This window comes from Pseudomonas sp. FG6, assembly GCF_057809015.1.
Map to the genome: position 1 here is coordinate 112,574 of NZ_JBMDJD010000007.1, position 51,167 is coordinate 163,740.

A 51,167-nucleotide genomic window follows, 5' to 3' on the forward strand; every position below is an offset into this window, starting at 1 on the left:
ACCCTCTCGTAGCAATCTTCATACCGCAGTGCCTCAGGACAGGTCCTGAGTGACGCCCCAAGCGTCTACATCGAGCCTTGAAGCATCACCCCAAATGTCTCTCTCCAGAAGAAACCCATCATTGTTTGAGCACCAGCCTCGCCACGTGGAACAAAATTTGGTCATTCGACCCAATCTGATGCGTTTTTACTCAATCGCACGCGCCCGGTTCGAGAAGAAACGACACACTGGCGGGCAAGCCTCCTTTACGCCCGCCGGTTGTTATCCGTCGCCGCTATCGATTGCCAAAAATGGATACGGGCTAACAGGGGCCGGGCGTAGGCTGAAAATCCGGGCATTGCTGGACACACTGACCGCCGATGCCCGGAAAAATTGGTAACCGCTGCCATAATTTTCCAGAACAGCCAAAGCGGACGGCATCGCAAGAACGCGTCCGGAGAGCAACGACATGAGCAAAGCTGACGTTGAACACAGCACAGGAATGATGAATACAAGCGCGAGCTTGAACAGGGATCTGTTGAAACAGCTGGAGGCCCTGAATCAGGCCGAACACACCTCCTCCGAATGCTGGAGCAGTGGTGCATCGCTGGTTCGAGAGGCGTCTTTGTGGATCCTCTTCGGGGCCGCCCTATGGGTCGGTACCTTGCTGGCTGTAGGAGCAAACGCATGAACAATTCAAACAGCGTCGAACAAGAAGCCTTGGCGGGTCGCTTGCCCGTTCTGGCCGGCAATCGGGTCTATAAGACCTACGGGTCCTTCCTTTGGACATGCTGCGCCTTCAGCGCGGCGACCTGGGCCTTCCTGATTGGCAGTTACCTGCCGTTCGTAGGGGATTGGCGACTCGGGGTGATGGGCTACACCATCGGCCTGATCATCGGCATGGCATTGGTGTCGCTGGCCTCCGGCGTCCCGAGCTTCAAGTACGGCACCGACCCCATCGACACCGCTAAACCTTCGTTCGGCTACCGTGGCATCGTCATTCCGCTGTTCGGGCTGTTGGCCACGCTAATCGGCTGGTCCTATGTGGTGGAAGCGCTCACCGCCAGGGGCGCCGCAAACGTAGCGGCAACCATTACCGGCAGCCAGGTGACCGGGGATTCCCATGAGCACCTGGTGATTGGTGTCGCACTGGCGACGCTGCTCCTGGTCTGGGTTATCGCGAGCAAGGGGCCGAAACTGTTCGAACGCCTCAACGGTTTCATTGGGCCTTTACACATGCTGATTACCTTGGTGATGTTCGGCATCCTCGTGCATAAATTCGGTCTGGAAAACCTGTGGCACAACCAGTTGCCAGCCGACCAAATGCTTTCCCACGATCCCGTCCAGGGCCTGGCGCTGGCCGTTGAGTTCGGTGTCTCCAACGCCATGACCTGGTGGCCGGTCATGGGCGGCCTCACCCGCCTGGTCAAACACAAGAATCATGTCATGGGGCCGTCCATTATCGGTGTCGGTATTCTTGGTGCAGCCGTAGTCTCCACCGTCGCGGCACTCGCCGCCATCAGCGCCGGCACCTATGACCCGACAATATGGATGATCGCTGTGGGCGGGCCGATATTCGGTTCGATCGTTATGACCATCGTGCTGACTGCGAATATCGCCACCATGGTAGTGATGATCTATCTGGCGGGGGTCTCGATACAGCAAGCGAAGTTTTTCGCACGCTTGAGGTGGGAGTTGCTTCTCGCCTTGCTGCTGCTGCCAGGCCTGTACTTCGCGTTCGAAACCGAATGGTTGTTATCCAACGTGATGAGCTGGTTGTCCTATAACGGCGTGATGTTCGTGGGCATCTCGGGCATTACCCTTGTGGACTATTTCGTATTGAGACGAGAACAGCTCGATGCACCCAGTCTGTTTGCCACTCACAACAGTCATTACGCCTATTGGGGCGGCATCAACTGGGCGGCCGTGGTTATCAGCATCGTTGCAGTGGCGGGATACCTCGCTATGTATAACCCCGTAACCGTGGCGATGAGTGAATCGTTCCGATACTTCGGCGCCTCTATACCAGTGATTGCCATTTCCGGGCTGGCCTATTACCTGGCGGCCCGTATGATCCTGGCGCCCCTGGGCAAAGGTCATTACGCCCGCGTCGTGATATCGAGCCAACCCACACTCGATCCCCACCCCAAGCCTGGAACCTTGAAAGTCAGCCTTTGACGGCCCATCGAGGGTGCGCTTCAGGCACCCTCGCTTTTGCCGGCGGGCGCAGGCACCAAGGTCATTGACCAGAAAGCGATGGCAGTTTCAATCAGTTGCTCGCGCATGCCAGTCGTGGCGCTCACCTGCTCCTGATAGAAAAAATTGCCATCGATCTGGGTGGCTATCAACGCGGCGTAGATGACGACCTGAGAAGTGGCCAACCCAGGATTAACCTCGCCGATGAGCTGGCAGAAGCCTTCGAGAAACCTGTCGTACTGGCTGCTCATCAACGCCTTGATCGCGGGGTCGTGGCTGGCCAGCGCCCCCATTTGGAAGAAGAACCTGGCTGTTTCAGCGTCGAATGTTGCGGCCGAATTTTCACGTATCGCCACGGCCAGGCGCTCCATCGGCGTCTGTGCAGATGAACGTTCCACCAACAGGTCGACCCGATGAACGAAAAACTCGAGCTTTGCCTTGATCATTTCGAAACAAAGCTTTTCGGTACTCCCACAATAGTGTTGGAGATTGTTCAGGCTGATGCCCAGCTCCTTGGCTACTTTTCTGGCTGAAAACTGAGCATAGCCATCCCTGACAAAGATCATTGCAGCGACTTCGTTGATTTCTTCGATTCGCTTGAGTCGTTTCCCAACCCGACTGTAAGGACTGGCCGCTCCCACGCCGTCGGATTCCAGATTTCGTTCACGCGCCATTACAGATGTCCTTTGAGGATTACAACCTTTAACGATAATCCCGCTTCTCCGCCCGCGCCGCGACACCTCCATTGCCGATATTGGCTAGGGCGCCAAACCTCGGTCAAGTAGGGTTGCCTCAATCCATCCATACGGTACTGAGGGATCGGAAATGAAAAGGCTTGAAGGAAAAGTGGCGCTGATTTCCGGCGCCGCGTCAGGTATCGGCGCGGCCAGTGCCATTCGATTTGCGGATGAAGGCGCCGGGATCGTCGTTTGCGACATCGACGAGACAAAAGCCGGATCGGTGCTGGAAACGATTCGGGCTTCAGGAGGCACAGTACTGTTCTGTCGCCTGGACGTTCGAGATGAACGCCAGTGGGATGCAGCTTTTACAGCAGCGCTGGCACAATTCGGGAGCGTCGATATCGTCATGAACAGTGCCGGCATAGCAGTAGCCGGCAACGTGGAAACCATGAGTTTTGATGATTGGAACAAGGAACTGTCGGTCAATCTTCATGGGACTTTCCTTGGCATGAAACTGGCATTCAGGTACTTACGGGAAAGAGGCGGATCGATCATCAACCTGTCTTCTATCGAAGGCATCGTGGGTCATCCTGAATATGCGGCCTACTGTGCCGGAAAAGGGGCCATTCGCAACCTCACCAAATCCGCGGCACTGCATGCCGGACGCCAAGGCTACCGAATCCGAGTCAACAGTATTCATCCTGGATACATCACCACGCCAATGGTAGGCAACGACCCTGTCGAACTGGAACGATTGCGCAGACTGCACCCTATTGGCTTTCTGGGAGAAGCAATCGATATCGCAAACATGGCTCTCTTCCTGGCTTCAGATGAGTCACGCTTTGCGACGGGCGCGGAGTTTGTGATCGATGGCGGATTTCTTGCGCAATGAACGGATGGCATTCGCCCTTATGAAAAACCAGAGCGAATACCAACCTAATCTAGGCTCTGTACGAAAAGGCTTGATACTCGTTCATGCTGCGTTGAAAACAGCCTCGGAATGCTCATGTACTCCAGTACAGTCGAGCGCGACCCCGGCCGTTCCTCGGCTGTTTTCGCCTTGCCTGACCTTCGTCTCAAGACTTTTCGTACAGCCCCTAATGCAGCAGGGCTCCCCTGCAACATAGAATCTCTCACAAAGTCCCAGACACAATGGTGAACAAGCAGTGCGGGTGACCTCATAAGGTCACCCGTTTCCATTACGACGCCAGAACCTGCGCCTGCAATCGCCGCCCAATCACATCCAGCAAATCACACCCGTCACGCAACGAGATCGCCAGCACTTGGGCGAAGTCATGGAGCACCACGGCGTCGGTGCTGATGTCGTCACGCATGGCGAGGTTTTCCAGCAATTGGGTCACAGCAGCGATGCGGTACGCGGCTGTATCGTGCAGCACATCCAGCGGCGCTTCCGTGTCGATCAGCAGCGCGTGGAAATTGTTTTCGATACCGGTGATGGGCATGTAGCGGGACATAGGGGGTTGCTCCTGCGGGGGATGGGGTCCTAAGTGATGAGGGCTTCCACACCCCTGCCGCTGAATTTGCAGCGACGGAGGAATCTAGCCTGCGGGGTGATGGGCTGGATAGTCAGCAGAGGGCGACGTGGCTTGCGGGAAATTTCCGATGGGGATGTGCGGCGAGGGTTTGGGCTGCGCAGCCAAGAACCGCAACGACAAATCCTGAAACGAATGGACATCCCAGCCACGAAATAGGCCATGCCGGCACGATGGGCTATAATCCGCAAACCCAACCAGCGCGATTTGAGGTCCAGCCCCATGGGCAATATCAGCCTTGAAACCAAAAAGGCCTACGCCGCCCGGACACGTCGGTCCAACTACGCCGCCAGCCTGCGCCTGGAAGGCTTCAAAGAGACCCTGGCGGACGGTGAATGCAAAATGCCGACGCGTGAAGACGTCTTGAAGGCGTTTGCCAAGACCAGCCGCTGATGCCTGACAAATATGGAGTCGGCGAGGATGCCTATTGCTACCCCGGCTCCACGGTCCTTCGCAACAAACTCGATATCCGTGACGAACCGACCCTAAGCGAAGCCGAACAACAGCTCTCGGCCATCGCGGCAGACCACGTCGAATTCAACCCTCCACCCTACAGCCTGGCTTACCTGCAAAACATTCATCGGCTACTGTTCTCGGACCTGTTCGAATGGGCCGGCGAACTGCGCACCGTGGGCATGTCCAAACAAGCCACGCGCTTCTGCCAACCCGAGTACATGGAGAAAGAAGCCGGCAAGATCTTCACGAACATGGCCGCGGCCAACTGGTTCGAGGGGATGGCCCGGGCAGAGCTGGTCGTTGCGGTGGCCGAAGCCTATTCCGACATCAACGTGGTACACCCCTTCCGCGAAGGCAACGGCCGTGCCCAACGCATCCTGTTCGAACATCTGATCATGAACGCGGGGTTTGAAATCAGCTGGTGGGGGATTGAAAAGGACGAGTGGATTCTTGCCAATATTGCGGCTTACAACTGCGCCATGGGGCCTATGGAGCAGGTTTTCGAGAAGTGCATTGGGCAGGTGATCCAAGCATGACCGTGCAACGTTATCCCGCTCACAGCCTTACCGCTCGTTTCACCGAGTGATACAGTTACCGTCAATTAACGCCTGCTGAAGCACCGAAAAATGTACAAGACGAGATCTTTCCCGCCCAATAAACAAGGCCGCGACTTCGTGGTGGGCGACATTCATGGACATTTCGAACTTCTAACAACAGCCTTGGACACACTAGATTTCAATACTGAACTGGATCGTATTTTTTCCGTGGGAGACCTCGTCGACCGCGGCCCCGACTCTATAGATATATTGAACTGGCTTGAGCAGCCGTGGTTCTACGCCGTGCGCGGCAATCACGAACAGATGCTTATCGACTGCATCTCCGGCAACGGAGACATACCCCGACATATCCGAAACGGCGGCGCCTGGCTCTACGAGTTACAACCAGACACTCAGCAGGAACTCTCAAAGGCCCTGCAAGCTCTTCCGTTGATTATTGAAATCAAATTATCAAACGATCACACCATTGGAATAGTCCATGCCGAAGCCCCTGTCATCAGGAGTAACGATGGCTGGAGCGAAGCTAAAGAGGCCATTACTGGAAAATCCGGGGAACGGCATCAGCGACGTGCCTTGAACACAGCGCTGTATGCCAGAGAAAAAATCGAGCAACAAGATCACACACCCATTGAAGGAATAGACCGGCTCTATGTGGGGCACTCAACAGTGCCCAGTGTTATGCGCTTGGGCAATGTCATTTACATCGACACTGGCTGCTCGTTTTCCGATGGTGCATTAAGCCTTGTAGAGATAAACACCGAAACCATCACCCGTATCAATATGACCCCGAGGGAAGAACCGCATTTGATCTCATATTGAATGCGAGACCGGTCGTATTGCCTGTTCTAATCATCCTCCATCGGATCCCCTGCCTCCAATAACATATGATAGTCGTCAATCATTGTTCTTTGATCGTCTGTTAGATGGGAACGAACAACCCCGACCTGCTGCGCCGTAAAATGGTCATTCTCAAGCTGCGGATTCATTCTGCTAGCATGGGTAGCCAGTTCAGAATACAAGCTATACCCCGGCATGGTTTCGTATATCCTGCCGTTATACTCCAACCACATATGTTCAGGGCTAGGCTGCCCTCGACGAAATCCTCCATATATGATGCAGGGATCGGTAGTTATTACAGAGTTCTGATTCGCCCGGACACTGGTCACGATATGGGTCAAAGCGGCTGTTCGAGCGCCTTGATTATTAGCAACGGAGCCTAACAGCAGAGTTGCTGCCACGTACGCCGTGTTAACTGCCCCAGCGATCTCATCATCGTAATACCCAGCGATAGCCCAGACGTGGCAAGAAATATCATTGAACGACATAGCCCTTCCTCTTGACTGTACAATCAATCCGTTAAGTCCAACGGCCGTTCATCTAGATAAAAACTCACAAATAGAAGTTTCATTTCCCTCTAGAACTGTATGTAAAGTGAATTTCAATACCGACAGATGAGCACTCATTGCCCAGCATCAATGCAAGCGTAGCCGATGAGTAGCCGGATGCCATCGAAGTAATTACGCGACTCAACCCCGCTCGCTCAATCCTGATAAACTCCTCTTTTCCCAGCCCCACCCATCCAGAAATACCCATGCCCCCAATCATCGCCGCACCCGCCCCGCTTTCCCGCCGTTTCTCCGTCGCCCCAATGATGGATTGGACAGACCCCCACTGCCGCTTCTTCCTGCGCATCCTCTCCAAACACGCCCTGCTCTACACCGAAATGGTCACCACCGGCGCGTTGCTCAACGGCGACCACGAACGCTTCCTGCGTCACCACCAGTCCGAACACCCGCTGGCCCTGCAATTGGGCGGCAGTGTGCCGGCTGACCTGGCGGCGTGCGCACGCATGGCCCAGGAGCATGGCTATGACGAGGTCAACCTCAACGTGGGTTGCCCGAGCGACCGGGTGCAGAACAACATGATCGGCGCCTGCCTGATGGGGCATCCGGGGCTGGTGGCCGATTGTGTGAAGGCGATGCGCGATGCGGTGTCGATTCCGGTGACGGTCAAGCATCGGATCGGGATCAATGGGCGCGACAGCTACGAGCAGTTGTGCGAGTTCGTGGGGACGGTGCGTGACGCCGGGTGCACGAGTTTTACGGTGCATGCGCGGATTGCGATTCTGGAGGGGTTGTCACCCAAGGAGAATCGCGACATCCCGCCTCTGCGCTATGACGTGGTCGCGCAGTTGAAAGCGGACTTTCCGGAGCTGGAAATCGTGCTCAACGGCGGGATCAAGACGCTGGAGGCGTGCCATGAGCACCTAAAGACTTTTGACGGTGTGATGCTGGGGCGCGAGGCGTATCACAACCCGTACCTGCTGGCCGAGGTGGACCAGCAACTGTTCGGCAGCACCGCGCCGATCATCAGCCGGGCCGAGGCGCTGGCGCAGTTGCGACCTTATATCGCCGATCACCTGGCCGCCGGGGGTGCGATGCATCACATCACCCGCCATGTGCTGGGCCTGGGTACGGGTTTTCCCGGGGCGCGGCGGTTCAGGCAGTTGTTGTCGGTGGACATTCACAAGACCAAGGACCCGCTGGCGTTGCTGGATCAAGCCGGGGAGTTGCTGGAAGGGCGTTAGGCTCTGTACGAAAAGCCTTGATACTCGTTCATGCTGCGTTGAAAACAGCCTCGGAATGCTCATTTACAACCCGTAAAGTCGAGCGCGACCCCGGCCGTTCCTCGGCTGTTTTCGCCTTGCCTGACCTTCGTCTCAAGACTTTTCGTACAGAGCCTAAGGTACGCAGTTGACGCAAATTGTTTGTTGAAAACCGCCACTTATATTCAAGGATTCAAATCCAATCTCCTTAAAGGGGCGAATCCTTGATCCATGCACTCGCGCCTTGCTTCAACAGTATGTAACACTGCTGTGCCATTACGGATCACAGGGACGAGTACCGCCATGCAAGGGCAACATCCGCTTATTGAAAAGCTTTTTGAATTTGTCTACGCCGAGCGCGATGCGAACCTTCGTCAACTTTTGCAAACTTGGCAGCGCCCGTTACATCAGAAGCTTGAAAAGGGGTTGACCCAAGGCTTCACCCATCTTGAAAAAGCCGACAAAGCGACGCGTCTTTGGGCGTATCTCGATAACAGCGAATCACGCTTTCGTGAAGGTGACATGCTCCGCCTGCACCTGGGCGAGCCTTCTACCGGCTTGTTATGTGCCCGAATGACCTTTGAGCGCGAAGAAGACGGTCGATGGCTGCTGAGCGAGAAACTGGCGAATACGGTATGGGACAACTACCAGGGCGGACCTTGTTATGCCGACATGGACGCCTTGGACCTGACGTCTCGCTATGAAAAAGCGCTGGAAGATATTGCCGATTCAATCAGCGCCGACAATCTGATTGTCCCGCTGTTCGACGATACGCCAGTCATTACTTTCAACGACGCGGATCTGGATTACGCCGAAAGTTTCGCCGTTGAGAATAAATGCAACAAGCTTCAAGCAGAGGCTGTTGCCATGGCCTTTGCCGCCGAACAATTGGCTTGCATCCAAGGCCCGCCCGGGACAGGCAAGACCCGTGCACTGGCGCTTATCGTTCAATTGTTGGTAGAGCGTCAGGAGCGGGTCTTCGTCACCTCTCACACGCACATGGCTATCAACAATGCCCTCGCCAAGATTGCCGAGCGCAAGGTCCCGACCGTGAAGATTGGCGGCCGCCCCGATGATCTGCCCAAGGGCGTTGACTGGGCAAGAACACCCGCCGACTGGGAAAACCTACCCTCGGATGGCAGTGGCTATGTCATTGGCGCTACACCGTTCGCCACTTGCAGCCAACTGGAACATTTCAAATTCGACACGGTGATCTTTGACGAAGCCAGTCAAATCACCCTCCCCCTTGCTCTCATGGCCATGCGCAAAGGTAAGCGGTTTGTCTTCATCGGCGACCAGAAACAACTGCCGCCGGTGTTGTTGTCCCAATCGATCCTTTCTGGCGAATCCCTGTCGATATTTGGTCGTCTTACCTCCCAGACCGCCGACCATACCGTGATGCTTGAAGAAACCTATCGGATGAACCAATGGTTGACCGAATGGCCGAGCAACCGCTACTACAAAGGCAAATTACGTGCAGCGGGCCCGAACAAGGAACGGCGCTTCAATTACGTTGACGTCGAGGTCCCCATGGACCGCGTATTTGATCCAGAGGCAAGCGCCGTGTTTATCCCCACGACGGATAGAACGGCCAAGACCCGCAACTATCGCGATGCGCAGTACGTCCTCGAACTCTGCAAGGTTGCGCAGGCCATGGGCATCGCCCTGGCCGATATCGGCATTGTCACGCCTTACCGAGCCCAGGGTCGGGCGATTCGAACACTGCTGGCGCGCAGTTTCGGGCGCGAAGTCGCCAGCGCCATTGTCGCGGACACTGTCGAGCGCATGCAGGGGCAGGAGCGCGAACTGATCATCGTCTCGTTGGCCAGTGGTGATGAGACGTTCATTGGGGCGGTGGCGGAGTTTTTCTTCCAACCTGAGCGATTGAACGTATCCATTACCCGGGCGATGACTAAATTGATCATCATCGGACCTGAATTGGCTCAGGGAATCGAGTGCAGCAACAGCACTACACAGCAATGGGCCAATGACTATCTGAGCCTGGTCAGTCGATGCCGCAAAGTGGTGCTCGCCCCATGACGTTATTTATTCCTGAATGGCAGCGCAGCACCGGCGCCCATGTCCACGTCAAACGGGCGTTGCGCAAATTGGACGACAACCACGTCATACGCCAGTGCCTCGCTCGAAAGACTTGGACCCCGGATTTCTTTCTCCAGCATGCGCAACATCAGTGGCTGGCCATCGTGTTGTGTGAAATCTCTTTTGAAACACTGGACCCTGACCAACTGTTCGCGGCTAGCGGACAGCAAGCGTTCAAGGAATTGATCTCACGCCTGGACGCAACCGAGCCCGACGGGATGCCGACCGGGCAGCGACTCGGCAAGCTGATCATCATGTGGAACTGCACACCCGATCAGACCAAGCGCCTGTGGCAACACTATTCAAGGCCTGATGGCCCGCGACTGATGTCCAAGGGCACTTTTATCGAACAAGGCCATGAACAGTTGACCAAGTTGCTCAGTTCGTTGAGCCACGAAGCCAGCGACACACTCATGGGGCATTACTTTCCAGAAGCTGAGATACCCGCAATCTGTACGACTCGCCGGCATTTTTCACGGGATAACTCACCCAAGACCACGCGTTACTTTCTGGACTCACAACAAGAGTGGGCCAGTAAGTTGGACCTGGAGTTGCCCGAAGAACAAACACAAACCCTGAATGATTTTTCGGTGCGGCTGGTCAACGGCGTGGCGGGTAGCGGCAAGACGTTGATTGCCGCTAACCGGGCGCTGATCCTGGCAAAGAAATTTCCCGATCAGAAGATATTGATGCTGATCCACAACGTCCCGGTGGTTAAAGACCTCAAGCATCGCTTAAAAAAGGCCAGCCCGGAGGGTTTACCGCGCAACCTGACGATCATGACCGCACTGGCCTGGATACGGCAGCAATGGGTGAATCATTTTGAGTCGCAACCCGAGATGGCATCCCCGAAAGCGGTCACGAGCCAAATCGCCCACTATCGAAACTCCTTCCCGGACCTGAAGCCTGGCGATCAGCAACTTCTGGATGAATTCGATTTCATTAATGAAGCCCTGATTTGCGACGAGCAGAACTATCTGGCGGCTGAGCGCGCCGGCCAAGGGTTTGCCTTGCGCAAGGAAGAACGGGTGCAGGTGTGGTCACTCTATGGGCAGGTCACTGAAGCGCTGGGCAAGCAAGGCACCCGCTTATGGAGTTCATTGTCCCGGGATCTGTGCCTGACGAAACTCGACAGGCTCGATAAGTACCAGCACATCCTGGTAGACGAGGCTCAATTCTTCGCCCCAACGTGGTTTCAACTGGTCAAGAGCACTTTGGCCGCCTCCGAAGGCAGCCTGTTTTTATGCGCCGACCCCAACCAGGGCTTTTTGAAAAGCCGACTCAGCTGGAAACGCGTAGGCCTGGATGTGGCGGGTAAAACGAAGAAACTCCACCACTCCTACCGCACCACTCAGGCCATATTGCGGGCGGCCGGCCTTGTCCTGGCCGAATTCACCCAAACCGACCCGGACGATTACCTGCAGCCTGATTTCGACGGCATGGACGAAGGCATCGCCCCGTTGTTGATCCGCTCGGACACGCCCCAGGATGCGGTCATGCAGACCTGTAACGAGATCGCGGACTACCTGCAAACCCAGCAGGTCAATCTGTCGAATATGCTCGTTCTATACGGACGAGATACCAATCAGAAGCTTCTGTTCAAGGCGTTGAGCGAGCGATTCGGTTCGCGCAAAATCTGGGATCTGAACAGCATGGAGTCTGTACACGTTGACGCCGATAACCTGCGGGTCTCCAAACTGGACACCGCTACCGGGCTGGAGGCCAGCATCGTGTTCCTGCTGGGCCTGGAGAAGCTCATGAAGGAAACGGCCCAGGCGGGCGTGCTTTCTGCCCAGGAGTGCGAACAGAACTCGCGCAAGCTCTACATGGCGATGACTCGGGCTGGCCAGCGATTAATCCTGATCTCGACAGCGCGCCTACCGGAAGGCATTGCAGGCCTGTTTCTGAATGCGCAGCAGGCATGACCGTCAGGCGGTGATGTTGAACCTGCGCGCTGTTTTGGCATCGTATCTACCGATACCGCCCCGGCCTTTCAAACAGCCGTTTCCAGGTTGTTGCCGCGGGGGCCTTTGATCCTTCTTCACGCCCTTGAGTGGCTGCCGGCCCTCGGGTAATGTCAACAGACCCATAGGACAGAGCACGCTCATGACTTCCAAGCTGGAACAACTCAAGAAATTCACGACAGTAGTGGCCGATACCGGCGACTTCGAAGCCATCGCCCGCATCAAGCCCGTAGACGCGACCACCAACCCGTCCCTGCTGCTCAAGGCGTCGGCCCTGCCGGGTTACGCCGAGCAACTGAACGCCTGCGTGGCGGACTGCAAGGGCGACGTGGGCCTGGCGAGCGACCGTTTCGGCGTGGCAGTCGGGCAAGAGATCCTGAAGGTGATTCCGGGGCGTATTTCCACTGAAGTGGATGCGCGCCTGTCGTTCGACACCGACGCCATGTTGAAACGTGCGCATCGCCTGATCGACCTGTACGAAAAGGCCGGTGTGGGTCGTGAGCGCGTGTTGATCAAGATCGCTTCCACCTGGGAAGGCATTCGCGCCGCCGAGCAGCTGGAACGCGAAGGCATCCAGTGCAACCTGACCCTGCTGTTTTCCTTTGCCCAGGCCGCAGCCTGTGCCGATGCCGGGGTGTTCCTGATTTCGCCGTTCGTGGGCCGCATCTACGACTGGTACAAGAAAGCCAATGGCAACGACTACACCGGTGCCGATGATCCGGGCGTACAGTCGGTGACCCGCATCTACAACTATTACAAGGCCAATGACTACAAGACCGTGGTCATGGGCGCGAGCTTCCGCAACCTCAACCAGATCGAGCAACTGGCCGGTTGCGATCGCTTGACCGTCAGCCCGGAACTGCTGGAGAAACTGGCGGCCGACGAAGGCAAGCTGGAGCGCAAGCTCGCTCCTGGCCAAACCGGGGAAGCACGCTTGAGGCTCAACGAGTCGCAGTTCCGCTGGCTGTCCAACGAAGACGCCATGGCCACCGAGAAACTGGCGGAAGGCATTCGGCAGTTCGCTCGGGACCAGGAAAAACTGGAAGCGTTGCTGCAAGCCAAGCTCTGAACTGATTCAGCGACATGCAAAAAGGGCGAACCTTGATGGGTTCGCCCTTTTTTATGCGGCTTGGACGGACAGAAGATGTAGCGCCTGGCTCGCGATAGCGTCAGTTGTCTACACCAGCTCAGGAATCAAGGCCGCTCCAGCGCATTCACCAAGTCATGGAACGCTTCACGGTTGGACTCATTGAGCCCCATGAGGATCTTGTGGGCTTCGAGCACCTTGATCCGCACTTCTTCTTCCGACTGATCCTGGTCCGGCAAGTCGTCCAGGCATTCAGGGCAGGGCACGGGATCGCCCACGATGTTGAACACCTGGTCGAAGCCCATCGATTGCAGGAGACGGGTGATGTCGTTGTGGGTGGTGACGACGGTCGGCAACAGGCCGACCTTTTGCCGCGACAGGATCGACAGTTTGGCCAGCAGGCCTAGGGTGGTGCTGTCGATGCTGCGGGTTTCGGTCAGGTCGATCACGATGGCATTGAAGTTCAGGGCGGTGAAAATCCGCTCAATAGTCGCATCCAGCGCCGAACACAGGGTCAGGCGCACTTCACCGACAAACTTCAGGACAAATGTGCCGTCCTGCTCGGCGAACTGGATTCTACCGGTACTCATTAAAGATTCCTGCTCAACACTAATAGGGCGATATCATCCGGCATCTCCCCTAGCGTGGCTAATCCAAACACTTGGCGCAAGCCTTCCAGGCTGCCGCCCGCCGCACTCACCCGTTCCGGCAAGGCCGCTTCTTTCTCTTTGAGTGTAGGTTCTGTCAAAAGATCCAAAATGCCATCAGACATCAGCGTCAGGCTGAACACCTCTGGCAGTTCCAGCACGTGGTCTTCGTAGGTGGCTTCGTTGAACAGGCCCACCGGCAACCCACGCCCTTCCAGGTAACGAACGCTGTCTGGCGTGTACAACACGGGCAGCGGCAGGTGACCACCGATGCTATAGGTCAGCAAACCGGTCTCCTCGTCGATGACTCCACCGACCATGGTGACGTGTTTGCCCAGCTTACAACTGATCAGGCCCCGGTTGATATGCCCGAGGACTTCCGAAGGCTTGAACTCTGGCAGCGTGCCGTTGCGCTTGGACTCGAACAGCAGGCGCGTGGTCATGAACTTCAACAGCACCGTGACGAAGGCCGACGATGCACCGTGGCCGGAAACGTCTGCGAGGTAGAACGCTACCCGGCGCTCATCGACCCGGAAATAGTCGACGAAATCCCCCGACAGGTACAACGACGGGATGATCTGGTGGGCAAACCGAAAGCCATCGGCCGTCCACGGACTGACCGGCAGCATGTTCATCTGCACCTGGCGTCCGGCGTTCTGGTCTTCCTGCAGCAGGTTCAGGCTGGCTTCGAGTTCGCGATTGGCGGTTTCCAGCTTTTCGCGGTAGCGCTGGTTTTCCACCAACAGGCGCGAACGATCCAGCGCACGGCGCACGGAGTGCTCGAGCACGGCGAGGTCTTCGAGGGGCTTGATCAGGTAATCCGCCGCGCCCAGGCGCAAGGCCTCGACGGCATCATTCATCACGCCAGCGCCGGAAACCACGATGACGGGGGTCTGCGAGGAGATCTCGGTGACCTGGCGAATGAGTTCAAGTCCGCCCATCTGCGGCATACGCAGGTCGCAGATGACCAGGTCGGGCTTTTCCTGCTCGAATACCTGAAGACCCTGTTGGCCATTGCTGGCCTGCAGGACGCTGAAACCACTGTCTTCCAAGTAGGCCGCGAGGCTGGCTCGCACCACTTCGTCATCATCGATTATCAGCAGCGTGGCACTGGTTTTTGGCATGTGGGCAAACGGCGCCAGAATTAGGTTGGCGTAGCGGGCGGGGCCGTTGGGCCTGGCACGCACTACTGGATTCGCTTTCTAGCCTCTCTGTCGTACCGGTTTCAGGCCGTTGCCCGCACGCGATTACATCAGAGGTGCCCTTCTAAGGCGCAGACGGTACTCCCATCCGCCGGGCGTTTCAAGCTCATGCGGATAGCCGCTGCGGTCTTCAATTTGTCAAAGTACAGAGAGTTATAAGAACCGAGCGGACCGTAACCCAATGGAAGGATAAATCCTCGGTTCAATCACAAAAAAGCGGCCTTTTGGGCCGCCTTCCTGACTCGACAAATCGAAAATCAGAAGTCGTCTTCGACCTGACCGTCCTTGACCTTGAATTCGCGGTTTTGCAGGAATGCATTGCGAATGAACACATACTTGTCGCCGCTCACCAACTTCTCGGCAGACAGCAGGCTGGCGCGGGTATCAATGACGTTCAGGCCGAAAATCGAGTTACGCACCGAGACGTTGTCGATATAAGGATAGGGACCTGTGTAGTTGTCGACGACCTTGGCCGGCGCGTCGCGCAACGTGCTTGGGCCCAACAGTGGCAGCACCACGTAAGGACCGCTGCCCAGGCCCCAGTAACCCAGGGTCTGGCCGAAATCTTCATCGTTACGCTGCAAGCCCATCTTGGTGCCCACATCGAAAAAGCCCAGCAGGCCGAACGTGGTGTTGAAGATCAACCGGGCGGTGTCGACACCGGCGGCAGCCGGCTTGGCTTGCAACACATCGTTGGCCAGGTTGCCCACGTCGCCGATGTTGCGGAACATGTTGTGGATGCCGTCTTCAAGGAATTGCGGCGTCACGTATTGGTAACCCTGGGCCAGCGGCTTGAGGGCATAGGTATCGAGGGTGTCGTTGAAGGTGAAGATCGGACGGTTGAAGCTCTCCCAAGGATCATCCTCCGTGGCGGCCTGGGCAGCGAACGGAACCGCCAAGACGCTGGCGGAAAGACACAGTTGAGCTAGACGATGGCTCCAGCGCATAGGGACAAACTCCTTGGATTATTCAGGCAAGGGCGCCGGGCCCCGTCGATAAGGTGTTTAGTATAAAGCGGAACGCGTGGATAGGCAGCACCGAAAAATGAACGTCCTTGTAGGAGGTTTCCCTAGGCGCCCCCTTCATTTCGCTGTCACCGGGCTGTCATCCAGGCACGTTAGGCTGCGGGTTATTTCAAGGACGTTCCCATGCCCCGCGCCGAAACCCTGCCCCTCCCCGCCCCTCGTCTGACGGCCGTCTTGTTTGGCCTGAGCGGGTGCCTGGTGGACTTCGGGGCTTGCATTCGCCAACCTGGGGCCGCGACAGAAAAACATGCGCAACCGACGCCCGGGGCCTTGGAGAGCCTGCAGCGCTTGCAGCATCAAGGAATTCCCTGCGCCTGGCTGGACGAACTCCCTCCGGCCGTGAGCCATGGCCTGGCGACGGCGCTACCCTGTTGGATCAAACCGCCGCAACTTCCTGCAACAAATAATCCGTGGCCGGCGCCTCATGCCTGCTGGCAAGCGCTGATGGCGCTGGACGTCCAGCAACTGGACGGCTGTGTGCTGGTGAGTGGCGAACCCCGCTTGCTGCAATCGGGGCTCAACGCCGGTTTGTGGACCATCGGACTGGCGTCCTGTGGCTCACTCTGCGGCCTGGCACCGGCTCAATGGCAGGCGCTGAGCCAGCAGGAGCGGGAAATCAAGCGCGCCAAGGCCACCGTGCAGTTGTTCGGCCTGGGGGTGCACTCGGTGATCGACCACCTCGGCGAGCTCGACACCTGCCTGGCCGACATCGACCTGCGCCGCCTCAAAGGCGAGAAGCCATGACCGGGATCATGCAGGCTGCGTGAGGGTGGATTACTCTTAAGGCGAGTCATGGATTTTTGACGCAGCGTCGCGGTCCATGGCTGTGCCTATCAATAGAGGGAGTATGCCGATGTCCGCCCGCGAACTGCAGAAACAACTCGATGACCTGCGCGAGCAATTGGACCAGAACCCGCCGATGTCTGAGATGGAGCGTGAGAACCTGCATCAGTTGATGGCTCAGATCGAAGCCGAGATCCAGCTGGAAAACACGCTGCCTGATAACGACCTGCTGGACGGCGTGAACCTGGCCGTCGAGCGCTTCGAAGTAGACCATCCGACCATTGCAGGGACGCTGCGCAATATCATGAATACATTGCTCAGCATCGGGGTTTGAGCGTCCCCCATTGAACGCAATCCCTGTGGGAGCGGCTTGCTCGCGAATGCAATGGAAACAGTCGACATTGATGTCGACTGGTACAGCGCCTTCGCGAGCAAGCCCGCTCCCACAGGAGTGATTTACTGACGAACCAGGCGATGGTTCGGCAACTGCACCGCTTCGGTGCTGCGATACGGGTTGATGTCCAGGCCACCCCGACGCACATACCGCGCATACACCGTCAACTTCTCCGGCTTGAGCAAGCGCTGCAAGTCGAGAAAGATCCGCTCCACGCACTGTTCATGAAAATCCGAATGCTGGCGGAAACTGACAATGTAGGCCAGCAGGCTGGCGTGATCGAGGGCCGCGCCGCGATACTCCACCGCCACACTGCCCCAATCCGGCTGGCTGGTCACCGGGCAGTTGGATTTGAGCAGATGGCTGTGCAGGCTCTCTTCGACGATGCGTGAGTCATCGCAACGCAGCAGCTCCGGGCGCGGATGCTCGTAGGAATCGACGCGGATATCCAGGTCATCGATGCAAACGCCCGGCAACGCCACAACCCCTTCGCGCTCCACGTCCTTGAGGTTGCGAATGCGTACGCCCACTGCCTTGCCGGCGGCGGCCGACAGGTCCTGGCGCAAGACCGCCTCCAGGCTCGCGGTATCGGCGAACGGGGTCTGGTTCAAGGAGTTGAGGTACAGCTTGAAAGACTTCGATTCGATGATGTTCGGCGAGTCCGCGGGAATCGCGAATTCACCGATCGCCACCACCGGCTTGCCCGAAGGCAGCAGCCACGACAGTTCGAAACAGTTCCAGAAATCCACGCCCTTGTACGGCAAGGTCTCGGCCGTCAGCCCCAGTTCCGCCCATTTCGCGGTGCGCGGGATCGGAAACAGCAGTGACGGCGTGTACGTGGCGATGTATTCGCTGGATTTGCCCAGCGGCGAATGTTCGGCTGCGGGATGCATGACGGAAACCTGACTGAAGATTCAGCGGATTCTATCAGCCTTTGCCGCCGCCTTTGAGTGCTTACTGTCTGACGGTCAGGTCACCCTTCATCCCGGCCTGGTAGTGACCGGGCACATTGCAGGCGAACTCCAGTCGCGTGGCCTTGGTGAAGGTCCAGGTCAACTCGGCGGTCTTGCCCGGCTCGACCAGCACGCTGTTGGGGTCGTCGTGACGCATGCCGGCCTGGCCCTGGTCCTTGGAGGCATGCCCCATGGAGCCTTGAGCCATGGCCGCATGGTCCATGGAGCCTGCGCCCATCGCGTCATGGTTCATGCTGCCATGCCCCATTCCCGGCTTCATCGCGGTCGGGGTCAGTTGTCCGCTCTGTTGCATCTTCAGCATTTCCTGCTGGTGCTCGGCGTGCATGGCCGCATTGCCCAGATTGAACTCGTGCAGCAACTGGCCTTTGTTGACCAGCACGAACCGCACGGTTTCCCCGGCCTTGATATCGAGCGTGCCCGGGTCGAACGTCATGTCGCCCATCACCACATTGATGCTGCGACTGGCCTTGCCGGCCGGGGCCGGTTCGCCGAAATCGAAATGACCGGGCGATGCCCAGGAAGGCGCACTGAGGGCCAGCGCACAAGCGGCCAGGATCAAACGTTTACCCATCGACATGTTCATACTCCAAGCGGATAAGATTCAGCCTGTGGGACACTCTATCCTTGTACCCCTGCCAACCGGCTGACAGTTGGATTACAACTTTGTCAGGTTGCGCCACCGTCGCACCGGCCACGGTATAACGCCCACGTCCAAACCCTGCCTTTGAGCCGCCCATGAAATTGCTGATCGTCGAAGACCAAACCAAAACCGGCCAGTACCTGCGCCAGGGCCTGGGCGAAGCCGGGTTCAACGCCGACCTGGTGGCCGATGGCATCACCGGCCAGCAAATGGCCTTGAGTGGCGACTATGCCCTGCTCATCCTCGACGTGATGTTGCCCGGGCGCGACGGCTGGCAGATCCTGCAAGCGGTCCGCGCGGCCGGGCTGGATACGCCCGTGCTGTTTCTCACCGCCCGCGATGCCGTGCAGGATCGGGTCCACGGCCTGGAGTTGGGCGCGGACGATTACCTGGTCAAGCCCTTCGCCTTTTCCGAGCTGCTGGCCCGGGTGCGCAGCTTGTTGCGCAGGGGCAGCTCGACGCCCCAGGAAACCAGCCTGCAACTGGCCGACCTGCGCCTGGACCTGATCCGCCGCCGCGTCGAACGCAGCGGCCGGCGCATCGACCTCACCGCCAAGGAGTTCGCCTTGCTGGAAATGCTCCTGCGCCGCCAGGGCGAAGTCCTGCCCAAGTCGCTGATCGCCTCCCAGGTCTGGGACATGAATTTCGACAGCGACACCAACGTCATCGAAGTCGCTATCCGGCGCCTGCGACTGAAGATCGATGATGAATTCCCCAGCAAGCTCATCCATACCGTGCGCGGCATGGGGTATGTGCTTGAAGAGCGCAGCCTGTGAAAGGCCGCTGGTCACTGAGCAGCCGTCTGGCGCTGTTGTTCGCCGCCTGCACGGCGGTGGTGTCGCTGTTTGCCGGGGTGCTGTTCAGCCGTGGCAGTGAAGCGCACTTCATCGAGCTGGACCAGCAACTGCTGGAAGGCAAGCTGATCGGCCTGCGCCGCGCCTTACAAGACCTCGACGCCGAACAGGCCCAGGGCCGCCTGGAAGATGAACTGAGCCGGCAGGCCGACCTGGCGCTGCGCATCAAAGGCAGCGACGGCGTGCGCTGGTATGACAGCTCGGTTCGGATTCCGGCGCAACTGCCCGAGCGTCCTGGCCTGTCGACTCTCAACGACGCCGACACCGATTACCGCGTGTTGAACGCGCCGCTGTACCCCGACCGTCCGGACTCACCGCAACTGACGCTGCTGCTGGACATCACCCATCATCAACACTTCCTGCAACGCATGCAGCGCCTGATCTGGCTGACCGTCGGCCTCTCGGCCCTGAGCACCGCCCTGCTCGGCGCCTGGGCCGCCCGACGCGGCTTGCGTCCCTTGCGCCGCATGGGCGCCATCGCCGGCAACGTCTCGGCCCGTTCGCTGAACGCCCGCCTGCCCGAAGCGCAGATGCCCGCCGAACTGGCGGAACTGGCCCGCAGCATCAACGCCATGCTCGGACGCCTCGACGACGCATTTCAGCGGCTCTCGGCCTTCTCGGCCGACATTGCCCATGAACTGCGCACCCCGCTGTCGAACCTGCTGACCCACACCCAGGTCACCCTCACCCGGGAGCGCTCGCTGGAGGAGTACCGCGAAGCCCTGCACAGCAATCTCGAAGAGCTGCAATGGATGGCGCAACTGGTCAACGACATGCTGTACCTGGCCAAGGCCGACCACGGCCTGCTGATGCCCAACCGCGAACCGCTGGAAATAGCGCAGGAAGTGGACGCGTTGCTCGAGTTTTTTGCTCCATTGGCCGAAGACGCCGGGGTTCGCTTGCACCGCGACGGCGACGGCCACATCGACGCAGACCGCAACATGCTGCGCCGGGCCCTGTCCAACTTGCTGGACAATGCCCTGCGCTTCACTCCGGGCGGCGGCGAAGTGCGGGTGCGAATTAGCGACGGGGCGCAGGGGCTGAATATGAGCGTGGAGAACAGCGGCGAGGGCATTGCAGAGACCTTGTTGCCGCGCCTGTTCGACCGCTTCTACCGCGCCGACCCGGCCCGCCGGGAAGGCAGCAGCGAACACGCCGGGCTGGGGTTGGCCATCACCCGTTCGATCATCCGCGCCCATGGCGGGCAGATCCGTTGTGAATCGGCCGATGGCTGGACGCGATTTCTGATCGAGTTGCCAAAGGCAGTCCAGGCCTGACACAACCCTGTGGTGAGGGAACTATTTGTGGGAGCAAGGCTTGCCCGCGATGCAGACGCCTCGTTTCTTCGGAGACGGCGTCGCCTGCATCGCGGGCAAGCCTTGCTCCCACAAAGGGCTTTGCAGTGATTCAGTAAACCTTGCTGGCCATCAGCTATGCGCAACCTCAGGAATACCGCAACGCCTGCGCCGGTTCGATCTTCGCCGCTCGCCACGCAGGGTAAACGGTGGCGAGGAAGCTCAGGATGAAGCCGGCGGAGCAGATCAGCATCACATCCCCGCGCTGCAGCTCCGAGGGCAGGTTGCTGACGAAATACACGTCGGAACTGAAGATGTGCTGGCCGCTGACGCGCTCCAGCCAGCCCACCAGTTCACTGACGTTCAGCGCTGCGATCACCCCCAGCACGCCGCCGATGAGCGTGCCGACAATACCGATCACCGTGCCCTGGACCATGAAGATCGCCATGATCTGCCGCGGCGTGGCGCCGATGGTGCGCAGGATCGCGATGTCGGCACCCTTGTCGTTCACCACCATGATCAGCGTGGCAATGATGTTGAACGCCGCCACGGCCACGATCATCAGCAGCAACAAGCCGATCATGGTCTTTTCCATTTTCATGGCGCTGAACAGGCTGCCCTGGGTGTGGGTCCAGTCGTCGGCCTTGTAGCCGGCGCCGAGGCCCGTGGCGATATCGCCGGAAACCTTTGGAGCGGCGTACAGGTCTTTCACAGCCAGGCGCACGCTTTGCACCTGGTTCGGCTGCCAATGCTGCATCTGCGCGGCGTCGGCCAGGTGAATCAGGGCCATGGAGCCATCCAGCTCGGCGCCGACCTTGAACACGCCAACCACATTGAGCCGCTGCATCCGTGGCGTGATGCCGCCGGGCGCGTTGCTGATCTCCGGCACGATCAGGGTCAGCTTGTCGCCGACATTCAGCCGGAAGCGGCGCGCGGTGATTTCACCGATCACCACGCCAAACTCGCCCGGTTTCAACGCGTCGAGACGGCCCTGGACGATGTGTTGGGCCACAATGGAAACCTTGCCTTCCTGGGCCGGGTCGACGCCGCTGATCTGTATCGGCTGCATCGAGCCTTTATAGCTCAGCATGCCTTCCATTTCGGTAAACGGCACGGCGGCGGTCACTTCGGGATTCTTCAGAGCAGCGGCGGCCACTGGCTGCCAGTCGTCGATCGGGTTGACACCGACGATCGTGGCGTGAGGCACCATGCCGAGGATGCGCGAGCTCATTTCGCGCTGGAAGCCGTTCATCACCGACAGCACCACGATCATCGCCAGCACACCCAGGGCGAGGCCGATCATCGAGGTCATGGAGATGAACGAGACGAAGCGATTGCGCCGCTTGGCGCGGGTGTAGCGCGTGCCGATAAAGATCGATAACGGTCTGAACATTCGCGGGGCACCGTATAAAAATAAAAGACCCGGCGCGGGCATCCAGCGCCGGGTTTCGGTCGGTCAGATGGGCGTCAGGCAACCTTCCTGCAAGTGCAGGACGCGGTCCATCTGGCGGGCCAGGTTCATGTCGTGGGTCACCACCAGGAACGCGGTGCGCATCGACGTACTGAGTTCGAGCATCAGGTCCTGGATACCCTGGGCGGTGTGGGAATCGAGGTTGCCGGTCGGCTCGTCGAGCATCACCAGGCCTGGCTTGTTGACCAGGGCACGGGCAATCGCCACGCGCTGGCGTTCGCCACCGGACAGTTCGGCGGGCTTGTGCTCCAGGCGATGCCCCAGCCCTACTCGCTCCAGCAACGCCGTGGCCCGCTGACGGGCTTCTGGAATGGCCGTGCGGCCGATCAACAGTGGCATGCAGACGTTTTCCAGCGCGGTGAACTCGGGCAGCAGGTGGTGGAACTGATAGACGAAGCCCAGGGCACGATTGCGCAACAGGCCGCGACCTTTCTCGTTCAGCGCCGAGAGTTCCTCGCCCGCCAGCCAGACGCTGCCGGAAGTCGGCGTGTCGAGACCACCCAGCAGGTTGAGCAAGGTACTCTTGCCCGACCCGGAGGTGCCGACAATCGCCACGCGCTCGCCAGGGTGCAACTCCAGTTGCAGGCCCGACAACACCACCACCGACTCCGGGCCTTCCTCGTAGGATTTGCCCAGGTTGCGGCAGCTCAAGATTGCTTTTTCACTCATGCCCGACTCACTCATAACGTAACGCCTCCGCAGGCTGGGTGCGCGCGGCACGCCAGGCTGGATACAGGGTGGCGAGGAAACTCAGGACCAACGCGGCGCCGCAGACCATCAACACGTCATCGGCCTGCAACTGCGACGGCAGGTAGTCGATGAAATACACGTCGGCGTTGAGAAACTTGTGCCCGATCAGGCCTTCGAGTGCGGCGATCGCGGCGCTAACATTCAAGGCGGCGAACATGCCGACCAGGGCGCCGACGAACGTGCCGATCACGCCGATGACAGTGCCCTGGACCATGAAGATCCGCATGATCTGCCCCGGCGTGGCGCCCAGGGTACGCAAGATGGCGATATCGCCTTTCTTGTCGTTCACCACCATCACCAGCGTGGAGATGATGTTGAACGCCGCAACGGCCACGATCAGCAGCAGCAACAGGCCGATCATGGCTTTTTCCATGCGAATCGCCTGGTACAGGTTGCCGTGGGTGCGGGTCCAGTCCCGGGCGTAATAACGGTCCTCGCCGAGTTGCTGGGCGATGCTCCACGCCGCACGCGGAGCCTGGAACAAATCGTCGAACTTCAAGCGCAGGCCCTGGACCTGGTCCGGCTTCCAGCGATGCAGGCGCGCCAGGTCCTGGAGGTTGGTGACCCCCAGGTAACCGTCCAGCTCGCCGGCACCGACATGGAAGATGCCGACCACGGTAAAGCGTTTCATGCGGGGGAACACCCCTCCCGGGGTCACGGTGACTTCCGGCGCGACGAACGTCAGCTTGTCGCCAATGGCCACACCCAGCTTGGTGGCGGCCTTGTCGCCGATGACAATGCCGAAACTGCCGGGCGCGAGGTCGTCGAGTTTGCCCTGCTGCATGAAGTTATCGATGATCGAGACCTGCCGTTCCAACGCAGGGTCGATACCGTTGAGCAACACCTTGGAGACCTTGCCATTGTTGGTCAGCAGCCCCTGCATCTGGGTGAAGGGCGCGACAGCCAGCACCTGCGGGTTCTGCTTGACCTTGGCGGCCAGGCTCGGCCAATCGCTGATGGCTTCGCCGGATTCGACGGTAGCGTGGGGCACCATGCCCAGCACGCGGGTGCGCATCTCATGGTCGAAGCCATTCATCACCGACAGCACGACGATCATCACGACCACGCCAAGGGCCAGCCCGATGATGGACGTCAGGGAAATGAACGATACGAAATGATTGCGGCGTTTTGCACGGGTATAACGCGTGCCGATAAATACGAAGAGAGGTCTGAACATGTCGGGGCTTGTTCGGAGGGAAAAGGAACGTCCTTGTGGCGGGGGTCACAAACCAGCTTTACACTCAGACCACCGCCGCTACCATGGGTTCGCCATGTCGACATTAGATGAAGAAGATCGCCGCGAATACTACCGTATCGAGGACACGATCGCACTGGAAATTCGGCCCCTCTCCATTCCTGAAGCCGCCGGCCAGGAAGTGTTGCAGGATGCGTCGCCATTGTTCAACCTGCTCAGTGAATTGCACCTGAGCGAATTCGAATCGCAACACCTTCTGCGCCAGATCAGCGAGCGCGAGCGCAGCATCGCCGCCTACCTCAAGGCCATGAACAAACGCCTCGACCTGCTCAGCCAGGTCATCGCCCTGACGGTGCTCGGCGAAATCGGCGAGCCGCAGCCGGTGATCATTTCCGAAGGCGGCATCGACTTCCAATCCCCCACGCCCATCGCCGTCGGCACGCACCTGTCGATCAAGCTGGTGCTGATGCCGCAAGCCCTCGGGTTGTTGCTGCGCGCGCGGGTGACCCATTGCGACCCCAAGGGCAAGGGCTACGACGTGGGCACCGAGTTCGAACGCCCCACCGACGCCCAGCGCCAGCTGCTGGCTCGCTACATCTTGCAGAAACAGGCGCAGGAACGGCGCCTGGCCCGGGAACAGAACGAATCAGGTATCAATAAGGAACAACCGTGACCCTCATTTATGGCCACCGCGGCGCCAAGGGCGAAGCGCCGGAAAACACCCTGACCGGTTTTCAGGAATGCCTCAAGCACGGCGTACGCCGCTGCGAACTGGATCTGCACCTGTCCATGGACGGCGAGCTGATGGTCATCCATGACCCGACGCTCAAGCGCACCACCGACCGTCGCGGCAAGGTGGTCGAGCACACCGCCGCCGAACTGGTGACCTACGACGCGCGCAAAGGTGGCCCGGGCTGGATCAAGCCGTGCCCGATCCCGCGCCTGGAAGAGCTGTTCGAGAAATGCGATTTCGAGCATTGGCAACTGGAGGTCAAGAGCGCCTCGCGCACCCGCGCCACTGCCACGGTGCTGGGGATCCGCGAAATGGCCCAGCGTTTCGGGCTACTGGACAGAATCACCATCACCTCCAGCTCGCGGGAAGTGCTCAAGGCGGCCCAGGAACTGACCCCGGACATCTCCCGCGGCCTGGTGGCCGAATACGCCTGGCTCGACCCGTTGAAGGTCGCCCAGAGCTATGGCTGCGAGATTCTGGCGTTGAACTGGACCCTGTGCACGCCGGAACGCCTGATCAAGGCGCAGCGCCAAGGGCTGCATGTGTCGGTGTGGACGGTCAACGAGCCCGCGCTGATGCGCAGGCTCGCCGATTTTGGCGCTGACAGCCTGATTACAGACTTTCCCGGTTTGGCCATTGCCACGCTTGAGAAAGGCTGAAATCGGTCTCCCCGGCCGGCTCAGGCCACCGGCCGGAGCCGCTCAAAAAAGCCGGTTGAGCCCGTCGTAGGCCGCTACCCGATAGGCTTCGGCCATGGTCGGGTAGTTGAACGTGGTGTTGACGAAGTACTTCAGCGTGTTCGCCTCGCCCGACTGGTTCATGATCGCCTGGCCGATGTGCACGATCTCCGAGGCCTGGTAGCCGAAGCAGTGCACGCCCAGCACTTCCAGGGTCTCGCGGTGGAACAGGATCTTCAGCATGCCCTGCGGCTCGCCGGCGATCTGCGCCCGCGCCATGCCCTTGAAGAAGGCCTTGCCCACTTCATAAGGCACCTTGGCCTGGGTCAGCTCCTGCTCGTTCTTGCCGATCGAGCTGATCTCCGGAATGGTGTAGATACCGGTCGGCACATCGTTGACGAAACGCCAGCTGCCATTGTCGACGATGCTGCCGGCGGCCGAGCGGCCCTGGTCGTGGGCGGCACTGGCCAGGCTCGGCCAGCCGATCACGTCACCGGCGCCGTAGATGTTCGGCACGCAGGTGCGGTAGTTCTCGTCGACTTCGATCTGGCCACGGCTGTTGACCTTCACGCCGATGTTTTCCATGCCCAGGGTGTCGGTGTTGCCGGTACGGCCGTTGCACCAGAGCAAGGCGTCGGCCTTGATCTTCTTGCCGGACTTGAGGTGCAGGATCACGCCGTTGTCCACGCCTTCGACGCGGTCGTAGTCTTCGTTGTGACGCACGGTGATGTTGTTGTTGCTGAAGTGATAGCTCAGGGCCTGGGAAATTTCCGAGTCCAGGAAGCTCAACAGCTGGCCACGGTTATCCACCAGCTCCACCAATACACCCAGGCCACTGAAGATCGAGGCGTATTCGCAGCCGATCACGCCGGCACCGTAGACGATGAGTTTGCGCGGGGTGTGGCCCAGGCTCAGGATGGTGTCGCTATCGTAGATACGCGCATGGTTGAAATCGATGTCGGCCGGACGATATGGGCGCGAGCCGGTGGCGATGATGATGTGCTTGGCCACCAGTTTCTCGACCACGCCATTGCCACAGACCACTTCCACGGTTTGCTCGTCGGCGAAGCTGCCGGTGCCGAAGAACACATCGACGCGGTTGCGAGCATAGTAGCCGGTACGCGAGGCCACTTGCTTGGCGATCACCTTCTCGGCGCTCTTGAGCACGTCCGGGAAGGAGAACCAGCGCGGTTCACCGATGGCCCGGAACATCGGGTTGGTGTTGAACTGCATGATCTGCCGTACGGAGTGACGCAGGGCCTTGGACGGGATGGTGCCCAAGTGGGTGCAGTTACCGCCGACTTGTCGGCGGCTGTCGACCATCGCCACCTTGCGCCCAGCCTTGGCGGCATTCATTGCCGCGCCTTCACCCGCCGGGCCGGAGCCCAGTACCACCACGTCGTAGTTGTAGACAGCCATGCGTACTCCTCAGAACAGGCCGTGGCACCACAGCGGCACCGACGGCTAAATCACGCCGATTCCCGGCATGAAGGAACAATTTGGGGCCGGTTCACGAGCCCGGCCACAGTCTATAGAAGCGTCAACGCCGCGCACATTACCCCTTGGTCGCGTCGTAGGCTAGTTTTGCCTGCGCTATTTCGCCACAGGTCAGCTTTCATAACGCTGTCAGCGTTGCAATACCATTCACTTCAGTTTGCTTGAATCATTGTGGCGAGCCCTGGACCATCCGTTCAAATGCCTCATTGGTGCGAACGAGGAAACGGTCCTTGTCCCGCAGCACGAAAAACACCCCGATACCATGCTTTTCGGCATAGTCCCAACCCCGTTCAGGGCCGAGAATCAGCAACAGCGTCGACAGTCCATCGGCCATCAACGCCGAAGGATGAATCACTGTGACTGACGCCAGGTTGTGCAGGACCGGCGTACCCGTGCGCGCATCGAAGGTGTGGGAATAGCGCTGACCGCCCTGCTCGAAATATTTACGGTAGTCGCCCGACGTCGAGACCCCGTAGCCGTTGACCTCGATGACCCGTTCGGCCACCTGCCGGTCGTCCCGGGGTTCTTCCAGGGCGACACGCCAGGGCGAGCCATCGGGTTTGCGCCCGACGGCCTTGAGCTCGCCAGTGGCTTCGGCCAGGTAACTGTCGATGCCCAGGGCCTGGAGCCGGGCGGCGATGCGATCGACGGCGTAGCCTGCGGCGATGCTGTTGAAGTCGACTTCCACTGCGGCATCCTTGCACAGCCGGTCCCCCTCGATGCGCAAATGAGCATGACCCACGCGTTGGCGCACCAGGGCCAAGGCCTCGGCATCCGGTACCTTTTCGTCCCGCGATTGCGGGCCAAACCCCCACAGGTTCAACAGCGGTTCCACCGTCAGGTCGTAGGAGCCATCGCTTTGGACCGACAACTGCTCGCCCACACGGACCAATTCCAGGACCGGCCCCGGCATGACCTGGCAACTGTTGGCTGGCAGTGCGTTGAAACGCTCGATGTCCGAGTCACTGCGATAGGTTGAAAATTGCCTATCGACTTCGGCAAGGATGCTTTGCACCTCGGTCTGCACGGCGTTCGGACCGGGTCCGGCGGAATGTCTGACGTACTGAATCGAATAATGACTGCCCATGGTCGGGCCGTCGAAGCGCTCCAGGGTGTCGCCACAGCCGGACAACATGCCGGCCAGCACCACAAGCCCAATCCATCGTCCAGTTAACAAATCTTCATCCCCCCTCAAAACCGCGCCAGCCATTATGAACTTCAGCGCACGCAAAAACCTGCCGGGACCGGCGGAAGCCTTGTGGCAGCCTGCGGGAGCAAAGCTTGCTCGCGACGAACGATGACGCGGACTGGCAGTTAGACCGCATCGACTGAATCGCGAGCAAGCTTTGCTCCCACAGGTTCCCAGGACCCCATCAAGGCTCCCACAAGCCCCACAGGTGCGGCGCTTTCATACAAGATTTGCCAGAGTGAGTACCCACACATGTCTTCCCCTACGAGCAATGGCAAGGCGATTTTTCGCGTTGTCAGCGGCAATTTCCTGGAGATGTTCGACTTCATGGTCTACGGCTTCTATGCCACGGCCATTGCCAAGACGTTCTTCCCCACCGACAGTGCGTTCGCCTCGCTGATGCTGTCCCTGGCCACGTTTGGTGCCGGGTTCCTGATGCGCCCCCTCGGAGCGATTTTCCTCGGTGCCTACATTGACCGCCACGGCCGTCGCAAAGGCTTGATCATCACCCTGGCGCTGATGGCCATGGGCACCATCCTGATCGCCTGCGTACCGGGCTATGCCGTCCTCGGCGTGGCCGCGCCCCTGCTGGTGCTGCTGGGTCGATTGCTGCAAGGTTTCTCCGCCGGGGTGGAACTGGGCGGCGTGTCGGTGTACCTGGCGGAAATCTCCACACCTGGGCGCAAGGGTTTCTTTGTCAGTTGGCAATCCGCCAGCCAGCAGGCTGCCGTGGTGTTTGCCGGTCTGCTGGGGGTTGGCCTCAATCATTGGCTGAACCCGCAGCAGATGGGCGACTGGGGTTGGCGCGTACCGTTCCTGGTGGGCTGCATGATCGTCCCGGCGATTTTCGTGATCCGTCGTTCACTGGAAGAAACACCTGAGTTCCAGGCGAGAAAACATCGCCCTAGCCTGCCGGAAATTATCCGCTCCATTGGTCAGAACTTCGGCATCGTCTTGGCCGGCATGGCGCTGGTGGTGATGACCACGGTGTCTTTCTATCTGATCACCGCCTACACACCGACATTCGGCAAAGCCGAATTGAACCTGTCGGACCTGGACGCCTTGCTGGTCACCGTGTGCATCGGCTTGTCGAATTTCTTCTGGCTGCCGGTGATGGGGGCATTTTCAGACAAGATCGGACGTAAACCCCTACTGCTCGCTGCGACCGTCCTGGCAATCCTGACCGCCTACCCGGCGCTGTCCTGGCTGGTGACGAGCCCCAGCTTCAGCCATTTGCTGATCGTCGAGCTGTGGCTGTCGTTCCTGTACGGATCGTACAACGGTGCCATGGTGGTGGCCTTGACGGAAATCATGCCAGTCCAGGTGCGCACCACCGGTTTCTCCCTGGCCTACAGCCTGGCAACGGCGACCTTCGGCGGGTTTACCCCGGCCGCCTGTACCTACCTGATCCATGTGCTGGACAACAAGGCAGCACCAGGGATCTGGCTCAGTGGCGCGGCAGTGCTGGGTTTGATTGCGACCTTGGTGTTGTTCAGGGGTAATCGGCATGCGCTGCGCACGGCGCAGGCTTCGATGGTGGGCGGCGCCTGATAGATTGCCATCGTCGGAACGCCGCCCGGAGCAAGCCCAGGCACCCCAAAAACCCCAGACAAAAAAACGCCCCGACAAGTCGGGGCGTTTTCATGTCCAGATGAAGCTTAGCGCGGGAACGCTGGCGGGTTTACACCGGCCATGTCTTCCATCACGCGAACCACCTGGCAGCTGTAACCGAACTCGTTGTCGTACCAGACGTACAGAACAACGCGGTTGTCTTGGCTGATGGTGGCTTCGGCGTCGACCACACCGGCGTGGCGCGAGCCCACGAAGTCGGTGGAAACCACTTCCTGCGAGCTGACGAAGTCGATCTGCTTGTGCAGGTCCGAGTGCAGCGCCATGTAGCGCAGGTACTCGTTCATTTCTTCGCGAGTGGCGGCCTTCTCAAGGTTCAGGTTGAGGATAGCCATCGACACGTTCGGCGTTGGAACACGGATCGCGTTGCCGGTCAGCTTGCCAGCCAGCTCAGGCAGCGCCTTGGCAGCAGCGGTAGCGGCACCGGTCTCGGTGATCACCATGTTCAGCGCGGCGCTGCGACCACGACGGTCGCCCTTGTGGAAGTTGTCGATCAGGTTCTGGTCGTTGGTGTACGAGTGAACCGTTTCAACGTGGCCGTTGACGATGCCGAACTTGTCGTTCACAGCCTTGAGCACCGGCACGATGGCGTTGGTGGTGCAGGAGGCCGCGGAGACGATCTTGTCGTCAGCGGTGATTTCGCCGTGGTTGATGCCGTGGACGATGTTCTTCAGCTTACCCTTGCCAGGCGCGGTCAGCACGACGCGGTCGATACCCGGGCAGGTCAGGTGCTGGCCCAGGCCATCGGCGTCACGCCATACGCCGGTGTTGTCCACCAGCAGGGCGTTCTTGATGCCGTACTGGGTGTAGTCCACCTCGGTCGGGCTCTTCGCGTAGATCACCTGGATCAGGTTACCGTTGGCGGTGATGGTGTTGTTTTCTTCGTCGATGACGATGGTGCCGTTGAACGAGCCGTGGACCGAATCGCGGCGCAGCAGGCTGGCACGCTTGGTCAGGTCGTTCTCGGCGCCTTTGCGCACCACGATGGCGCGCAGGCGCAGGCCGTCGCCACCACCGGTTTTCTCGATCAGGATGCGCGCCAGCAGGCGGCCGATACGACCGAAGCCGTACAGGACCACGTCGGTGCCTTTACGCGCGGCAACGTTCTGCTGGCCCACCACATCGGCCAGCTCTTCGCGAACGAATTGCTCGGCGGTGCGGCCATTGCCTTCGCTACGGAATTTGAACGCCAACTTGCCCAGGTCTACCGAAGCCGCGCCGAGCTTGAGCTCGCTCATGGCCTTGAGCAGAGGGAATGTTTCGTGGACGGAGAGTTCGCTGTCGTCGGAAGAACGGTGGCGAGCAAAGCGATGGGCTTTGAGGATCGCGATGACAGACTGGTTGATCAGGCTGCGGCCATAGATCGAGCTCACCACGTTGTTATTGCGGTAGAGCTGACCGATGAGAGGGATCATCGCTTCAGCGAGTGCTTCACGATCAATCCATTCACCAAGACACTGGTCGGGCTTCTGAGTCACGGTAACCTTCCACATGTAGGGACAGAAAAAAGGGGCTACATTATGCCGCCGAGTCCGCGACTGAGCAATGCGCGCCTGTCGCACCGTGGCTTTTCCTGCCCACCTGGGCAGTCTGCGACTGACAGCAGCCCCCTTCCCCCGCTACAATTGTCGACTTTGTCGCAACGCTGGAGCTCAATCTTCCGTGCCCGTTCTGCGTCTTCCGCATCTCCCTGCCGCGGCAGGTAAACAGCACTGGGGCAATCTGCCCGGTGCCGCCCTGAGCCTGGCCATCGCCGAGGCGGCCAGCGCTGCCAAGCGCTTCACCCTGCTGCTGACGGCCGACAGCCAAAGCGCCGAGCGTCTGGAACAGGAACTGGGGTTCTTCGCGCCGGACCTGCCGGTCTTGCATTTCCCCGACTGGGAAACCCTGCCCTACGACCTGTTCTCGCCCCACCAGGACATCATCTCCCAGCGAATCGCCAGCCTTTACAGGCTGCCGGAGCTCAGTCATGGCGTTTTGGTAGTGCCGATTACCACGGCCCTACATCGCCTGGCGCCCACCCAGTTCCTGCTTGGCAGCAGCCTGGTGCTGGACGTCGGCCAGAAACTCGATGTCGAGCAAACGCGCACCCGCCTGGAAGCCAGCGGCTATCGCTGCGTCGACACGGTGTACGAGCATGGCGAATTCGCGGTACGCGGGGCGCTGATCGACCTGTTCCCGATGGGCAGCAAGTTGCCCTATCGCATCGACCTGTTCGATGATGAAATCGAGACCTTGCGCACCTTCGACCCGGAAAACCAGCGCTCCATCGACAAGGTCCCGTCGGTCCGCCTGTTGCCGGCCAAGGAATTCCCCCTGCAAAAAGAGGCCGTGACCCGCTTCAAGGCGCGGTTTCGCGAGCGCTTCGATGTGGATTTCCGGCGCTGCCCGATCTTCCAGGACCTGAGCAGCGGCATCACGCCCGCCGGTATCGAATACTACCTGCCCCTGTTCTTCGAAGACACCTCCACCCTGTTCGACTACCTGCCCCAGGACACCCAGGTGTTTTCCCTGCCGGGCATCGAACAGGCCGCGGAAAACTTCTGGAACGACGTGCGCAACCGCTACGAAGAGCGCCGCATCGACCCTTCCCGGCCGCTGTTGCCGCCGGCCGAGCTGTTCCTGCCGGTGGAAGACTGCTTCGCCCGCCTCAAGAACTGGCCGCGAGTCGTGGCCAGCCAGCAAGATGTGGAACCCGGTGTCGGTCGCGAACGCTTCCCGGCCCAGGCCCTGCCGGACCTGGCGATCGAAGCCAAGGCCACGCAACCACTGGCGGCACTGGCCGGCTTCCTCGACGGGTTCCCTGGCCGCGTGTTGTTCACCGCCGAATCCGCCGGCCGTCGCGAAGTGCTGTTGGAACTGCTGGAGCGACTGAAGCTGCGACCGAAGGCGGTGGACAGCTGGCCGGATTTCGTCAGCGGCAAGGATCGCCTGGCGATCACCATCGCACCGCTCAACGACGGCCTGGTCCTGAATGACCCAGCCCTGGCGCTGGTGGCCGAAAGTCCGTTGTTCGGCCAGCGCGTCATGCAGCGTCGTAGACGGGAAAAACGCGCCGACGCCGCCAATGACGCCGTCATCAAGAACCTCACCGAATTGCGCGAAGGCGCGCCCGTGGTGCACATCGACCACGGCGTGGGCCGCTACCTGGGCCTGGCCACGCTGGAAGTCGACAGCCAGACCGCCGAATTCCTGACCCTGGAATACGCCGAAGGCGCCAAGCTCTACGTGCCGGTGGCCAACCTGCACCTGATCGCCCGCTACACCGGCAGCGACGACGCCTTGGCCCCGCTGCATCGCCTGGGCTCGGAAACCTGGCAGAAAGCCAAGCGCAAGGCCGCAGAACAAGTGCGTGACGTGGCGGCCGAACTGCTCGACATCTACGCCCGCCGCGCAGCCCGCGAGGGCCACGCCTTCGCCGACCCGAAAGCCGACTACGAAACCTTCAGCGCCGGTTTCCCCTTCGAGGAAACCGTCGACCAGCAGAGCGCCATCGAAGCCGTGCGCGCCGACATGCTCGCGCCCAAGCCAATGGATCGGTTGGTGTGCGGCGACGTCGGCTTCGGCAAGACCGAAGTGGCGATGCGCGCGGCGTTCATTGCCGTGCACAGCGGCAAGCAGGTGGCCATCCTGGTGCCGACCACCCTGCTCGCCCAACAGCACTACAACAGCTTCCGGGACCGCTTCGCCGACTGGCCGGTGACCGTGGAAGTGATGAGCCGCTTCAAATCCGCCAAGGAAGTGAACGCCGCCGTGGCCGATCTGGCCGAGGGCAAGATCGACATCGTCATTGGCACGCACAAGCTGTTGCAGGACGACGTGAAGATCAAGAACCTGGGCCTGGTGATCATCGACGAGGAGCACCGCTTTGGCGTGCGCCAGAAAGAACAGCTCAAGGCCCTGCGCAGCGAAGTCGACATCCTCACCCTGACCGCCACGCCGATCCCGCGCACGTTGAACATGGCGGTGTCGGGCATGCGCGACCTGTCGATCATCGCCACGCCGCCGGCCCGTCGCCTGTCGGTGCGCACGTTCGTCATGGAGCAGAACAAGAGCACGGTCAAGGAAGCCTTGTTGCGCGAGCTGCTGCGCGGCGGCCAGGTCTATTACCTGCACAACGACGTCAAGACCATCGAGAAATGCGCCGCCGACCTGGCCGAGCTGGTGCCGGAGGCCCGTATCGCCATCGGCCACGGACAAATGCGCGAGCGCGAACTCGAACAGGTGATGAGCGACTTCTACCACAAGCGCTTCAACGTGCTGATTGCCTCGACCATCATCGAGACCGGCATCGACGTGCCGAGCGCCAACACCATCATCATCGAGCGCGCCGACAAGTTCGGGCTGGCCCAGTTGCATCAGTTGCGCGGTCGGGTCGGGCGTAGCCACCACCAGGCCTACGCCTACCTGTTGACGCCGCCGCGCCAGCAGATCACCCCGGACGCGGAAAAGCGCCTGGAAGCCATCGCCAACACCCAGGACCTGGGGGCCGGGTTCGTCCTGGCCACCAACGACCTGGAGATCCGTGGCGCCGGCGAGTTGCTCGGCGATGGCCAGAGCGGCCAGATCCAGGCCGTCGGCTTCACCTTGTACATGGAAATGCTCGAACGGGCGGTCAAGTCGATCCGCAAGGGCGAACAACCGAACCTCGACCAGCCCTTGGGTGGCGGGCCGGAAATCAACCTGCGGGTGCCGGCGCTGATCCCGGAAGACTACTTGCCGGATGTTCATGCGCGACTGATCCTCTACAAGCGCATCGCGTCGGCCGCCGACGAGGAAGGCCTCAAGGACCTGCAAGTGGAGATGATCGACCGCTTCGGCCTGCTGCCGGAACCGACCAAGAACCTGGTGCGCACGACGCTGCTCAAGCTCAAGGCCGAACAACTGGGCATCAAGAAAGTCGACGGCGGCCCCAACGGCGGCCGGATCGAGTTCGAGGCCCAGACGCCGGTCGACCCACTGGTGCTGATCAAGTTGATCCAGGGCCAACCCAAACGCTACAAGTTCGAAGGTGCCACCCTGTTCAAGTTCATGGTGCCCATGGAGAACCCGCAAGAGCGTTTCAATACCGTAGAGGCGCTGTTCGAGCGCCTCGCCCCGACCACTGCTTGAAGGACGCCAAATGCGCCTGTTTCGCTCTCTGACCTTGATGACGGCCCTGGTCGCGCCCCTGGCGTCTGCCGACGACCTGTATCAGGTTGAAATGATTCTCGTGCGCCAGAACGCAGAGCCGGCGATCATCAGCCGCGCCGCGCCCGAAGACTGGGACGCCGGGGCGCACCGCCTCGGCGCCGACACCCAGCGCACGCCTGCGCTGGGCAATATCGTGGAAAAACTCAACGCCAGCGGGCAATACACTGTGCTGATGCACAAGGCCTGGCAGCAAACCCTGGGCGAACAACCCAGCAAGATCGCCATCAGCGACGGCGCCGAACGGTTCGGCCAGTTTCCCATCGAGGGCACCCTGGCGTTGAAGCTGGGCCGCTTCACCGACGTGGACGCCGACTTCTGGATCAACCAGATCGACGCCAATGGCCTGGTCACCGCCAGCGAGCGCCTCAAACAGCAAAGCCATACCAAGAACGGCCTGCTGAACTTCCTCGACAACGGCCACCTCGGCCTGCTGATCAAGATGACCTCGTTGACCGCGCCTGCGCCACGCCAGGCACCTGAAGTCATTCCGGACTGATCGGCGCGCCTATGCCCTCGCCCCTGAGCAAACCCCTGGCACCTTCCTGGGTCAATCGATTCAAGGAACAGAGCCTGGAGCGTGGGCGGCGCTATGCGCTGGAGAACCGTGTCAGGATCGTCGAGACCGGCGACAGCGCCATCGTCGCCAGTTGCGAAGGCTCTGGCGGCAGCGTCTACCGCCAGACCATCCGCCTGAAAGAGTCCGCCAAGGGCAGCTTGATCCTGCTCGAAGCCGCCTGCTCATGCCCGGTGCGTATCAACTGCAAGCATTGCGCGGCGGTCTTGCTGCAAGTCCAGGAAACCCTGGCCTACCCGGCCGCTGAGAAGGACGCACTGTTGCTGGAAAAACTCCAGGCAGTCCTGGACAACCGCAGCCCCAAGGCACCACCGCAGGTGCTGGTGGACAACGTGCAACCGGTGCCGCGCCTGTGGCTGGCGAGCATCGAGTTCAGCGCGTTCGAGCCGCGCAACGGCAAGATGCAGCGCTATATCCAGCATCGCGCCGCCCTGTCGTTCAGCTACCTGGACGAATACGTCAGTGGCCAGCGCAACACCGACGTACTGATTCGCCAGGAAACCCAGACGCTGCGGATAAAACGCCATACGGACGTGGAACAGTCCTACCGCGAGCAACTAAGAATCCTCGGCTTCAAGGTCGCGACCCGGCAGAGCAAAGCCCTGCCGGAAAGCGCCGGCGAGTTGTACGAGATGGTCAACGACAGCGCCTGGCTGACCTTCACCCTCAACGACCTGCCCAAACTGCGCAGCCAGGGCTGGGAGTTGCAGATCGACGAGGATTTCGGCTTCGATCTCACGGCGGTGGACGATTGGTACGCCACGGTGGAGCAGGCCCCGGAACGGGACTGGTTCGACCTGGAACTGGGGATCATCGTCAACGGCGAGCGCCTGAGCCTGCTGCCGATCCTGCTGAACCTGATGCGCTCGCACATCGAGCTGTTCAACCCCGAGCGCCTGGCCCGGCGGCGTGACGACGAGCTCATCCTGGTGACTTTGCCGAACCGCCCCAACTCCGAGTTCGGCCCGCAGCAAGTCGCCCTGCCCTATGGCCGGCTGAAGCCGGTACTGGCCACCCTCGGCGAGTTTTACCTGCATGAACCCGGCACCACCAAACTGCGCCTGAACAGCGCGGACGCGTTGCGCCTCAATCCGCTGCAAGACATGCCCTTGCGCTGGGAAGGCGGCGAACACATCCGTGGCCTGGCCCAACGCCTGCGGGACATCCGCGATTACACCTGCACCGCGCCCGAGGGTTTGAACGCGACGCTGCGGCCCTACCAACTCGAAGGCCTGAGCTGGATGCAATCGCTCAGGCAACTGGAAGTCGGCGGCATCCTCGCGGACGACATGGGCTTGGGCAAGACCCTACAGACCCTGGCGCACATTCTCAGCGAAAAGAACGCCGGACGCCTCGACCGCCCCTGCATGGTGGTGATGCCCACCAGCCTGATTCCCAACTGGCTCGACGAAGCGTCGCACTTCACGCCCCAGCTCAAAGTCCTGGCGCTGTATGGCGCCGGACGCAAGAAGCATTTCGAACGGCTGGGCGACTACGACCTGGTCCTCACCACCTACGCCCTGTTGCCCAAGGACGTCGAGCGCCTGAAGGTACAACCCCTGCACGTACTGATCCTCGATGAGGCCCAGTACATCAAGAACCCTACCAGCAAGGCCGCCCAGGCCGCTCGCGAGCTCGATGCCCGCCAACGGCTGTGCCTGTCCGGCACACCTTTGGAAAACCACCTGGGCGAACTCTGGTCGCTGTTTCATTTTCTGCTGCCGGGATGGCTGGGGGACGTCAAGAGCTTCAATCGCGATTACCGTGCACCGATTGAAAAGCGTGGCAGCGACGTCCGCCTCCAGCACCTCAACGGCCGGATAAAACCCTTTCTGCTGCGCAGGACCAAGGAGCAAGTGGCAACGGAGTTGCCACCCAAGACCGAGATCATTCATTGGGTCGAACTCAGCGACGCCCAGCGAGACGTGTACGAAACCATGCGCCTGGCGATGGACAAGAAAGTCCGCGACGAAATCACCCGCAAAGGCGTGGCCCGCAGTCAGATCATCATCCTTGAAGCCCTGCTCAAGCTGCGCCAGGTGTGCTGCGACCTGCGCCTGATCAACGACACCGCCCTGCCCACCCGAGGCAGCCTGTCGGGCAAACTCGACAGCCTCATGGAAATGCTCGACGAACTGTTCGAAGAAGGCCGCCGGGTGCTGCTGTTTTCCCAGTTCACATCGATGCTGGCGCTGATTGAGGAAGAACTGAAGAAGCGCGGCGTCGATTACGCGATCCTGACCGGCCAGACCCGCGATCGACGCACGCCGGTCAAGGAATTCCAGAGTGGCAAGCGTCAGATCTTTCTGATCAGCCTGAAGGCCGGCGGTGTAGGTTTGAACCTGACCGAAGCCGACACCGTGATCCACTACGACCCATGGTGGAATCCGGCCACGGAACACCAGGCCACCGACCGCGCCTACCGCATCGGCCAGGAAAAACCGGTGTTCGTCTACAAGCTGATTGCCCGGGGCACGGTGGAAGAGAAGATCCAACTGCTGCAAAAAGAAAAGTCCGACCTGGCGGCCGGTGTACTGGACGGACGCGTGTCCGGAGACTGGAAATTGCAGAGCGACGACATCGAGGCACTGTTCGCGCCGTTGCCGGACAAGCTCGAAAAGCGCTGATCTACTGAGGCTGCCGGGAGCGCATAAGTCCGGCGCTCATCAGCCCAATCTGTGCTGTGGGAGCAAAGCTTGCTCGCGATAGCGGCACAGAAGATCGCCACAGATCAATCGATCAACTGGGCCGCTTTCAACGCCCCGAGCGCCTCCAGCCAGCGCGGATCCTGACGATACTCGGTGGAAGCAAAGGCCTGGCCGCGCATGCGGGCAATCCGCGCCGAAGGCGTGACCTTCAAGCGCTGGGCGGCGCTCAACGCCAGCTCCGCAGCAGCACGGTCGTTGCAGACCAGACCCATGTCGCAACCGGCCGTCAAGGCCGCCTCGATGCGGCTGGCGGCATCACCCACGACATGGGCGCCGGCCATCGACAGGTCGTCACTGAAAATCACCCCATCGAACTGCAGCTCACCGCGCAGGATGTCCTGCAGCCACCGGCGGGAAAAACCCGCCGGGCTGGCATCGACCTTCGGGTAGATGACATGGGCCGGCATGACGGCGGCGAGCTGCTTGCTCAGCCTGGCGAACGGGACCAGGTCATTGGCACGGATCTGTTCGAGGCTGCGCTCATCCGTGGGGATGGCCACGTGGGAATCGGCCTCGGCCCAGCCGTGCCCCGGGAAATGCTTGCCCGTGGCGGCCATGCCGGCCGCATTCATACCACGAATGAAGGCACCGGCCAGCAGCGCCGCACGCTCGGGATCACCCTCGAAAGAGCGACTGCCGACCACCGCGCTGCGCTGGTAATCGAGGTCCAGCACCGGGGCGAAACTCAAGTCGAGACCGACCGCCAACACTTCAGTGGCCATGATCCAGCCGCACTGCTCGGCCAGGCACTCGGCGTTCGGGTTGTCGGCTATCGCGCGCATTGCCGGCAATCGCACAAACCCCTGCCGCAGGCGCTGGACCCGCCCGCCTTCCTGGTCGACCGCCAGCAAGAGATCCGGACGAAAGGCGCGAATCGAAGCGCTCAGCTCACGCACCTGGCGTGGGTGCTCGATATTGCGGGCAAAAATGATCAGGCCACCCACTTCGGGCTGACGCAACAGGTGGCGATCTTCGGCCGTCAGCCAGGTACCGGCGACATCCACCATCAACGAGCCTTGCAGGCCAGCAGTCATAACAATTCCTTGATAACGATGAACCCGTACGCCGGCTCAGGCATGACCGCGCCGCCGGGCAGGAGGCCCGGTAGCTGGTGGCAATGCACGGAAACAGGGAACGGGTTCGAGACGAGGGTCGACATGGGCGACTAGCTTAGCGGATGCAAGCTATTGCGCCCACCCATGGGCTCAAGCCTTGGCCAGGGCCGGGGCGGTTTTGCTTCTGGGACGCAACTGTGCCGCGGCCATGGCTTCGTCGGTGACGCCGCTTTCGGCACGCATGCCAGCCGCCAGGAACGGCACCATCAGGCGCATCACCTGCTCGATCGACGTGTTCACCCCGAAATCGGTTTCGGCGATGGCCCGCAGCGCCTTGATGCCGGACATGCTGAACGCGGCAGCCCCGAGCATGAAGTGCACGCGCCAGAACAGCTCGATAGGGGGAATGCGCGGCGCCGCCTCGTTGACCAGCAACATGTAGCGACGGAATACCTTGCCGTACATGTCTTCCAGGTAACGGCGCAGGTGCCCCTGGCTCTGGCTGAAGGCCAGGCCCAACAGGCGCATGAAAATGGAAAGGTCGTTGCCGCTGCGCGGTTGCACGACAAGGGCTTGCTCGACCAGGATCTCCAGCAGCTCTTCCAGGGTCGGCTTGACGTCCGGCTTGGCCTGGCGCCGTTCCAGCTCGCGATCGAGGCTCAGGCAGAAAGGCCCGAGGAACCTGGAGAAAACCGCCTGGATCAACGCTTTTTTCGAACCGAAGTGATAGTTCACCGCAGCCAGGTTCACACCGGCCTTGCTGGTGATCAGACGCAACGAGGTTTCGGCGAAACCTTTTTCCGCGAACAATTGTTCGGCAGCATCGAGAATGCGTTCAACGGTTTCCGACTGGGCCATGGCTACTCCGCCTAACAAACACTTGTTTGAAACATACGTTTGCAGCCTGGAGGTTGTCAAGCCTGCCGGGACGTTTTGCGAACGCCCGGTCAGGTATTTAACCACACCTTTCGCGGGCTGTAGCCATGTCGCCTGCAACCACACGACCGACCGTCCAGCGGCCCGGGAAAAAAGGAGGATTGCCAAGTAGCGTTCACTGTATATAATCCCAGTCACTGTATAAAAAGACAGAGCGATCAATATGCTAAAGCTGACGCCACGCCAAGCAGAGATTCTGGCCTTCATCAAACGCTGCCTCGAAGACAACGGCTACCCGCCGACCCGCGCTGAAATCGCTCAGGAACTGGGCTTCAAGTCGCCCAACGCGGCCGAAGAACACCTCAAGGCGCTGGCGCGCAAGGGCGCGATCGAAATGACGCCGGGTGCATCCCGCGGCATTCGTATCCCCGGCTTCGAAGCCAAGGCCGACGAAACCACCCTTCCGATCATTGGCCGGGTCGCCGCCGGCGCTCCGATCCTCGCCCAGCAACACGTCGAGGAGTCCTGCAACATCAACCCTTCGTTCTTCCATCCACGGGCTGATTACCTGCTTCGTGTGCACGGCATGAGCATGAAGGACATCGGCATCTTCGACGGCGACCTCCTGGCCGTCCACACCACTCGCGAAGCCCGCAATGGCCAGGTCGTGGTGGCGCGCCTTGGTGATGAAGTCACCGTCAAGCGCTTCAAGCGCGAAGGCAGCAAAGTCTGGCTGATCGCTGAAAACCCCGAGTTCGCCCCCATCGAAGTGAACCTGAAAGATCAGGACCTGGTCATCGAAGGCTTGAGCGTCGGCGTCATTCGCCGCTAAAGGAGGCTTTATGCAGTTCCCTCACACCCCACAGCACACACAACTTCCGCTGTTCGAGGCTTTCATGGCCCAACCGCTGGTTCCAGTCTTGAAGGAGGTCATCGAATCGCCTTGGGGTATCGAACCCGAGGCCTTCAGTGAGCTGTCGTTACGTGGCGCGGCCGGGAACTGCTTGAACCTGTTGGCGCCGATCCTGCGTGAGCTCAGCCAGGATCAGGATGCGCGCTGGTTGACGCTGATTGCACCACCGGCCAGCGTCACCCAGGCGTGGCTGCGGGACGCCGGGCTGAATCGGGAGCGGATCCTGCTGCTGCAGCCACGGGGCACTCAGAGCGCCCAGCAACTGACCTGTGAAGCGTTGCGCCTGGGCCGCAGCCACACCGTGGTCAGTTGGCTCAATCCACTGAGCGCGAGCGCACGGCAACAGTTGATCAACGCCGCCCGCACTGGAGACGCACAAAGCCTGAATATTCGACTGGGCTGAGGCAAACGCGAGGCTTCTCCAGGACAGAGAAGCCGGTCAGTAAAAACTGTCTTTCAAAAAGCCGACAGACGGGATCAATGGAGAACCCGTGGGCCCTCTTCCTTGTTGAATTCGCCTTCAACCAGCCGTCCCGCCATCTGAACGCCGACGCTCAGCATCGCCTTGGCGACCTCAACGTGTTGGCCCTGAAGGAACGCCTTGGCATCTTCGGAGAAGTTCAGGGTAACCAGAGAACCCTCGTCCTCAGCCCTGCGCAGCTCGATCCGGCCATCAGGAAGTTCGACAATTTCTAGAAAGGACGTAGGCATAAAAGTCTGTTCTCCACGAAAGGCGAGGATTATATAGTCATCGGCCAGGCTTCGCTCGGGATCTTGACCAAGCGTAATCAATCAACAGCCTGGACCGACGGAAAACTCAGCACTCAGTCAATCCTTCGCGAAAGCGAATCGCCAGGCTCTTGAGGTTCTGACGCCAGCTCTCCAACTCTTCCCGGCTCAACTCCTGCTCAGGCTCTGGCTCATCCAAATTGACCGCCACGATCAGCGGCTGGGTCACATCACCCTTGGGCTTGTGCGGCGCGCGCGGTGGCTGGAACAGCGCAGCATGGGCCGCCAGCAACCTGGCCAGCCAGGTTTCCGGGTTGTGCGCCAGTTCCACCATTTCGGCCAGCTCAGGGATGGCGATGGTTTCCAGGACTTCGCGCGTCAACAACAGCTCGGCCCGCGGCGCATTGGCCTGTGGCAAGCGGTAGAAGCCTGCAATCTCATGGCACAGCCCCAACAGCGCGCCATACAGGTGAAACAACGCCGCTTCACGCCCGGCCTGGAGCAACGCCGGGGAATTCAACGCACGCCCATCCTCGGTCCTGGACAGGGCTTCGAGCGACAGGCCGGCAAAATAGATCTTCTGGTTGGTACGGGTATAGAGTTCGTGGGCCATGGCGGCATTCTCCCCCAACGAAATAAAAGCTTCACGCAAGAGCGACAGTGTCGTGGATCAACCGCAGCCACTGCAAGCCAAAAACAGAAAGGCCGCATGAAAACCTATGGGTTGTCATGCGGCCTTTTTGTTCAACCGGGCCTGTTGGGGACGGCTGCGCGCAACCCTTCAAACCGGCAAGTTGCTTTTTGTGGCGAGGTAGCTTGCTCGCGCTGGACAGCGCAGCAGGCCCCAAACAGCGAACTCAATCTGCCTGACCCACCGAATGCTCGGTTTCAGGGCCGCTACGCGCGCCAGCGGGAGCAAGCTCCCTCGCCACAGGGAACCTCTAACCCGTACCGTCAAACAAACACCATCGATCAGCGCTTGTCTTCGACCGTCCACTTAGCGCCGTCGTAGTACGCCTTCCAGCCGGTCGGCTTGCCGTCGACTTCGGTCTGCACGTATTGCTCCTTGGTCTTGCGGCTGTAGCGAATGACTGCCGGACGCCCCTCGGGATCCTTCTGCGGTGCTTCACACAGGAAGTGATACTTCGGATCGATCTCGCTCTTGTGCGGGACAATCTCCATCACCAACGGTGCGCGGGTTTCACGGTTCTTCGGGAACTGGCTGGCCGCCAGGAACAAGCCGGACGCACCGTCACGCAGAATGTAAGTGTCGTCGACCTTCTCGCACTTGAGCTCCGGCATCTTCACCGGGTCCATCTTCGGCGGCGCAGCGTCACCGCTCTTGAGCAGTTTGCGAGTGTTCTTGCAGGTCGGGTTGGTGCAACCGAAGAACTTGCCGAAGCGGCCGGTCTTGAGTTGCATTTCGCTGCCGCACTTGTCGCATTCCAGGCTCGGGCCTTCGTAGCCCTTGATGCGGTAGGAGCCTTCTTCGATCTCGTAACCGGCGCAATCCGGGTTGTTACCGCAGATGTGCAGCTTGCGCTTTTCATCCAGCAGGTAGGCATCCATCGCCGTGCTGCAGATCGGGCAGCGATGCTTGCCACGCAGCACCAGGGATTCGGACTCGCCCTCGTCGTCTGCCGCGATTTCGTCGCCGGGCACCAGGTTGACCGTCGCCTTGCAGCGTTCCTTGGGCGGCAGGCTATAGCCCGAGCAGCCCAGGAACACACCGGTCGAAGCGGTACGGATCTGCATCGGACGCCCACAGGTCAGGCACGGGATGTCGGTCATCACCGGCTGGTTGGCGCGCATGCCGCTGTCAGGGCTTTCAGCCACTTCGAGTTTTTTCTTGAAATCGCCGTAGAACTCGTCGAGGACGTTTTTCCAGTCCCGCTCGCCCTGGGCCACGTCGTCGAGGTTCTCTTCCATGCCGGCGGTGAAGCCATAGTCCATCAGGTTGGAGAAGCTCTCGGACAGGCGCTCGGTAACGATGTCACCCATCTTTTCCGAATAGAAACGACGGTTGTGCAGCGCCACATAGCCGCGGTCCTGGATGGTGGAAATAATCGCCGCATAGGTCGAAGGACGACCGATGCCACGCTTTTCCATTTCCTTGACCAGGCTGGCTTCGGAATAACGCGCCGGTGGCTTGGTGAAATGCTGGGTCGGATCGAGCTTGAGCAGCTTCATCACGTCGCCCTGGGCCATGTCCGGCAGGACATCGTCGTCACCAGGCTTGGTGATCTGGGGCATTACGCGGGTATAACCATCGAACTTCAGGATGCGGCCCTTGGCGCGCAGCTCGAAGTCACCGGCACCCACGCTGACCGTGGTCGACAGGTATTGAGCCGGCAACATCTGGCAGGCCAGGAACTGGCGCCAGATCAGCTCGTAGAGACGCTCGGCGTCACGCTCCATGCCCGACAGCTTGCTTGGCTCGGTGTTGGCATCGGATGGGCGAATGGCTTCGTGAGCCTCTTGCGCGCCTTCCTTGCTGCTGTAGACGTTCGGCGTGTCCGGCAGGTACTTCTTGCCGAACTCGCTTTCTATATAGGTGCGCGCCATTGCCACGGCATCGGCCGAAAGGTTGGTCGAGTCGGTACGCATGTAGGTGATGTAGCCGGCTTCGTACAGACGCTGGGCCATCATCATGGTTTTCTTCACGCCAAAGCCCAGGCGATTACTCGCGGCCTGTTGCAGCGTGGAGGTGATGAACGGCGCCGACGGCTTGCTGCTGGTCGGTTTGTCTTCGCGCTTGACGATGCTGTAGCTGGAGGCCTTGAGCTTCTCCAGCGCAGCCATGGCCTGGGCTTCGTTGAGCGGCTTGAAGGCCTCGCCCTTCTGGCGAGCCACTTCGAAGCGCACGGTGGCGCCCTTGGCGGTACCGAGGTCGGCGTGCACTTCCCAGTATTCTTCAGGGATGAACGCACGGATCTCCCGCTCGCGCTCTACCACCAGCTTCACCGCAACCGATTGCACACGACCGGCCGACAGACCGCGGGCGATCTTGGCCCACAGCAACGGCGAAACCATGTAGCCCACCACACGGTCGAGGAAACGACGCGCCTGCTGGGCATTGACCCGATCGATGTCCAGCTCGCCCGGCTCGGAGAAGGCTTCCTGGATGGCCTTCTTGGTGATTTCGTTGAACACCACGCGCTTGTAGCGGCTGTCATCCCCACCAATGGCTTCGCGCAGGTGCCAGGCAATGGCTTCCCCTTCGCGGTCCAAGTCCGTCGCGAGATAGATGGTGTCGGCATCCTTGGCGAGCCGGCGCAGCTCCTCGATGACCTTTTCCTTGCCCGGGAGGATCTCGTACTTGGCTTTCCAGCCGTGGTCCGGATCGACACCCATGCGCGAGACCAACTGCTTGCGCGCCTTTTCCTTGGGCGACAGCGCCGGCGCTTCACCAGCAGCGGCCTTGCCGCGCTTGGCGGCTGGCTCTTTGCTGGCGCTAGCCGAACCGCTGGTGGGCAGGTCTCGGATATGGCCGATACTCGACTTCACCACGTATTGGTTACCCAGATACTTGTTGATGGTCTTGGCCTTAGCCGGGGATTCCACAATGACCAGCGATTTGCCCATGGATCGGAAAATTCCTGAATTCTAAAAAGTGAAAGGCGGTTGGCGCCTGACGCGGCACCGCTATATATAGTGGCTGCAAGGTGAGGTCAAGCGCAGGGTTGTCCGCATGCCGACCTCACGGCTTGGAAAAAATGCTCTCTTCGGCCTGCACCAAAGCAAAGCGCGGGACCTGTTCCCCGTCAACCTCGACGGACTCCTGGAACATGCTCAAGGGACGCACCCAAAAGCCGTAATCACCATACAGGGCTTGATAGAAGACCACTTCTTCCTCTGTCTCGGAATGCCGCGCGATGCTGAATACGCGGTACTGCGGACCTTTGTAATGTTGGTAGAGCCCTGGTTGTATCGGCATGCTTTGGCCCTCTCTCAAATTTTTTTCAAATAAAAACAAAATAGACCCGCAAAAACAAAAACCGGGGCACTTGGCCCCGGCTTCCATCAACGCAACGTTTAGATGCGTTCGAAGACAGTGGCGATGCCCTGGCCAAGGCCAATGCACATGGTGGACACGCCAAAAGTCCCGCCGTTCTGTTTCATGACGTTAAGCAGCGTGCCGGAGATACGCGCACCGGAGCAACCGAACGGATGACCCAAGGCGATCGCGCCGCCGTGCAGGTTAACCTTCTCGTTCATCTTGTCGAGCACTTTCAGATCTTTGAGCACCGGCAGGGCCTGTGCGGCGAAAGCTTCGTTGAGCTCGAAGAAGTCGATATCGGCGATACCCAAGCCTGCACGCTTCAAGGCTTTCTGCGTGGCCGGTACCGGACCATAGCCCATGATCGCCGGGTCCACACCCGCCACGGCCATCGAACGAATCACCGCCATCGGCTGAATGCCCAGGTCCTGGGCACGCTGGGCCGACATCACGATCATGCACGAGGCACCGTCGGTGATCTGCGACGAGGTACCAGCTGTCACGGTGCCGCCCTTTGGATTAAAGGCCGGCTTGAGGGCCGCCAGGCTTTCCAGGGTGGTTTCCGGACGAATGGTTTCGTCGTAGTCGAACAGCTTCAGGAAGCCATTCTCGTCGTAGCCCTGCATCGGGATGATCTCGTCCTTGAACTTGCCTTCCACCGTCGCCTTGTGGGCGAGCTGGTGGGAGCGCACGCCAAAGGCGTCCTGCTGTTCGCGGCTGATGCCGTGCATCTTGCCGAGCATTTCCGCCGTCAGGCCCATCATGCCCGAGGCTTTCGCCGCGTGCAGGGACATGTGCGGGTTCGGATCGACACCGTGCATCATGCTCACGTGGCCCATGTGCTCGACGCCGCCAACGACGAACACGTCACCGTTGCCGGTCATGATCGCCTGGGCAGCCGTGTGCAGCGCGCTCATGGACGAACCGCACAGGCGGCTGACCGTCTGGCCGGCCGCCGTGTGAGGAATCTGGGTCATCAACGAAGCCATGCGGGCGATGTTCCAGCCCTGCTCCAGGGTCTGGTTCACACAGCCCCAGATCACATCCTCGACCTCATTCGGGTCGACCTTGACGTTACGTTCAAGCAGTTTGCTGATCAGGTGCGCCGACATGTCTTCGGCGCGGGTGTTGCGGTGCATGCCGCCCTTGGAGCGGCCCATCGGCGTACGACCGAAGTCGACAATCACGACGTCTCTAGGATTCAAGCTCATAAATGTTCTCTCGCTCTAGTCGTTGGGCGCTTAACCGAAGAAGCTCTGGCCTTTCTTGGCCATCTCGCGCAGCTTCGCGGTGGGGTGGTACAGCGCGCCCAGATCGGCGTACTGGTCAGCCAGGGCGACGAACTCGGCCACCCCGATCGAATCGATGTAGCGCAGCGCACCGCCACGGAATGGAGGGAAACCAATGCCGTAGACCAGACCCATGTCGGCTTCGGCGGCGGTTTCGACAATGCCGTCTTCCAGGCAGCGCACAGTTTCGAGGCACAGCGGGATCATCATCCAGTTGATGATGTCCTCGTCGGTGACTTCGCGCTGCTCGTAGACGATCGGCTTGAGCACTTCCAGCACCGACGAGTCGGCCACTTTCTTCTGCTTGCCGCGCTTGTCGGCCTCATAGGCGTAGAAGCCCTTGCCATTCTTCTGGCCCAGGCGCTTGGCTTCGTAGAGCACGTCGACGGCCGAACGACGGTCGTCCTTCATGCGGTCCGGGAAGCCTTCGGCCATGACGTCGCGACCGTGGTGGCCGGTGTCGATGCCGACCACGTCCATCAGGTACGCAGGGCCCATCGGCCAGCCGAATTTCTCCATGACCTTGTCGATACGCACGAAGTCCACGCCGGCGCTGACCAGTTTCGCGAAACCGCCGAAGTACGGGAACAGCACGCGGTTGACCAGGAAGCCCGGGCAGTCGTTGACGACGATCGGGTTCTTGCCCATTTTCTTGGCGTAGGCCACGGTGGTGGCAACGGCATGTTCGCTGGACTTCTCGCCACGAATCACTTCCACCAGCGGCATCATGTGCACTGGGTTGAAGAAGTGCATGCCGACAAAGTTCTCCGGATGCTTGAGGGCCTTGGCCAGCAGCGAAATGGAGATGGTCGAGGTGTTCGAAGCGAGGATCGTGCCTTCCTTGACGTGGCCTTCGACTTCAGCCAGCACCGCCTGCTTGACCTTGGGGTTCTCGACAACTGCTTCGACCACCAGGTCGACATGGCCGAAATCGCCATAGGACAGGGTCGGACGGATGCCATTGAGCACTTCGGCCATCTTCGCCGCGGTCATGCGACCTTTGTCGACGCGACCGACCAGCAGTTTGGCGGCTTCGGCCAGACCCTGCTCGATCCCGTGCTCGTTGATGTCCTTCATCAGGATCGGCGTGCCCTTGGACGCCGACTGGTAGGCGATACCGCCGCCCATGATGCCGGCGCCGAGCACGGCGGCCTGCTTCACGTCGCTGGCGATTTCGTCGTAGGCCTTGGCCTTTTTCTTCAGTTCCTGATCGTTGAGGAACAGGCCGATCAAGCTCTGGGCGGCCGAGGTCTTGGCCAGCTTGACGAAGCCGGTGGCTTCGACCTCCAGGGCCTTGTCGCGACCGAAGTTCGCGGCTTTCTGGATGGTCTTGATCGCTTCGACCGGCGCCGGGTAGTTCGGCCCTGCCTGACCGGCCACGAAACCCTTGGCGGTCTCGAAGGCCATCATCTGTTCGATGGCGTTGAGCTTGAGCTTTTCCAGTTTCGGCTGGCGCTTGGCCTTGTAGTCGAACTCGCCGCTGATGGCGCGCTTGAGGGTTGCCAGCGCCGCTTCCTGGAGCTTGCCAGGCTCGACCACAGCATCCACCGCGCCCACTTTCAGGGCGTCTTCGGCACGATTTTCCTTGCCGGCGGCAATCCACTCGATGGCGTTGTCGACACCGATCAGGCGTGGCAGGCGCACGGTGCCGCCGAAGCCTGGGTAGATGCCCAGCTTGACTTCCGGCAAGCCGATCTTGGCTGCGCTGGACATGACGCGGAAATCCGCCGCCAGGCACATTTCCAGGCCGCCGCCCAAGGCGATGCCGTTAATGGCCGCGACGGTCGGCACGTTGAGGTCTTCGAAGTCGCTGAAAATACGGTTCGCTTCGAGGTTGCCAGCGATCAGTTCGGCATCGGGCAGCTTGAAGTTGTCGACGAATTCGGTGATGTCGGCACCGACGATGAACACGTCCTTGCCGCTGCTGACGATCACACCCTTGATCGAAGCATCTGCCTTGATAGTGTCTACGGCCTGACGCAATTCATTCAGGGTTAGACGGTTGAACTTGTTGACGGATTCACCCTTGAGGTCGAACTTCAGTTCGACGATGCCACTTTCAAGAGCCTTAACCGTGATGGCTTTACCTTCGTAAATCATCAACTGATCTCCACGATATGGAAGCTGAACAGTACACGCTGAACGCTGGCTGCTGGTTCGGCATTGACGTTACCGTCGATGCTACGCCAATCCGCCAGGCACACCCGTCAACGCGATAGTCGGGTTCTGTAGGAACGTTCTGAAAATATAAACGCTCAATTCATACGCCCGTTTGATTTGGGTACGTCACCTTCACGGAATTTCCGACAATTGTCAATCGCCCTAAACGGCGGCATGAACGCGACTTCACGGTCATTTTCCGTACCGTACGGATCCGCAACACGGCACCGCATGAGCCCCTATTCATAGGATCAATAATTAGAAAAGTCGCCCTAATTGCGGGCGCGCCGGATCCAACCGACTACGCTGTCGGGAACGCAATTGAAGAGAGGAGCAAGGACGTTACGAACGCACGCCCTGACATGGAATGGATTACCGGCCTGCCTGGCCAATCCGCCCGATGAAACTGTCGGGCTTTTTTATATATGCCCGCCTCATCGGCTTCGGTGACGATCGCCGCCCAGGCCCTCAGGCCAGCGCCTTGAGCACATCGGCAATGGCCTGCAACACACTGGCCTCGCCTTTTTCACCCCAATACAACGCGATCATCTGCCGATCGGCTTCGACCTTGTAGACATTGGCCGGCAATTTTTCGAAATGATTGAGCAGGGCCTCGTCCTGGCAGACTTCCCGCCACTGATTGACCCAGACGCCCGGTGCCGTTTGCCAGTAGCTCCAACACGCCGGCTGGTTGCCCCGCCGAGGTCGATGGTACTGGGCGCACGGGCTTGGCGCCGGCTGGCCGAGCCAGTGCGGCCACTCCTGGGGGGCCAGTTGCATGGCCAGCCCCAGGCGTCGCGCCTCCATGCGCAAGGCCATGCGACCGCTCTGGACACGGGAAGGACGCAACCATGCCAACGGACTTAACACCACCAACAGGATTGACAGCACTATCCAGACCGTCATATTCGTACTCCCCGATTCTGATGAGCCCATTGACCTGTGTCGCCGTCAATGCGCTTGAAACCAGCCATACTTACCGTATCGCAATTCTCTGGAGTGCCTTCCATGTACTACGAACACGTCCTGGTCGCCGTCGACCTCACTGAAGAATGCGATCCCGTCGTCAAGCGCGCCCTCGCCCTGTGCGAAAGCCGGGAAACAAAACTGTCACTGGTGCACATCGTCGAGCCGATGGCCATGGCCTTTGGCGGCGATGTGCCGATGGACCTTTCCCAACTGCAACAGCAGCAATTCGATCAGGCCAAGGAACGCCTCGAACGACTGATTGCCAAGTACCCGGCGCTGAAAAAGGAAAACAGCCACCTGACCTACGGCCAGCCGCGCCAGGAGATCCATCACCTGGCCAAGGAGCAGGGGTGCGACCTGATCGTGGTGGGCAGCCACGGCCGTCACGGTCTGGCATTGCTGCTGGGCTCGACCGCCAACGATGTGCTGCATGGCGCGCCTTGCGATGTGCTGGCAGTGCACTTGGTCAAGCGCGCCTGACCTTTGTGGAGCTGTCCACTTAATAAACCCACTGAACCTGTGGCGAGGGAGCTTGCTCCCGCTTGACCGGGCTGGCGCACCAGTGCGAA

46 protein-coding genes are annotated in these 51,167 nt (G+C 60.1%); 23 read left to right on the forward strand and 23 right to left on the reverse strand.

The genetic code is table 11. From position 1 onward, the window contains the following. The first annotated feature begins 448 nt into the window (after nt 1–448). Entirely contained in the window at nt 449–670 is a 222-nt protein-coding gene (locus ACODSJ_RS06815) for a hypothetical protein (RefSeq protein ID WP_489100984.1), read from the forward strand. Then, nucleotides 667–2,157, forward strand: coding sequence for a cytosine permease (locus ACODSJ_RS06820; protein ID WP_489100985.1), 1,491 nt, complete (start codon nt 667–669; stop codon nt 2,155–2,157). The genes ACODSJ_RS06815 and ACODSJ_RS06820 overlap by 4 nt, the downstream gene beginning before the upstream one ends. Before the next feature lie 20 nt (nt 2,158–2,177). On the opposite strand, the gene ACODSJ_RS06825 is transcribed toward ACODSJ_RS06820, so the two are convergent. Beyond that, entirely contained in the window at nt 2,178–2,849 is a 672-nt protein-coding gene (locus ACODSJ_RS06825) for a TetR/AcrR family transcriptional regulator (protein WP_489100986.1), read from the reverse strand. A gap of 151 nt (nt 2,850–3,000) precedes the next feature. On the opposite strand from ACODSJ_RS06825, the gene ACODSJ_RS06830 reads away from it, so the two are divergent. Next, on the forward strand, nt 3,001–3,747 hold the full coding sequence (locus tag ACODSJ_RS06830) for an SDR family oxidoreductase (protein WP_489100987.1): 747 nt from the start codon (nt 3,001–3,003) through the stop codon (nt 3,745–3,747). 307 nt (nt 3,748–4,054) lie between these two features. Here ACODSJ_RS06830 and ACODSJ_RS06835 read toward each other — a convergent pair whose 3' ends face one another. After that, nucleotides 4,055–4,330 carry a hypothetical protein gene (locus ACODSJ_RS06835; protein WP_489100988.1) on the reverse strand — a complete coding sequence of 92 codons (276 nt, stop codon included), beginning with the start codon at nt 4,328–4,330 and terminating at the stop codon, nt 4,055–4,057. Nucleotides 4,331–4,630: 300 nt separating this feature from the next. On the opposite strand from ACODSJ_RS06835, the gene ACODSJ_RS06840 reads away from it, so the two are divergent. The 3 genes from ACODSJ_RS06840 to ACODSJ_RS06850 all read left to right on the forward strand — a co-directional run bounded on the left by ACODSJ_RS06840 (nt 4,631) and on the right by ACODSJ_RS06850 (nt 6,240). Beyond that, nucleotides 4,631–4,801: a YhfG family protein gene (locus ACODSJ_RS06840; protein WP_489100989.1), complete on the forward strand. Its 171-nt coding sequence runs from the start codon at nt 4,631–4,633 to the stop codon at nt 4,799–4,801. Further along, nucleotides 4,801–5,400, forward strand: a complete 600-nt coding sequence (locus ACODSJ_RS06845) for a putative adenosine monophosphate-protein transferase Fic (protein WP_489100990.1) — start codon at nt 4,801–4,803, stop codon at nt 5,398–5,400. Before ACODSJ_RS06840 ends, ACODSJ_RS06845 begins: the two co-directional genes overlap by 1 nt. Nucleotides 5,401–5,490: 90 nt before the next feature. Further along, entirely contained in the window at nt 5,491–6,240 is a 750-nt protein-coding gene (locus ACODSJ_RS06850) for a metallophosphoesterase (protein ID WP_489100991.1), read from the forward strand. 26 nt (nt 6,241–6,266) lie between these two features. On the opposite strand, the gene ACODSJ_RS06855 is transcribed toward ACODSJ_RS06850, so the two are convergent. After that, nucleotides 6,267–6,746, reverse strand: a complete 480-nt coding sequence (locus tag ACODSJ_RS06855; protein WP_489100992.1) for a hypothetical protein — start codon at nt 6,744–6,746, stop codon at nt 6,267–6,269. A 266-nt stretch (nt 6,747–7,012) separates the two neighbouring features. On the opposite strand from ACODSJ_RS06855, the gene dusA reads away from it, so the two are divergent. The 4 genes from dusA to tal all read left to right on the forward strand — a co-directional run bounded on the left by dusA (nt 7,013) and on the right by tal (nt 13,159). Beyond that, complete coding sequence (gene dusA / locus ACODSJ_RS06860) at nt 7,013–8,008, forward strand: tRNA dihydrouridine(20/20a) synthase DusA (protein WP_489100993.1); 996 nt, start codon at nt 7,013–7,015, stop codon at nt 8,006–8,008. Nucleotides 8,009–8,329: 321 nt separating this feature from the next. Further along, nucleotides 8,330–10,066 carry a DEAD/DEAH box helicase gene (locus ACODSJ_RS06865; protein WP_489100994.1) on the forward strand — a complete coding sequence of 579 codons (1,737 nt, stop codon included), beginning with the start codon at nt 8,330–8,332 and terminating at the stop codon, nt 10,064–10,066. Continuing rightward, the gene (locus ACODSJ_RS06870) at nt 10,063–12,051 is read left to right on the forward strand and encodes a UvrD-helicase domain-containing protein (protein WP_489100995.1); all 1,989 of its coding nucleotides are present in this window, start codon (nt 10,063–10,065) and stop codon (nt 12,049–12,051) included. Before ACODSJ_RS06865 ends, ACODSJ_RS06870 begins: the two co-directional genes overlap by 4 nt. Before the next feature lie 181 nt (nt 12,052–12,232). After that, on the forward strand, nt 12,233–13,159 hold the full coding sequence (tal, locus tag ACODSJ_RS06875) for a transaldolase (protein WP_489100996.1): 927 nt from the start codon (nt 12,233–12,235) through the stop codon (nt 13,157–13,159). A 125-nt stretch (nt 13,160–13,284) separates the two neighbouring features. Here the strand turns inward: tal and rssC are convergent, their stop codons facing one another. From rssC to ACODSJ_RS06890, 3 genes are all read right to left on the reverse strand, one after another. Further along, nucleotides 13,285–13,767 carry an anti-sigma factor antagonist RssC gene (rssC, locus tag ACODSJ_RS06880; RefSeq protein ID WP_489100997.1) on the reverse strand — a complete coding sequence of 161 codons (483 nt, stop codon included), beginning with the start codon at nt 13,765–13,767 and terminating at the stop codon, nt 13,285–13,287. Further along, a complete protein-coding gene (gene rssB, locus ACODSJ_RS06885; RefSeq protein WP_489100998.1) occupies nt 13,767–14,948 on the reverse strand; it encodes a two-component system response regulator RssB in 1,182 nt (393 codons plus the stop codon). The genes rssC and rssB overlap by 1 nt, the downstream gene beginning before the upstream one ends. Nucleotides 14,949–15,283: 335 nt before the next feature. Then, nucleotides 15,284–15,973: an MlaA family lipoprotein gene (locus ACODSJ_RS06890; RefSeq protein WP_489100999.1), complete on the reverse strand. Its 690-nt coding sequence runs from the start codon at nt 15,971–15,973 to the stop codon at nt 15,284–15,286. Between the two features lie 201 nt (nt 15,974–16,174). On the opposite strand from ACODSJ_RS06890, the gene pcrP reads away from it, so the two are divergent. Both pcrP and ACODSJ_RS06900 read left to right on the forward strand, forming a co-directional pair. Beyond that, nucleotides 16,175–16,795, forward strand: a complete 621-nt coding sequence (pcrP, locus tag ACODSJ_RS06895) for an HAD superfamily inactivated hydrolase PcrP (protein ID WP_489101000.1) — start codon at nt 16,175–16,177, stop codon at nt 16,793–16,795. 109 nt (nt 16,796–16,904) lie between these two features. Continuing rightward, nucleotides 16,905–17,168: a DUF4404 family protein gene (locus ACODSJ_RS06900; protein ID WP_489101001.1), complete on the forward strand. Its 264-nt coding sequence runs from the start codon at nt 16,905–16,907 to the stop codon at nt 17,166–17,168. Nucleotides 17,169–17,290: 122 nt separating this feature from the next. Here ACODSJ_RS06900 and queF read toward each other — a convergent pair whose 3' ends face one another. Next, on the reverse strand, nt 17,291–18,121 hold the full coding sequence (queF, locus tag ACODSJ_RS06905) for an NADPH-dependent 7-cyano-7-deazaguanine reductase QueF (RefSeq protein WP_489101002.1): 831 nt from the start codon (nt 18,119–18,121) through the stop codon (nt 17,291–17,293). Nucleotides 18,122–18,182: 61 nt separating this feature from the next. Further along, nucleotides 18,183–18,779, reverse strand: coding sequence for a cupredoxin domain-containing protein (locus ACODSJ_RS06910; protein WP_489101003.1), 597 nt, complete (start codon nt 18,777–18,779; stop codon nt 18,183–18,185). A 158-nt stretch (nt 18,780–18,937) separates the two neighbouring features. Between ACODSJ_RS06910 and ACODSJ_RS06915 the strand changes: the two genes are divergently transcribed. Both ACODSJ_RS06915 and ACODSJ_RS06920 read left to right on the forward strand, forming a co-directional pair. After that, nucleotides 18,938–19,618: a heavy metal response regulator transcription factor gene (locus ACODSJ_RS06915; protein WP_489101004.1), complete on the forward strand. Its 681-nt coding sequence runs from the start codon at nt 18,938–18,940 to the stop codon at nt 19,616–19,618. Continuing rightward, a complete protein-coding gene (locus ACODSJ_RS06920) occupies nt 19,615–20,973 on the forward strand; it encodes a heavy metal sensor histidine kinase (protein ID WP_489101005.1) in 1,359 nt (452 codons plus the stop codon). Before ACODSJ_RS06915 ends, ACODSJ_RS06920 begins: the two co-directional genes overlap by 4 nt. Before the next feature lie 166 nt (nt 20,974–21,139). Here the strand turns inward: ACODSJ_RS06920 and ACODSJ_RS06925 are convergent, their stop codons facing one another. The 3 genes from ACODSJ_RS06925 to ACODSJ_RS06935 all read right to left on the reverse strand — a co-directional run bounded on the left by ACODSJ_RS06925 (nt 21,140) and on the right by ACODSJ_RS06935 (nt 24,389). Then, a complete protein-coding gene (locus tag ACODSJ_RS06925) occupies nt 21,140–22,384 on the reverse strand; it encodes a lipoprotein-releasing ABC transporter permease subunit (protein WP_489101006.1) in 1,245 nt (414 codons plus the stop codon). 63 nt (nt 22,385–22,447) lie between these two features. Next, on the reverse strand, nt 22,448–23,131 hold the full coding sequence (gene lolD, locus ACODSJ_RS06930; protein ID WP_489101007.1) for a lipoprotein-releasing ABC transporter ATP-binding protein LolD: 684 nt from the start codon (nt 23,129–23,131) through the stop codon (nt 22,448–22,450). A 7-nt stretch (nt 23,132–23,138) separates the two neighbouring features. Continuing rightward, complete coding sequence (locus ACODSJ_RS06935) at nt 23,139–24,389, reverse strand: lipoprotein-releasing ABC transporter permease subunit (RefSeq protein ID WP_489101008.1); 1,251 nt, start codon at nt 24,387–24,389, stop codon at nt 23,139–23,141. Between the two features lie 94 nt (nt 24,390–24,483). Here ACODSJ_RS06935 and ACODSJ_RS06940 point away from each other — a divergent pair, with 94 nt between their 5' ends. Both ACODSJ_RS06940 and ACODSJ_RS06945 read left to right on the forward strand, forming a co-directional pair. Continuing rightward, nucleotides 24,484–25,080, forward strand: coding sequence for a PilZ domain-containing protein (locus ACODSJ_RS06940; RefSeq protein ID WP_489101009.1), 597 nt, complete (start codon nt 24,484–24,486; stop codon nt 25,078–25,080). Continuing rightward, on the forward strand, nt 25,077–25,799 hold the full coding sequence (locus tag ACODSJ_RS06945; RefSeq protein ID WP_489101010.1) for a glycerophosphodiester phosphodiesterase: 723 nt from the start codon (nt 25,077–25,079) through the stop codon (nt 25,797–25,799). The genes ACODSJ_RS06940 and ACODSJ_RS06945 overlap by 4 nt, the downstream gene beginning before the upstream one ends. 42 nt (nt 25,800–25,841) lie before the next feature. Here the strand turns inward: ACODSJ_RS06945 and sthA are convergent, their stop codons facing one another. Further along, complete coding sequence (sthA, locus tag ACODSJ_RS06950) at nt 25,842–27,236, reverse strand: Si-specific NAD(P)(+) transhydrogenase (protein ID WP_489101011.1); 1,395 nt, start codon at nt 27,234–27,236, stop codon at nt 25,842–25,844. A 244-nt stretch (nt 27,237–27,480) separates the two neighbouring features. After that, on the reverse strand, nt 27,481–28,449 hold the full coding sequence (locus ACODSJ_RS06955) for an FAD:protein FMN transferase (protein WP_489101027.1): 969 nt from the start codon (nt 28,447–28,449) through the stop codon (nt 27,481–27,483). Nucleotides 28,450–28,755: 306 nt separating this feature from the next. Between ACODSJ_RS06955 and ACODSJ_RS06960 the strand changes: the two genes are divergently transcribed. Then, nucleotides 28,756–30,054 (forward strand): MFS transporter, encoded by a 1,299-nt coding sequence (locus ACODSJ_RS06960; protein ID WP_489101012.1) that lies wholly within the window; start codon nt 28,756–28,758, stop codon nt 30,052–30,054. Nucleotides 30,055–30,161: 107 nt separating this feature from the next. Here the strand turns inward: ACODSJ_RS06960 and ACODSJ_RS06965 are convergent, their stop codons facing one another. Further along, the gene (locus tag ACODSJ_RS06965) at nt 30,162–31,625 is read right to left on the reverse strand and encodes a glyceraldehyde-3-phosphate dehydrogenase (RefSeq protein WP_489101013.1); all 1,464 of its coding nucleotides are present in this window, start codon (nt 31,623–31,625) and stop codon (nt 30,162–30,164) included. 169 nt (nt 31,626–31,794) lie between these two features. Between ACODSJ_RS06965 and mfd the strand changes: the two genes are divergently transcribed. Genes mfd through ACODSJ_RS06980 form a run of 3 tightly spaced genes read left to right on the forward strand, consistent with a single transcriptional unit; the run spans nt 31,795 to nt 38,526 of the window. Next, nucleotides 31,795–35,244: a transcription-repair coupling factor gene (mfd, locus tag ACODSJ_RS06970; RefSeq protein WP_489101014.1), complete on the forward strand. Its 3,450-nt coding sequence runs from the start codon at nt 31,795–31,797 to the stop codon at nt 35,242–35,244. Nucleotides 35,245–35,254: 10 nt separating this feature from the next. Further along, nucleotides 35,255–35,821, forward strand: coding sequence for a CsiV family protein (locus ACODSJ_RS06975; protein ID WP_489101015.1), 567 nt, complete (start codon nt 35,255–35,257; stop codon nt 35,819–35,821). 11 nt (nt 35,822–35,832) lie between these two features. Then, nucleotides 35,833–38,526, forward strand: coding sequence for a DEAD/DEAH box helicase (locus ACODSJ_RS06980; RefSeq protein WP_489101016.1), 2,694 nt, complete (start codon nt 35,833–35,835; stop codon nt 38,524–38,526). A gap of 104 nt (nt 38,527–38,630) precedes the next feature. Here the strand turns inward: ACODSJ_RS06980 and nagZ are convergent, their stop codons facing one another. Together nagZ and ACODSJ_RS06990 are read right to left on the reverse strand one after the other, a co-directional pair. Further along, on the reverse strand, nt 38,631–39,629 hold the full coding sequence (gene nagZ / locus ACODSJ_RS06985) for a beta-N-acetylhexosaminidase (RefSeq protein ID WP_489101028.1): 999 nt from the start codon (nt 39,627–39,629) through the stop codon (nt 38,631–38,633). Nucleotides 39,630–39,812: 183 nt separating this feature from the next. Further along, nucleotides 39,813–40,520, reverse strand: a complete 708-nt coding sequence (locus tag ACODSJ_RS06990; protein ID WP_489101017.1) for a TetR/AcrR family transcriptional regulator — start codon at nt 40,518–40,520, stop codon at nt 39,813–39,815. Nucleotides 40,521–40,761: 241 nt separating this feature from the next. Here ACODSJ_RS06990 and lexA point away from each other — a divergent pair, with 241 nt between their 5' ends. Together lexA and sulA are read left to right on the forward strand one after the other, a co-directional pair. Then, the gene (lexA, locus tag ACODSJ_RS06995) at nt 40,762–41,370 is read left to right on the forward strand and encodes a transcriptional repressor LexA (protein WP_489101018.1); all 609 of its coding nucleotides are present in this window, start codon (nt 40,762–40,764) and stop codon (nt 41,368–41,370) included. 10 nt (nt 41,371–41,380) lie between these two features. Beyond that, a complete protein-coding gene (sulA, locus tag ACODSJ_RS07000; RefSeq protein ID WP_489101019.1) occupies nt 41,381–41,854 on the forward strand; it encodes an SOS-induced cell division inhibitor SulA in 474 nt (157 codons plus the stop codon). A 74-nt stretch (nt 41,855–41,928) separates the two neighbouring features. Here sulA and ACODSJ_RS07005 read toward each other — a convergent pair whose 3' ends face one another. The 7 genes from ACODSJ_RS07005 to ACODSJ_RS07035 all read right to left on the reverse strand — a co-directional run bounded on the left by ACODSJ_RS07005 (nt 41,929) and on the right by ACODSJ_RS07035 (nt 50,535). Next, a complete protein-coding gene (locus ACODSJ_RS07005) occupies nt 41,929–42,162 on the reverse strand; it encodes a hypothetical protein (RefSeq protein ID WP_047227208.1) in 234 nt (77 codons plus the stop codon). Nucleotides 42,163–42,268: 106 nt separating this feature from the next. Continuing rightward, nucleotides 42,269–42,793 (reverse strand): DUF6586 family protein, encoded by a 525-nt coding sequence (locus ACODSJ_RS07010; RefSeq protein ID WP_489101020.1) that lies wholly within the window; start codon nt 42,791–42,793, stop codon nt 42,269–42,271. A 359-nt stretch (nt 42,794–43,152) separates the two neighbouring features. Further along, nucleotides 43,153–45,765, reverse strand: a complete 2,613-nt coding sequence (gene topA, locus ACODSJ_RS07015) for a type I DNA topoisomerase (protein WP_489101021.1) — start codon at nt 45,763–45,765, stop codon at nt 43,153–43,155. 115 nt (nt 45,766–45,880) lie between these two features. Then, nucleotides 45,881–46,117, reverse strand: a complete 237-nt coding sequence (locus tag ACODSJ_RS07020) for a DUF1653 domain-containing protein (RefSeq protein WP_025212748.1) — start codon at nt 46,115–46,117, stop codon at nt 45,881–45,883. Between the two features lie 98 nt (nt 46,118–46,215). Further along, complete coding sequence (gene fadA / locus ACODSJ_RS07025) at nt 46,216–47,391, reverse strand: acetyl-CoA C-acyltransferase FadA (protein WP_489101022.1); 1,176 nt, start codon at nt 47,389–47,391, stop codon at nt 46,216–46,218. Between the two features lie 30 nt (nt 47,392–47,421). After that, nucleotides 47,422–49,569 (reverse strand): fatty acid oxidation complex subunit alpha FadB, encoded by a 2,148-nt coding sequence (gene fadB, locus ACODSJ_RS07030; RefSeq protein WP_489101023.1) that lies wholly within the window; start codon nt 49,567–49,569, stop codon nt 47,422–47,424. A 528-nt stretch (nt 49,570–50,097) separates the two neighbouring features. Beyond that, on the reverse strand, nt 50,098–50,535 hold the full coding sequence (locus ACODSJ_RS07035) for a hypothetical protein (protein ID WP_489101024.1): 438 nt from the start codon (nt 50,533–50,535) through the stop codon (nt 50,098–50,100). A 102-nt stretch (nt 50,536–50,637) separates the two neighbouring features. Here ACODSJ_RS07035 and ACODSJ_RS07040 point away from each other — a divergent pair, with 102 nt between their 5' ends. Further along, on the forward strand, nt 50,638–51,078 hold the full coding sequence (locus ACODSJ_RS07040) for a universal stress protein (RefSeq protein WP_489101025.1): 441 nt from the start codon (nt 50,638–50,640) through the stop codon (nt 51,076–51,078). Nucleotides 51,079–51,167 lie beyond the last annotated feature (89 nt).

Bases quoted from the DNA above. Each gene is read 5' to 3' on its own strand.
- ACODSJ_RS06815 (WP_489100984.1), top strand. From the start codon at position 449: ATGAGCAAAGCTGACGTTGAACACAGCACAGGAATGATGAATACAAGC.
- ACODSJ_RS06820 (WP_489100985.1), top strand. From the start codon at position 667: ATGAACAATTCAAACAGCGTCGAACAAGAAGCCTTGGCGGGTCGCTTG.
- ACODSJ_RS06825 (WP_489100986.1), bottom strand. From the start codon at position 2,849: ATGGCGCGTGAACGAAATCTGGAATCCGACGGCGTGGGAGCGGCCAGT.
- ACODSJ_RS06830 (WP_489100987.1), top strand. From the start codon at position 3,001: ATGAAAAGGCTTGAAGGAAAAGTGGCGCTGATTTCCGGCGCCGCGTCA.
- ACODSJ_RS06835 (WP_489100988.1), bottom strand. From the start codon at position 4,330: ATGTCCCGCTACATGCCCATCACCGGTATCGAAAACAATTTCCACGCG.
- ACODSJ_RS06840 (WP_489100989.1), top strand. From the start codon at position 4,631: ATGGGCAATATCAGCCTTGAAACCAAAAAGGCCTACGCCGCCCGGACA.
- ACODSJ_RS06845 (WP_489100990.1), top strand. From the start codon at position 4,801: ATGCCTGACAAATATGGAGTCGGCGAGGATGCCTATTGCTACCCCGGC.
- ACODSJ_RS06850 (WP_489100991.1), top strand. From the start codon at position 5,491: ATGTACAAGACGAGATCTTTCCCGCCCAATAAACAAGGCCGCGACTTC.
- ACODSJ_RS06855 (WP_489100992.1), bottom strand. From the start codon at position 6,746: ATGTCGTTCAATGATATTTCTTGCCACGTCTGGGCTATCGCTGGGTAT.
- dusA (WP_489100993.1), top strand. From the start codon at position 7,013: ATGCCCCCAATCATCGCCGCACCCGCCCCGCTTTCCCGCCGTTTCTCC.
- ACODSJ_RS06865 (WP_489100994.1), top strand. From the start codon at position 8,330: ATGCAAGGGCAACATCCGCTTATTGAAAAGCTTTTTGAATTTGTCTAC.
- ACODSJ_RS06870 (WP_489100995.1), top strand. From the start codon at position 10,063: ATGACGTTATTTATTCCTGAATGGCAGCGCAGCACCGGCGCCCATGTC.
- tal (WP_489100996.1), top strand. From the start codon at position 12,233: ATGACTTCCAAGCTGGAACAACTCAAGAAATTCACGACAGTAGTGGCC.
- rssC (WP_489100997.1), bottom strand. From the start codon at position 13,767: ATGAGTACCGGTAGAATCCAGTTCGCCGAGCAGGACGGCACATTTGTC.
- rssB (WP_489100998.1), bottom strand. From the start codon at position 14,948: ATGCCAAAAACCAGTGCCACGCTGCTGATAATCGATGATGACGAAGTG.
- ACODSJ_RS06890 (WP_489100999.1), bottom strand. From the start codon at position 15,973: ATGCGCTGGAGCCATCGTCTAGCTCAACTGTGTCTTTCCGCCAGCGTC.
- pcrP (WP_489101000.1), top strand. From the start codon at position 16,175: ATGCCCCGCGCCGAAACCCTGCCCCTCCCCGCCCCTCGTCTGACGGCC.
- ACODSJ_RS06900 (WP_489101001.1), top strand. From the start codon at position 16,905: ATGTCCGCCCGCGAACTGCAGAAACAACTCGATGACCTGCGCGAGCAA.
- queF (WP_489101002.1), bottom strand. From the start codon at position 18,121: ATGCATCCCGCAGCCGAACATTCGCCGCTGGGCAAATCCAGCGAATAC.
- ACODSJ_RS06910 (WP_489101003.1), bottom strand. From the start codon at position 18,779: ATGTCGATGGGTAAACGTTTGATCCTGGCCGCTTGTGCGCTGGCCCTC.
- ACODSJ_RS06915 (WP_489101004.1), top strand. From the start codon at position 18,938: ATGAAATTGCTGATCGTCGAAGACCAAACCAAAACCGGCCAGTACCTG.
- ACODSJ_RS06925 (WP_489101006.1), bottom strand. From the start codon at position 22,384: ATGTTCAGACCGTTATCGATCTTTATCGGCACGCGCTACACCCGCGCC.
- lolD (WP_489101007.1), bottom strand. From the start codon at position 23,131: ATGAGTGAAAAAGCAATCTTGAGCTGCCGCAACCTGGGCAAATCCTAC.
- ACODSJ_RS06935 (WP_489101008.1), bottom strand. From the start codon at position 24,389: ATGTTCAGACCTCTCTTCGTATTTATCGGCACGCGTTATACCCGTGCA.
- ACODSJ_RS06940 (WP_489101009.1), top strand. From the start codon at position 24,484: ATGTCGACATTAGATGAAGAAGATCGCCGCGAATACTACCGTATCGAG.
- sthA (WP_489101011.1), bottom strand. From the start codon at position 27,236: ATGGCTGTCTACAACTACGACGTGGTGGTACTGGGCTCCGGCCCGGCG.
- ACODSJ_RS06955 (WP_489101027.1), bottom strand. From the start codon at position 28,449: ATGTTGTCCGGCTGTGGCGACACCCTGGAGCGCTTCGACGGCCCGACC.
- ACODSJ_RS06960 (WP_489101012.1), top strand. From the start codon at position 28,756: ATGTCTTCCCCTACGAGCAATGGCAAGGCGATTTTTCGCGTTGTCAGC.
- ACODSJ_RS06965 (WP_489101013.1), bottom strand. From the start codon at position 31,625: ATGTGGAAGGTTACCGTGACTCAGAAGCCCGACCAGTGTCTTGGTGAA.
- ACODSJ_RS06975 (WP_489101015.1), top strand. From the start codon at position 35,255: ATGCGCCTGTTTCGCTCTCTGACCTTGATGACGGCCCTGGTCGCGCCC.
- ACODSJ_RS06980 (WP_489101016.1), top strand. From the start codon at position 35,833: ATGCCCTCGCCCCTGAGCAAACCCCTGGCACCTTCCTGGGTCAATCGA.
- ACODSJ_RS06990 (WP_489101017.1), bottom strand. From the start codon at position 40,520: ATGGCCCAGTCGGAAACCGTTGAACGCATTCTCGATGCTGCCGAACAA.
- lexA (WP_489101018.1), top strand. From the start codon at position 40,762: ATGCTAAAGCTGACGCCACGCCAAGCAGAGATTCTGGCCTTCATCAAA.
- sulA (WP_489101019.1), top strand. From the start codon at position 41,381: ATGCAGTTCCCTCACACCCCACAGCACACACAACTTCCGCTGTTCGAG.
- ACODSJ_RS07005 (WP_047227208.1), bottom strand. From the start codon at position 42,162: ATGCCTACGTCCTTTCTAGAAATTGTCGAACTTCCTGATGGCCGGATC.
- ACODSJ_RS07010 (WP_489101020.1), bottom strand. From the start codon at position 42,793: ATGGCCCACGAACTCTATACCCGTACCAACCAGAAGATCTATTTTGCC.
- topA (WP_489101021.1), bottom strand. From the start codon at position 45,765: ATGGGCAAATCGCTGGTCATTGTGGAATCCCCGGCTAAGGCCAAGACC.
- ACODSJ_RS07020 (WP_025212748.1), bottom strand. From the start codon at position 46,117: ATGCCGATACAACCAGGGCTCTACCAACATTACAAAGGTCCGCAGTAC.
- fadA (WP_489101022.1), bottom strand. From the start codon at position 47,391: ATGAGCTTGAATCCTAGAGACGTCGTGATTGTCGACTTCGGTCGTACG.
- fadB (WP_489101023.1), bottom strand. From the start codon at position 49,569: ATGATTTACGAAGGTAAAGCCATCACGGTTAAGGCTCTTGAAAGTGGC.
- ACODSJ_RS07035 (WP_489101024.1), bottom strand. From the start codon at position 50,535: ATGACGGTCTGGATAGTGCTGTCAATCCTGTTGGTGGTGTTAAGTCCG.
- ACODSJ_RS07040 (WP_489101025.1), top strand. From the start codon at position 50,638: ATGTACTACGAACACGTCCTGGTCGCCGTCGACCTCACTGAAGAATGC.